This window comes from Massilia glaciei, from assembly GCF_003011895.2.
Lineage (GTDB): Bacteria > Pseudomonadota > Gammaproteobacteria > Burkholderiales > Burkholderiaceae_D > Telluria_A > Telluria_A glaciei.
In genome coordinates, this window is record NZ_PXWF02000222.1 from 1 (window position 1) to 49,263 (window position 49,263).

A 49,263-nucleotide genomic window follows, 5' to 3' on the forward strand; every position below is an offset into this window, starting at 1 on the left:
GTTTGTCAAGTTTTTTCCGCGCTGATCTAAAAATTTCTTATGCGCTTAAGTCCGGTGGATTGGGACCGGCCCCCACACGCCCCCCATGTCAGCACAGCAAAAAAATGCGGTGGTGATCGGCATCCCGAGGGATTGCTCCAAATAAAATTTTTTCGCATTTCCTATGGGTACATGTAAAGTATCCGTTGTTGTCCAAAAGCCTGGAACAAGGCGGGCCACAGGTTTTGATCAATTCACTACCGCAACTGCAGACCGCAGCGGCCGAACAAATTCAGCCCAAGGAGGAGACTTCCCAATGAACGACAAAATGGTTCAAGACAACGCGCCGTGGGTGGCGCGTTACAGCAAGGAAATTGATTGGCAATTGAATGGTCCGACAGATGCGAGCCTGCCGGCCATGCTCGCCACCGCGGCCCGCACGTATGCGAAACACAAGGCATTCACTTGCGTGATGCCCAACGGTATGTACGGCACGCTGAGCTACGAACAAGTAGACAGCATGAGCGATGGCTTCGCCGTCTATCTGCGCGAGACGCTCGGCTTGCAGGCCGGCGCCCGGGTCGCGCTGCAGTCGCCAAACTCGCTCGTTACGCCGGTTGCCGCCTTCGGCATCCTGAAGGCCGGTTGCGTGTTGGTTAACGTCAATCCGCTGTACACCGCAAAAGAAATGAAGCACCAGTTCAACGACGCCGGCGTCGAAGCGCTCGTCATCGTCGATATGTTCGCCGACAAGCTAGCCGAAATCCTGGGCCAGACTGGCGTCAAGCATGTATTGATGTCGTCCGTGCCGAGCTTCTTTCCACCACTTGTGCGGCATATCATCAAGGGCATCATGCGCTGGTGGAACCGCGTGATTCCAAGCACCTCGGTGAAAGCGACCCGTTTCGAAGCCGCTGTTGCAATTGGCCAGCGTGTACGCGACGCCAAGAAGATCGACGTGGGCCAGTATTGGAAAAACCTCGGCCATGCCGACCTTGCGGTGCTGCAGTACACCGGCGGAACCACCGGCGTGGCCAAAGGCGCGATGCTCAGCCACGGGAACCTGCTGTGGAACATGGAACAGATCATGGCCGTCGGGCGCGCCAACATCGACAACGGCAAGGAAGTGGTATTGACGGCGCTGCCGCTGTACCACATCTATGCATTCACCGCCAACCTCCTGATGTTTTACAAGACCGGCGGGCGCAATATCCTGGTTCCGAGCCCGCGTCCGATCCAAAACCTGCAGCGCGCGGTTGAAAACTACAAGATCACCTGGATTTCCGGTGTGAACACCTTGTACAACGCGCTGATGAATGAAGAGTGGTTCAATGCGTTCCCGCCGAAACACCTCAAAGCGTCGATTGGCGGCGGCGCCGCGATGCACCACAGTGTCGTCAAGCGCTGGGAGAAGATGACCGGCAGGCGCCTGCTCGAAGCCTATGGTTTGACCGAAACCGCACCGCTGGTGTGTTCGCAATTGCACGGCGGCCCGTCGAAAACCGATTCGATCGGCGTCCCGGCACCGCACACCGACATCCGCCTGGTGGACGACGATGGCGTCGACGTGGCGCCGGGCCAACCGGGTGAACTCATCGTGCGCGGCCCGCAGGTCATGCAAGGCTACTGGAATCAAGCCGACGAAACGGCCAACGTGCTGCGCAACGGCTGGTTCCATACCGGGGACGTGGCGGTCATGGACGAGGACTGCACGTTCCGCATCGTCGACCGCAAAAAGGACATGATCCTGGTGTCGGGCTTCAATGTCTATCCAAACGAGATCGAGGAAGTGCTGTCCGCGCACGACAAGGTGATGGAGGCGGCGATCGTCGGCGTGCCCGATGTGCGCACCGGCGAGGCGGTGCGCGCCTATGTCGTCAAGCGCGACGACACGCTGACCGAGGAGGAGCTCGCGGCGCACTGCCGGCAGAACCTGGCCGCCTACAAGGTCCCGGTGCGCTTCACGTTCCGCGACGAGCTGCCCAAGACGCCGATCGGCAAGATCCTGCGCAAGGACTTGCGCACGGAAGCGCTGGCCGAACATCACAAGAGCGCGGCCTAAGGCCCGCATCGATAAAACCAAGACAAGGAGACCTCACAATGTTGACTGAAGCCGAAACCAGATTACTGGGCGTGCTGATGATGGTAATCATGCTGGGCATGGGCGCCTCGCTGACCTTCAAGGATTTCGCCATCGCGCTGCGCAAGCCGCAAGGGGTGCTTGTCGGGATGCTGTGCCAGTACGGCATCATGCCGTTCCTCGCTTTTTCGCTGGCCAAGGTGCTGGGCCTGCCGCCGGCGATGGCAATCGGCCTGATCTTGATGGGCTGCATGCCGGGCGGGACCACCTCGAACATCTTCGCCTACTTCAGCAAGGGCACGCTGTCGTTGTCGATCCTGATGACGATGTCATCGACCCTGGTTGCCATCGTCATGGTGCCGCTCACGCTCGGCCTGTATTCCTCAGGCATCGAAGGCCAATGGCTAATCCCGCGCAGCAATCTGGTGCAGGTGCTGGCGGTGCTGCTGGTGCCCACGCTGATCGGCCTTTCGCTGCGCAAGTTAAATGCCAATATCGGCGCGGTGATCGAACTGGTCGGTGCTGTGCTCGGCGTATTCGTCATCTTGTTCCTGCTCGTGTCATGGGTGCCGCGCAATTGGCAATTGCTGCTCGACACCGGCCCGGCGATCTACACCGGCGCGATCGGCCTGGGTCTGATCGGATTCGCGCTTGGCTATGGCCTGTCGCGCTTGTTCCGCCAGGATGCGCGCCGCGCCCGCACCATCGCGCTTGAGACCGGCATCCAGAACGGCCCGCTGGCGGTATTGATCGTGCTGCTGTCATTCCCCGGCCCCGAGCAGCAGCAGGTATTGTTGATTCCGGTCCTGTACTCGCTGTTCATTGTGCTGACCTCGTCCGCAATCACCGTCTGGTTCCGCCGCCTGACCACGCGCGAGGAACTGTCGCGTGACCAGTCCAAGCTAGGCAGCGTGGTGGCGGCGCGCTGAACCCGGGCGCCGAAGAAAACGCGCGGCCAGGCTGACCTGGCCGCGTGAGGTTGGAGTTTGTCCCGCCAAATGCGAAATGGCCCGTGATTTCTCACGGGCCATTGCATATTCCGGCTCCCCGACTTGGGCGCGAACCAGGGCCCCGCGGATTATCCTAAGCCCGGCAGCGTCCCTGGGAGTGCCGAGTGCTCCTTGGAAGTTTTCCTTGGTGGTCAAGGATACTGCTGCCGTGAATGCAGTACGGAGACTATTTCGATCGCGATAGCGCTGACGCGATATACGATAATGTAATTGGGGTGGGCAACGAGTTCACGCGTGCCGGATACCCGCCCAAGGCGGTACAGATACGGATGGTGTGGTAGTTGCGAAACGGCGCGCTCGATGTCGTCGTATAGGTCGAGCGCGGATTGAGGGTTGCGCTCCGCAATGTATTCGAGGGTTGCCGCAAGATCTGCTTGTGCTTCAGCGCGCCACAGGATCGAAAGCATGGGCCTGGCGCTTCGCTTCGATGATATCGCGCAACTTGGCCATTACCTGATCATGCGGCAGGGACGGGCGCTGGTCGTCAAGCGATGCCTGAACTTTCGCTCGAAACCAGCGATCATGAGCTTCGGCTTCTGCGACCGTGGCGAACTCGGACTCAATCGGTGATAGGACGGTACTCATAGTCTGGTGATTATACGGCAGGCTGCCAGATGACGGCCGCATACCTCATGATGGTTGATAGTTGTCAATGCAGAATTGGATAATTTCCCGGAACCATGGGGCTGTCCACGCTTGGCCTTGTGTGTGACTCGTGGTCGATGACTTTTCGCAGCTTGGCCGTGACATGGTCAAATGCAGCGGCGCCCGTCGTCGTGTCGGCGCGCGAGACCTGTCATCCAGGGCTCGTTTGGCCGCGCCCGGTCCATTTCCGGTCGGGGTGGCGGGTCGTCAGACCTGTTGCGTGGCGAACTGATGCCAGGTCAGTAATGTTCCGGCAGCAGGATCGTGCTTGATACGCGTGAGGCTTCCGTGATGATATTGGTCACGCCACTGAAAGCAATCGTAGGTGTCGAAAGGTGAGGGCAAAGTATAGATATTTGATGGGGACGGCACCGACCGGACGTTTTCCGAAGCGACCAGAGGGCGACCAGAAATAAAAAAGCCCACGAACCTAAATTCGTGGGCTTCTTGCTTATTCGTGGTAGGCCGTGCGGGATTCGAACCTGCGACCAACGGATTAAAAGTCCGCTGCTCTACCAGCTGAGCTAACGACCCCGAAAGAAGCAAGATTATAGGGGCTGGCAGCGGTCCTGTCAAATGCCCCCGTCCATTATTTCGGAAATTTCCCTTACTTCAGCGTGACCAGGCGGTCCTTTGCGGTCTGCGCGGCCGAGGTGCCCGGATAGCGCGAGACCAGCGTCTGCAGCGTTTTCTTGGCGTTCTTCTTGTCCTTCAACTGGGTGTAACTGTCGGCGATGTTGAGCATCGCGTCGGCCGCCTGCGGGCTGTCCTTGTAGGCCACGCCGAGCGCCTGCTGCGCCGTGATCGCGTTCTTGTAGTCGCCCTGCGCGTAGTAGGCGTTGCCGCTCCAGTATTGCGCGTTGGCGGCGTAGGGCGAATCCGGATAGCGGCGCACGAACAGGCTCAGCGCGCTGGCGGCGCCGGCGTAGTCGCCCGTCTTGAACAGCCCCATGGCCGCCTCGTAGCTCTGTTGCTCCGATGGCGCGACCGAGCTTTCCTGGCCGTCGATGGTGACTTGGCGCGGCTCGATCTTGCGGATGCGCGCGTCGAGGTCGGCGTACAGGTCTTTCTGGCGGCGCTGGGTGTTGGCCACTTCGTTGGCCAGCACCTCGATCTGGCCGCGCAGCTCGGCGATCGTCTGCAGCGTCTGCTCGTGCCGGTTGAGCGACTCGAGCGCGGCGTGCTTGTCCGATTTTGTGTCGATGCGCGCGTTGACCTCGCGCGCGAGATTGTCGACCTTGGCGCGCAGGTCGAGGATCGCCTTGCGCGCTTCGTTGTCGTCGAGTATGCCGGCGCTCGCGCCCAAAGGCAGGCAGGCGGCCAGGGCGAACAAGGCGGCGGCGAGGCGGGTCTTGGAGAATGTCATCATCATGGGACTCTTTCAGTATCTATTGCAACAGCCTGGCCGGAGTGCCGTGGCTGATATGGAACGGGGCACAGGCCGCTGCCTTGTGCCCCCGTCTCAATCCGCCGGCGCTGGCCGGGAATTAATAGACGATATCAGCGCGGCGATTCTCTGCCCATGCCTCTTCGCCCGAACCCATCATTTTCGGCTTTTCTTCGCCCAGCGACACCGCTTCCATCTGGTTCTCGGCCACGCCCAGCGAGGACATCGCCTTGCGCACGGCCTCGGCGCGCTTCTGGCCCAGCGCCAGGTTGTACTCGGTGCCGCCGCGGTCATCGGTGTTGCCCTGGATGAGGATCTTGCGCGACTGGTTCTTGCCCAGGTACGAGGAGTGGTTGTTCACGACCGCCTGGCCGTCCTCGCGCACCACGTAGCTGTCGTAGTCGAAGTAGACGCTGCGTTTGGCCAGCACGCCTTTTGGATCGTCGATCGGATCGACATTGACGACCGTCGTGGCGACGTCGTTGCTGTCTTGCTTGGTCGCGAGCGGGGCGACCGGGGTGCGTTCTTCGATCTTTGGCGGCTCCGACAGCGGGATCGGCGTCTTGCAGGCTGCGAGAAGGACGGCGCTGCCGATGAGGAAGGCGAGGCTTTTAGTATTGCGCATGGTTTTTCTCCTGGGCTTGGTGGTGAGTGGTACTTGAGTCGTACTCGAAAAAATCACTTGATGAAAGGACCCCAGCTGGGCTCCCGGATGCTTCCCGCCTGGGTCGACAGGCGGTGCTTGGTGCGCCCGTCGACCGACACGACCGACAGCGTGGTGCGCCCGCCGCCTTTGTTGGCGTACATGATGTACTTGCCGTTGGGCGCGAAACTCGGTTCGCTCGCGCCCTCGGCCAGGCGCATCTCCTGGCCGCTGGCCAGGTCCATCGCGTACAGCGAGAAGCCGCCTTCGCGCTGCGAGATCCAGGCCAGCGTCTTGCCGTCGGCCGACACGCGCGGGCTGATGTTGTAGCCGCCCTTGAAGGTCACGCGCGTGGCGTTGCCGCCGCTCGCACTCATCTTGTAGATCTGCGGTCCGCCGCTGCGGTCGCTGGTGAAATAGATGCTCTGGCCGTCGGCCGAGTAGTGCGGCTCGGTGTCGATGCCGTTGCTGTTGGACAGGCGGCGCAGGCCGCTGCCGTCGGCGTTGACCGAGTAGACCTGGGTGTTGCCGTCTTTCGACAGCGCCACCGTGAGCTTGCTGCCGTCGGGCGACCAGGACGGCGCCGAGTTGCTGCCCTTTTGGTTGACCACGATCTTGCGCCCGCCGGTGACCAGGTTCTGCACGTAGATCACCGGTTTGCGCGCCTCGAACGAGACGTAGGCCACCTTGGTGCCGTCGGGCGACCAGGATGGCGAGATGATCGGCTCGTTCGAGCGCACCGCGACCTGCACGCCTTCGCCGTCGGAATCGGCGATTTCGAGGCGGTAGTCGCGCGCGCGGCGGTTCTCGTTGACGTAGGCGAGGCGGGTGGCGAAGGCGCCGCGGTTGCCCGTCATCTTCAGGTAGATGTCGTCGGCGATCTTGTGGCCCGACAGGCGCGTGTGCCTGGCCGCGGCCGCAACGCTGAGCTGGGACAGCTCGCCCGATTTGATTGTGTCGAGCAGGCGGTAGCGCACGTCGAAGCGGCCGTCGGCCAGGCGCTGCACGGAGCCGACGACGAGCGCGTCGGCGCCGCGCGACTTCCACTGGGCGTAGTCGACCTTGTCGGATTCGCCGATGACGACACCGGCGTCGATGACCTTGAAGGCGCCGCTGCGCTCGAGGTCGGCCTTGATGATGGCCGACATCTGGGCCGGCGCGATCGACTCGTCGGCGAACGCGGCCACCGCGATCGGGATCTGGTTGTTGCCGACGCCGGCGATTTCAACGCGCAACTGGGCTTGCGCTGAGGCGCCCGCCAGCATCGCTACGGTGAAAAGGAAGAGGGTTTGTTTTTTCATGTGTGTGGCTCTTTGCAAAGTTCGTCGAGGCCCAAAAAGGCCTAATCGAGATCCTTCATGGAGAAGGCGATCACGAGGTTTCGCTCTACCGTACCATCTTTCTTCTTAGGAAGTGGTGACGATTTGATAATGCCATTTTCAACCGCCTCGTCAAAGGCGGCCACGCCGCTGCTCTTTTTCATGCGCACCGAGCCGGGCAGGATCTCGCCCGTCGGCAGCTGGGCGAGGGTGAACACGGCTTGCGGGTTGCTGGGCACATTGGTGTTGCCGGCGTAGGAGGTCTCGCCCTTGATCTTGCGCCTGATGTCCGCGAGGTAGCTCTTGTCGATCACCGACGCCGTCGATTGCGCGGCCGAGCCCGTGTCGCTGGCCTTGCCAATCATGCGTTTGAGCGCATTCTGGCGCGCGTTTTCGAGCCGGTCCGCTTCGTCATCGGTCGCTTTTTTGGCGGCGGCGGCGAGCTTGTTCAGCATGGCCTTTTTGGCGTCGTCGAGTTTCTTCTTTTCGGCCAGCTCGCGCGCCTTCTCCTTGGCCGCCAGTTCCTTGACCTGTTTTTCCTCGAGTTCCTTGAGCCTGAGTTTTTCCGCCTTCAGCTTGGCCTTCTCGATCGCGATGTCGGGCGGCTTCGGCGCGGCCGGTTGCTCTTTCGGCGGCTCGATCGGGCGCGCGACGGGCTCGGGGACCGGTTCGGGGATGGGCTCCGGGACCGGCTCGGGCGGCGGCAGCGGCTCGGCCACCGGTTCGGACGCCGGCGGCGGTGCCGGCGCGGCCGATTGGGTTTTCATGTCCCAGACCTCGGCCTCGATGACGACCGGTTCGGTGTTCTGCCAGCTCACGCCGATCCACAGGAACAGCAGCAAGCCCGCGTGCACCAGGGCCGCGAGCGCGATCGACGGCCAGCGGCTCGGCTCGGGTGGCACGCGGTACGGTGCGCCGTTGGGGGAAGCGGGAGTCAGCGTGGACACGTCGGCCTCGTCACTTGGTGGCCAGCCCGACCCGGGTGATGCCCATCTTGCGCGCCTCCGACACCAGCTGGATCACATCGTCGTACTTGCTGTCCTTGTCGCCGGCGATCATCACCGGATGGTCCGGGTGCTCCTGGTGCAGCACGCGCAAGCGGCGTAGCAGGGCGGTGCGGTTGGGCAGCTCCTCGGGCGCGAGTTGCACCTTGCCGTTGACGCCGATGCTCAGGGTCGCATCGGGCTTGAGCGTGATCTGGATGTAGTCGTCGGGCGGCTGCGCGGTTTTTTCGGCGCTCGGCAGGTTGATCGCGTTCGGGTTGTTGGCCGACGGCACCGCCATGAAGATGATGAGCAAAACGAGCATCACGTCAATGTAGGGCACCACATTGATTTCGGACTTGAACTTGCGCGCCCGTCCGCCGCGCAGGCTGCTGGAAAATGAGGCCATGCCTTCCTTTCTCTGGTGCGTGGCGCGCTTAGCGCGACTGCCGCTGCAAGATGTTGGAGAACTCCTCGACGAAGCTTTCGAAGCGGATCGCGAGGCGGTCGATATCGTGCGTGAAGCGGTTGTACGCCACCACCGCCGGGATCGCCGCGAACAGGCCGATGGCGGTCGCGATGAGGGCCTCGGCGATGCCGGGCGCGACCACGGCGAGGGTGGCCTGCTGCACGCTGGCCAGGCCGCGGAACGCGTTCATGATGCCCCACACGGTGCCGAGCAGGCCGACATAGGGCGAGACCGAGCCGACCGAGGCGAGGAAGTTGAGGTGGGCGTCGAGGGCGTCGAGTTCGCGCTGGAAGGCGGCGCGCATGGCGCGGCGCGCGCCGTCGAGCACGGCGCCGGTGTCGAGCGGATCGCGCGAGGCCGAGGCGGCCTTGCCCTTGATGAACTCGCCCATGCCGGCCTCGAAGATGCGGGCCAGCGCGCCGTTCTGGTCGCGGTCGGTGCTGGCGCTCTGGTGCAGGGTGTGCAGGTTGCCGCCGGCCCAGAAGCTGCGTTCGAATTTTTCGGTCTGGGCGCGCGCGGCGCGGATCGCGAAGGTCTTGCGGAAGATGTAGGTCCAGCTCGTGAGCGAAACGACCACCAGCAGGACCATGATCAGTTGCACGATCAGGTGGGCATTGCTGATGAGGGCCAGGAAGGAAAGGTCTTGGGCTACGTTCATTGGACTCGAATGGGTTGGATGGATGGCAGGGTCGCTCAGGCGGCCCGCATTTTAGCAGCCGCGTCGTCGGGCAGGGCGCGGGGGCGCAGGGAGGTGCTGTCGACACAGCCGACTTTGACCTTGGCGCTGGCCAACAGGTTTCCGCCGCACCAGGCCTGCTGCGCGAACAGGACCGATGCGCGGCCCAGCTTTTCGATACTAAGCGTTAATTCTAGTACATCATCAAGTTTTGCTGGCGCATGATAGTCGACGCTGGTGCTCTTGACGACGAACATGGCGCCATGCTGGGCGAGCAGGGCGTGCTGATGCACTTGGGCCGCGCGCAGCCATTCTGTGCGCGCGCGTTCGAAGAATTTCAGGTAGTTGGCGTAAAAAACGATACCGCCAGCGTCGGTGTCCTCGTAGTAGACACGGACGGACCAGGTGAAAGCTGAGGCCATGTTGACTTATCGTAAACTGAACAAGAACAAAAGAAACATTTTACGCGATTTGACGAAAATTTACGTACGCTAAGGCACATAACGCTCATCAAGAAGCGCTCCCGGAGTAGACGCCAAGTCCGGCAGCGGGCCAAGACAATTAACATTTGCTAACAATTGATGCCCATAGGCCCCAATCCGCAACCAAAAAGTTGGTGCCAATTCTTAACCGGGGTCTGACCCCACTTACAAAATTAATTGGCATCAGACCACGCCGCAGCCCTTGCTAGACCATGAATTCGGCAATTAATTCCGATATCGGGGTCAGACCCCGGTTACAAAATGCGCGAAATGCGGGGTCTGACCCCGGGTCGGACTCGCCAAAGAATCTCCTGGCTCGATGAGGAAATCCGCCTTGCAGGGCGGATTCGCTCCGCAGTGGTGCGGCTTTGCCACACCAATTCCCTGCTAAGCCCCCCGGTTGTGAATTATTGGCGTTTGATGGTGAATGGCGAGAAGCCCTGGCAGGTCGGCATCATTTCGATGTGGTTGATGTTGATGTGCGGCGGCAGCGTGGCGAGCCAGTACGCGGTCTCGGCGATATCGCCCGCCGTCAGCGGCTGCGTGCCCTCGTACACCTTCGCCGCCGCCGCGTCGTCGCCCTTGAAGCGCACGTTCGAAAACTCGGTGCCGCCGCACAGCCCCGGCGCCAGGTTGGTCGCGCGCACGCCCGTGCCGACCAGGTCGGCGCGCAGGTTCAACGTGAACTGCTCGACGAAGGCCTTGGTCGCGCCGTACACGTTGCCGCCCGGGTAGGGGTAGCTGCCCGCGACCGAGCCGATGTTGATGATCAGCCCGCCGCCGCGCGCCACCATCGCCGGCAGCAGGGCCCGCGTCATCGCCACCAAACCGGTGCAATTGGTCGAAATCATCGTCTCCCAGTCGGCCAGCGGCGCCTCGTGGGCCGCCTGGGTGCCCAGCGCCAGTCCCGCGTTGTTGATCAGAACGTCGATCTGGCGCCACGACTGCGGCAGCAGCGCCAGCGCGTCGTTGATCGCATCCTTGTCCGTCACGTCCATCACCAACGGCAGGGCGGAGTCGCCCAATTCGGCCGCCAGCGCGTCCAGACGCTCCAAACGGCGCGCCGCAAGCACCACCTGGTGGCCGTGTTTGACGAAGGTGCGCGCCATTTCGGCGCCAAAGCCCGACGATGCGCCAGTGATGAAAACGATCATGATTCTTCCTGAAACGAAATTAAACGTGCGAAATTGTAGCCGAAACGGCCGGTCTGGACGTTTCACTGGTCATTGTCGCAACCGGGTTCCTTGCCCTTATCGGGGACTTAACTTACAATTTGGGCTCCATTACATCTCACGTAACTGGCGAAAAGTTGCGCCGATTCCGCCCCGCGGGGTCGATTGGCGGCGAAAGGTGGGCATCCACCGGGGAACGTGAGACTTCATCAGCCGTTCGCCTGGGCAGCCATCAATGGAAACGCTCGATGAGGCTGCCTCTCCGTTTGCCCGGCTCACCTCATTCGATCCATCTCTGCCAGGTGCCACGCACCATTTCAATTGGAGTTTTTTCATGTTTGCAAAAGATCACACGCTCGCCAACGTCGACCCGGAACTGTGGAGCGCGATCCAGAAGGAAAACACCCGCCAGCAGGACCATATCGAACTGATCGCCTCCGAGAACTACACCTCGCCGGCCGTGATGCAGGCGCAGGGCTCGCAACTGACCAACAAGTATGCCGAGGGCTATCCGGGCAAGCGCTACTACGGCGGCTGCGAATTCGTCGACATCGCCGAGCAACTGGCGATCGACCGCGTCAAGCAGCTGTTCGGCGCCGAGGCGGCCAACGTGCAACCCAACTCGGGCTCGCAGGCCAACCAGGGCGTGTTCTTCGCCATGCTCAAGCCGGGCGACACCATCATGGGCATGTCGCTGGCCGAGGGCGGCCACCTGACCCACGGCATGGCGCTCAACATGTCGGGCAAGTGGTTCAACGTGGTCTCGTACGGCCTGACCGAGCAGGAGGACATCGACTACGACGCCATGGAGCGCCTCGCGCACGAGCACAAGCCGAAGATGATCATCGCAGGCGCGTCGGCGTTTTCGCTCAAGATCGACTTCGAGCGTTTCGCCAAGGTCGCCAAGGCGGTCGGCGCCTACTTCATGGTCGACATGGCGCACTACGCGGGCCTGATCGCCGCCGGCGTCTACCCTAACCCGGTGCCGCACGCCGACTTCGTCACCTCGACCACGCACAAGTCGCTGCGCGGCCCGCGCGGCGGCATCATCCTGATGAAGGCCGAGCACGAGAAGGCCATCAATTCGGCGATCTTCCCCGGCATCCAGGGCGGCCCGCTGATGCACGTCATCGCCGGCAAGGCGGTCGCGTTCAAGGAGGCGCTCGAGCCGGGCTTCAAGGCGTACCAGCAGCAGGTCGTCAAGAACGCCGACGCTCTGGCCAAGGCGCTCATCGCGCGCGGCCTGCGCATCGTGTCGGGCCGCACCGAGTCGCACGTGATGCTGGTCGACCTGCGCGCCAAGAACCTGACGGGCAAGGAAGCCGAAGCCCTGCTCGGCGCCGCGCACATGACGTGCAATAAAAACGGCATCCCGAACGATCCGCAAAAACCGTTCGTCACCTCGGGCATCCGCCTCGGCAGCCCGGCGTTCACCACCCGCGGCTTCATGGAGGACGACGCGACCACGGTCGGCAACCTGATCGCCGACATCCTCGACAATCCGGGCGACGCCGCCGTCGTCGAGCGGGTCAAGGCCGAAGTCAAGAAGCTGACCGACAAGTACCCGGTCTACGCGGCCTAAGCCGCGGCACCCCAGGCCCCCGCCGCGCGCGGGCGGCCTGCTCATTTTCAGCAGCAGCTCACCGGCGTCATCAAGATGAAATGTCCGTTCTGTCAGCATGAAGACACCCAGGTCCTCGATACCCGCGTATCCGAGGAGGGGGACGCCGTGCGGCGCCGGCGCCGCTGCGCCAAGTGCGACAAGCGCTTCACCACGTACGAGCGGATCGAATTGTCGATGCCGGTCATCGTCAAAAAGAACGGCAGCCGCACCGAGTACGCCTCGGACAAGCTGCGCGGCAGCCTGATGCTGGCGCTGCGCAAGCGGCCGGTGTCGGCCGAGGCGGTCGACGACGCCGTCGCCGCGATCGAGGAAAGCCTGCTCACCAGCGGCCAGCGCGAGGTCGACACCGGCTTCGTCGGCGAGCTCGTCATGGTGCAGCTCAAACGGCTCGATAAAATCGCCTACATCCGCTTCGCCTCCGTCTACAAGAACTTCGAAGACCTCGCCGAATTCCAGGACGCGATCGCCGAGGTCGGGAACGATCGCAAGCCGCGCAAGTAGCGCCGCCGGCACCGCCGGCGCCACCGGCACCATCGCGCACCGGCCGTGCACCACCTCGCACCGGCCGTGCGCCACCTCGCGACCGTTCCCGGGCGTATGGCGTTCCCCTCGCACAGTTGAGCCAGCTCACGGCCGCTTTTGTTTCGCCTGATAACTTGGTGTCCAAGCGATCCAGGTCAATACGCGGCAGCCAAACTCAACAGTTAAACCTGCCTAGTAGCAATGCATTCCCGGCCGCGCATTCAACGTTGCGGAGGTGGTGGTGCAGATGCGGCCGGCCGGCGGGTTCACGCTCTTGGAGGTGCTCATCGCCGTGCTCGTGCTGGCCATCGGCGTGGTCGGCGCGTCGGGCGCCCACATCACGGCCATGCGCACGCGCCACGAGTCCGCGCTCATGTCCGAGGCGGTGCAACTGGCCGTCGGCCTGGCCGAGCGCATGCGCGCCAACGCCCCGCAAATGCGCCTGGCCGACGGCGCCAATCCCTATGCGCGCCTGCAGTACGACGCCCAGGCCGAAGGCGCGCCCAAGGCGCCCCCGACGCTGTGCTACGGGCGCGCCGTCTGCGGCAGCGCCGAGCTGGCGCAGTTCGACCTCCACGAGCTGAAACAAATCCTCCACGCGCGCTTTCCAGGCGGGCGCGTGCTGGTCTGCCGCGACAGCAAATTGTGGGATGCCGGCGCCGGGGCGCTGGCCTGGCAGTGCGCCGGCGGCGCGGCGGCGCCGCTGGTCATCAAGCTTGGCTGGCGCGCCAAAAACACCGACGGCACCGACGCGCGCGACAACGCGGGGCGGTTCGGGCCGAGCGTGGCCATCATGGTGCCAAGGGAGGCGTCATGACACCGGCGACACCGGCGACACCGGCGACACCGGCGACGACGCCGGCACGCGAAGTCCACCACAGCGCCGGCGCGCGGGCGACGCTCCACCACACTTGGGCGTGCGGGCGCCATGGCTTGGCGCGCGCGCCCAAACGGCGGCTGGCAGCGAGGCGGGAGGGCGGTTTCACGCTCGCCGAACTGATGGTCGCCATCACGCTTGGCATGCTCGTGCTGCTGGCCGCCGGCACCCTGCTGGCCGCCTCCAACAAGGCCTATGTGTCGCAGATCGACGCCGCCGCGGTCGACGACGCCGGCCGCTACGCGCTCGACATCATGGCGCGCGCGGTGCGCCAGGCCGCCTACACCGAGTTCGACCAAGACGGCATGGCAGCCCCGCTGTCGACCTACGCGCCGGCCCGCGTCGCGGGGCTCGACAACCACTTTCTGAGCAACGGCGCGCCCGGCCTGTCTGCGCCGCGGCCGGGCGCCGTCAACGGCAGCGACGTGCTGGCCGTGCGCTTCGACGGCAGCGGCGCGTCGTCGGGCGGCGACGGCAGCATGGGCAGTTGCGCCGGCTTCGGCGTGGGCCGCGCGTCCGAGGGCTGGAGCATTTTCTATGTGGCGGCCGGTCCGGGCGGGGTGGCCGAATTGCGCTGCAAGTACCGCGGCCAGGGCGGCTGGAGCGCCGACGCGATCGTCAGCGGGGTCGACTCGTTCCAGGTGCTGTATGGCCTCGACCTGGACCTGCCGTCCGACGGCCTGGCCAACACCTACCTTAGCGCCGGCGCGGTGCAGGCGCTCGACGACGCGATGGCGCTGGCAGGCAGCAACGCGGGCGAGCGCGCGCGCGAGCGCAACCGGCGCACGCACTGGAAGCGGGTGGCCAGCATCAAGGTGGCGCTGGTGCTGCACGGGCCGATGTTCGCGCGCGCCGACAGCGAGCCGGCCGTGTTCGACCTTTTCGGACCCGGCTACAGCATGGCGCACGGCGCCACCGACATCGGCACCCGACTGAGCGAGCAATCACTGCCGATCGCGCTGGCCAAGCGCGAGCGGCGTCAGTTCTCGCACACCATTACCTTGCGCAATCCGGCGCAGTAAAGGACCACCATGAGGGAGCACCATGAGGGAGCACCATGAGGGAGCACCATGAGGGAGCACCATGCAGGGACCACCATGCGCGCGGGTAGCGGCGTTTGGCGGCAGCGGTCGCGGCCACGGCGCCAGGGCGGGGCGGCGCTGATAATCGCGCTGTGCATGATGGTGGCGGTGCTCGCGATCGGCGTATCGGCCGCGCAAAGCGCGCTCAACGCCGAGAAATCGGCCCGCAACGAACGCGACCGCCAGATCGCCCTGCAGGCGGCCGAGGCGGCGCTGGCCGACGCCGAACGCGACATCGAGGGCGGCAGCGATCCGGCGTCGGCGCGCGCGGCCCTGTTCGCGCCCGGCAGCGCGCTCGGCTTCGTCGAGGGTTGCGGCGGACGCGGCGACCAGGCCGGCCTGTGCGTCAACAGCGGTTCCGGCGCGGCGCCGGCCTGGCAGACGGCCAGGCTTGACTCTGCCGCCGCCAACACCGTGGCGTTTGGCGCGTTCACCGGCGCATCGATGCCGGCCGGGCGCGGCGCGCTGCCGGCGCAGCCCCCGCGCTACATCATCGAGTTGATGCACGTGCCCGGCGCCGGGCTAGACGCGGGTGAACGCGAAGGCAATGTCTACCGGATCACGGCGATCGGGTTCGGCATGCGCGCGCACACGCAGGTGGTGCTGCAAAGCCTCTACCGCAAGCTGCCCGTGGCGCTGGCGCCATGATGAAAACCGTGTTCGCCCTGTTGCTGTTGTTCGCGGCCGCACCCGTATGGGGACAGGCGGTGGCCGCGCCCGCGTGCCCGGCCACCACGGTGCCGGCCTGGCGCGATGCCGGCGCCGTCATCGGCGGCGTCGGCGGCGGGCAGTACATGGTTCGCTCGAAACTGGCGCGCGACGGTGTGAGCGGCACCATCGGACGCAGCGCGCTCGACTTCAGTGCGGCCGGCGTCAGCACGGCCCTCTTGCCGGTGTGGGACGCCGCGACCCTGCTCGACGCGCGCGTGGACGGGCCGCTCACGCGCGCCATCTTCACATTGAACAGCGCCGGCGCCACGGTGCCGTTCTCCTGGCCGTTTTTAAGCGACGGCCAGCGCGCGGACCTCGATACCACGCCGTACACATCGGCGGCGGGCGACGGCCTGGGCGAGCAGCGCCTGGCCTGGCTGCGCGGCGCGCGCAGCGGCGAAATCGGCAACCCCGGCGGCGTGTTCCGGCGCCGCGCCAGCATATTGGGGGACATGCCCAACAGCGTGCCGCTGGTGGTCGGCGCGCCGCAGGCCTCGCAGCCCGGGCCCGACTACGCCACGTTCCACGCGCGCTACAAGGCGCGCCGCCACGCGGTCTACATCGGCGCCAACGACGGCATGCTGCACGCCTTCGACGCCGCCACCGGCGCCGAGCTGTTCGCCTATGTGCCGGCCGTGTTGTTCCCGGCGCTTTCCGCCCTGAGCAGCCCGCAGTACCGGCCGCGCGCCTATGTCGACGGCAGCGCGGGGCACGCCGAGGCTTTGCTTGGCGGGCGCTGGCGCAGCGTGCTGGCGGCCGGCATGGGGCAGGGCGCGCGCGGCGTCTTCGCGCTCGACATCAGCGATCCGTCCGCCTTCGGACAGGGCATGGGATCGCTGTGGGAATTCACCGACCAGGACGATTCCGAGATGGGTTTTGTCGGGGCCGCGCCGTTGCTGGCCAAGTTCCGCACCGGCACCCGTGGCGGCGTGGCCCAGTATCGTCACTTCGCGCTGTTCGCGGGCGGCTCGGCGAGCGTGCCCGGCGCGCCCGGCGCCTTGTTCCTGCTGGCGCTCGACAAACCGGCGTCGGCGCCCTGGCGCCTGGGCCAAAATTATTACCGCTTCAATACGCCGGCCTCCGATCCCGCGCTTGACAACGCGCTGGCGCCGCCCGCGCTGGCGCTCGGGCCCGATGGCAGCGTGCGCTACGCCTACGCCGGCGACACGCAGGGAAATCTGTGGCGCTTCGATTTCACCGGCGCCGCGCCGTGGCCCAGGGCGGTCGGGCCCGGCGCGGGCGCCCGCCCGCTGTTCGTGGCGCGCGACGCGCGCGGCCAGCGCCAGTCGATCACCGGACGCGCCACCGTCCTGCATGCGCCCGGCGGCGGCCACCTGGTGGTGATCGGCACCGCGGGCCGCGCGGCCGGCGACGCGCCGGCGCAGTCGCTGTATGCGATCCACGACAGCCTCGCCGCGCCGCCCGAACTGGTGGGCGGCCGCGCCGAGCTGGCCGCGCGCGGCGGGGCCGGCCCCGGCGCCGGGACCATCAACGGTCCCGCGTTCGACTTCGGCGGCGCGCGCAAGGGCTGGTATCTCGACTTCGGCCATGCGCGCTCCGGCGGAGAGCAGCTCGCCGGGGTGGTGCTGGCGGCGTCGGGCGCGCTGGTTTTCAACACCGCGCTGGCCGGCCCCAACGCCTGCGCCGCGCCGGCCTCGCGCACCTATGTGCTCGACGCGCTAAGCGGGTTTGCGTTCGACGCCGACGGCAGCGCGCGCAGCGGCATCGCCGCCGGCCGCCCGACCCCCGGCGTGGCCGCCGCCACGCCGCTGCTGGTGCGCACGGGCAGCGCGGTCGGCCCGCGCGACGCCACCGGCCGCACCCGCACCAGCCACCGGTTCGCCATCGTCGGGCGCCAGGGAGGCGGGGCCGATCCGCCCATCGTTTTCAGCCTTGGCGCGCTGGCCGGGCGCCTGAGCTGGCGCGAAGTAAGCAACTGGCGCGAACTGCACGCGAAGGCCACCCGTTGACCCACCCCAAGGAGATTGATATGGAACGTAGTGCCGGATTCACCCTGGTCGAGATACTCGTCACGCTGCTCGTGGTGGCGGTGCTGGCGGCGATGGCCTACCCGAGCTACGTCGGCTACATCACCAAGGCGCGCCGGATCGAGGCCCAGATCGCGCTGCTCGATCTGATGCAGCAGCAGGAGCGCCACTATTCGCAGCACAATTCGTACAGCGCGTTCTCGTCGGCCTCGACCAGCGCCGACGAAAAACGCTTCAAGTGGTATTTGGGCGCCACCCCGGCCGCCAGCGCCTACGAGCTGCGCGGGCGCGCCTGCCAGGGCGCGCAGATAGCGCATTGCGTCGAGCTGCAGGCGCTGCCGGGCACCGCCATGGTCAACGCAAGCTTTCGCGATCCCGAGTGCGAAACGCTGAGCCTCGACAGCGCCGGCGCCCGCCGCGCGCAGGGCAAGTCGTCCAAGTGCTGGCCATGACGGCCGGGCGCCGCCAACGCGGGCTGACGATGGTCGAGATGCTCACGGTGATGGCGGTCGCCGGCGTGCTGCTGGCGCTCGCCATGCCCGACATGGGCGAACTGATTCGCAGGCAGCAGCTCAAGGCCGTCTCGAGCGACCTGATGGGCGCGCTGCGGCTGACGCGCGCGCAGGCCATCGCGCGCGGCGAGCGCGTCATGATCGTCCCGCACGAGGCCGGCGGCACCGACTGGAGCGGCGGCTGGGTCGTGTTCGTCGACCGCGACGGTAACCGCCGCCCCGGCGCCGGCGACGAGATCGTCGCCATGCACACGCGGGTGCCGCCCGGGGTGGTCATCCAGGGCCGCTTCTCGAGCGCACAGCAGCCCGACTATGTCGCCTACAATAGCGGTGGGCGCAGCTGTTCGCACACCAGCAGCCTGGCCGCGCGCTGGGGCACGCTGTCGGTGTTCCAGGGCCCGCACACGCGCCGTATTAAAATCAATATGCTCGGGCGCGCCCGCCTGTGCGACCCGGAACGCGGCGCCGCCGCCTGCACCGGGGCGGCCGAGTCGTCCTGAGGCGGGCCTACCCGTCCAGGCCAAAAATTCAGACTAAAGTGAAGCACGCGTGAAAATACTGAACGACACCGACGGCATGCAACTCGCGCTCGACTGGGCCGCAAAGGGCATCAACACCACCACGCCGAATCCGCGCGTGGGCTGCGTGATCGTGCGCGACGGCGAGGTCATCGGCGCCGGCCACACCCAGCCGCCGGGCCAGGCGCACGCCGAGATCGCCGCCATGCGCGACGCCGCCGCGCGCGGCCACGGGGTGCGCGGCGCCACCGCCTATGTCACGCTCGAGCCGTGCAACCACCACGGGCGCACGCCGCCATGCTCGCAGGCGCTGGTCGCGGCCGGCCTGGCGCGCGTGGTGGCCGCGCTCGAGGACCCCAATCCGCTGGTGGCGGGGCGGGGCATGGCCACCCTCGAGGCGGCCGGCATCGCGGTGCGCAGCGGGGTGCTGGCCGACGCCGCGCGCGAGCTCAACATCGGATTTTTCTCGCGCATGCAGCGCGGCCGTCCTTGGGTGCGCCTCAAAAGCGCGGCCAGCCTCGACGGCAAGACGGCGCTGCACGACGGCCAGAGCCAGTGGATCACCGGAGCGCAGGCGCGCGCCGACGGCCACGCGTGGCGCGCGCGCGCCTGCGCCATCCTGACCGGCATCGGCACCGTCAAGGCGGACGATCCGCAACTGACCGTGCGCGCGCTGGAGACGGCGCGCCAGCCGCGCCGCGTGATCGTCGACAGCCGGCTCGAGATCGCGCTTGAGGCGCGCGTGCTGCAAGGCGAGCCGTGCTGGATCGTGGCCGCGCAGGCCAACCCGTCCAAGGAGGCGCTGCTGCGCGCGGCCGGCCACGAGATCATCATGCTCCCCAACGCCGACGGCAAGGCCGACCTGCCCGCGCTCATGCTCGAACTGGGCCGGCGCGAGATCAACGAGCTGCACGTCGAGGCGGGCGGCAAACTGAATGGCTCGCTGATCGCCGCCGGCTGCGTCGACGAGCTGCTGGTGTACCTGGCGCCGTGCCTGATCGGCGACGCGCAGGGCATGTTCGCGCTGGCCGCGCCGGCGCACCTGTCGCACAAGCGGCTGCTCGCTTTTCACGAGGTCGGGCAGGTTGGCGCGGATTTGCGTATACTTGCCAGATTCATCCCACCGCAGGAATAAAGCCGCATGTTTACTGGAATCGTCGCCGCCGTCGGCAAAATCAACGCCGTCCATCCACTCGAAGGCGGGCCGGATGCGGGCGTGCGCCTCGAGATCGACGCCGGCGGCCTGCCGCTGCACGACGTCGCGCTGGGCGACTCGATCGCCATCAATGGCGCCTGCATGACGGTGGTGACCAAGTCGGCGGGCGGCTTTTGCGTCGACGTCTCGCGCGAGAGCCTCAATTGCACCGCCGGCCTCGACGCCACCGGCGAAGTCAATCTCGAAAAAGCCCTGACCCTGGCCGAGCGCCTCGGCGGCCATCTGGTGTCGGGCCATGTCGACGGGCTGGGGCGGGTGCACAGTTTCGCGCCGGTCGGCGAATCGTGGGAGCTGGTCGTCGACGCCCCGCGCGAACTGGCCAAATTCCTCGCCTTCAAGGGCTCGGTGGTGGTCAACGGCGTCTCGCTGACGGTCAACCGGGTCGACGACCTCGGCCCCGAGGCGGCGCGCGCCTGCCGCTTCTCGATCAACCTGATTCCGCACACGATCGCCTCGACCACGCTCAGGCATCTTCAGGCCGGCGCCAAGGTCAACCTCGAGATCGACCTGATCGCGCGCTACGTCGAGCGCATGTTGTCGGTGGCCGGCAGCAGCCCGGCGGCGTAGGCCGCGCGCGGCAATTTGTTCATTCTAGATTCCTAGGCGACGGCGCCGCGCAGCGGCGCCGTTTGCTTTTGGGCGGCCCGATTTTGCAGTTCGTCGCTTTGGACCTCGGCCGGACCGCGCCGGTATGTATATTCATAATTCCTTGTGGAATGCGCGCGCATTCGACCAACCCAACCCCACGCCTCACATGAAACTACTCTATCCGCTCTGCCTTGGCCTGACGCTCGCCGCCAACCCGGCGCTGGCCGCCTTCGAGGCGTACAAGATCACCGATCCGGCGCACAGCGTCAAACTCGACGGCGTGGTCGACGACGCGGTCTGGGGCAAGGCGGCCGCCCGCGGCGGCTTTTTCGAGAGCCAGCCGGCCGACAAGATCGCCGCCAAGGTCAACACCGAGGTGCGCATCGCCTACGACGCCAAGTACATGTACGTGGCCGTCAAGGCGTTCGACCCCAAGCCGCACGAGATCCGGGCCCCGTTCGGCCGGCGCGACAAGATCTCCGGCGACCAGGATTTCATCGGCTTGTTCATCGACCCGGGCGCGTCGAGGCAGGCGGCCCAGATCATCTATTTCAATCCGCGCGGCGCGTTCACGGACGGTAATTTCACCAACACCAATGGCGAGGATGTCTCGCCGGACTTCGATTTTTCGATCGCGACGGCGCGCTTCGACGGTGGCTGGAGCGCCGAGCTGCGCATCCCGTTCACCTCGATCTCGTACGTCGCCGGCCAGAGCGCGCCATGGAACCTGCTCGTCATGCGCAACATGACGCGCGACACCCGCTACAAGATGTGGAGCGGCCAGGTGACGCGCTCGAGCGCCTGCCTGCTGTGCTTTTCGGAACCGATCAACGGCCTCGCCGGCCTGCCGACGGGCCTCAACTGGAGCGCGACGCCGCAGCTGGTGATGCGCCGCGGGACCGACACGGTGGCCGGCGCGCCGCGCCAAAACAACAGCGACATCGCGCTAAGCCTCGACGTCAAGATCAAGCCCGATTCGGCCACCGTGATCGACGCGACCATCAATCCGGATTTCTCGCAGATCGAACTGGACGCGCCCCAGTTGTCGGGCAACACCCGTTTCGGCCTGTTCGTGCAGGAGAAACGCCCCTTCTTCCTCGAGGGCAGCGACATGTTCCAAACCCCGTTCCGCGCCATCAGCACCCGCACCATGAGCGACCCGGCCTGGGGCGCGCGCTACACCCGGCGCGACGCCGGGCGCGACCTGACGGTGCTGACCACGCGCGACGCCGGCGGTGGGCTGGTCCAATTGCCGAACGCGTACCACACCGATTTCGCGGCGCAGGACTTCGCCTCGCAGGCGACCGTGGCGCGCGCCAATTTCAAGCGCGGCAAGCTCTCGCTCGGCGTCACAGGCACCGACCGCACCCTCTTCGACGAGCGCGGCTACAACCGCGTGCTCGGGCCGGACTTCACCTGGCAGCGCAGCGACGAGGAGCGCGTGCGCGGCCAGTTGCTGCTCAGCGCCACCACGGCCCAGCCCGATGCGGCGGGCAAGCTGGTCAAGGGCGCCCGGACCACCGGCCACGCGGGCGTGCTCGAATGGTCGCGCGAGGAGGAGAAGTGGGGCGCCTGGGCCAGTGTCGAAGAGGTCAGCGACGGCTTCCGCGCCGACAACGGCTTCTTCTCGCAGGTCGGCTACCGCCTGTACGTGACCGAGTTTTCCGCCAAGCTGGGCAAGAGGGGGCCTTTGAACGACTTGAACCTGTACTTCCATTCCGAGCGCAAGGCCGACACCCTGGGCGCGGCGATCGTCGAGGACACCACCATCGGCGCCTGGATGAAGGGCCCGCGCGACATCGAATTCAACATCCGCCTCAAACCGAAAAACAAGATGCGCGTCAAGCAGCACGGCGAGCTGTTCGAGACGGCCCAGGTTTGGGCGCGGATCGACGCCAGCCCGGGCCGCACCCTGGCGCGCGTGTCGGCCGAGCTCGAACTTGGCGACCAGATCGACATCGAAGGCGCGCGCCTGGGCAGGGGCGGCCTGGCGATGCTGTACGCGCGCCTGCGTCCGTTCGAATGGCTTGAGTTCGAGCCGACCTACAGCGCGACCTGGGTCGACGGCAGGGGCGCGCTGGTCGACGGGCGCCGCCTCTACACCGAGCAGGCCTTGCAACTGAAGGGCATCTACCATATCGGCGCCCGCGACACGGTGCGCATGATCTTGCAGCGCGCGCGCACCAAGCGCGACCCGTCGCTGTACGCCAATCCGGTCGAGGGCGAGAGCAGCCGCGGCACGACCTCGTTCGTGTACGGCCACACCGCCACGCTCGGGCGCGCCGCCTACGTCGGCGTCACGCTGTCCAAGGGCGAAACCCCGGGCCACGCGCCGCGGCGCCAGCAAAACGAGTTGTTCGTGAAGCTGTCGTGGCAGATTTGATCTAGGGTTTGAATGCCTTCATGGCATTCCACCCGGCCGGCCGCGGCGCGATCGGCGGCCGGTGTCGTTTCCGGGACAGGCGCGGGCCGTGACGCGCGCGGAAAAAGGTGTTCTAATGCAGCAAGCAAACTACTCATTTGGGAAAAATTGCTTGAAATATATTTCTGCCTTCAACCGATATGAATAACGCGCTTGCGCTGGCGATGCCAATGACTTTCGATGTTCCCAGCAATTGCTCCGGCGCGGCGCCCGGCCCGGGCTTGCTCGAATCACAGCATCGGATCCTGTCGGCGTTCGCCCGCGGCGCGCCGCTCGCGCAGACGCTGGCCGAGATCGCCGAAGCCCTGCGCGCGCGCCACCCGGCCTTCGCGCCCGCCATCTTGCTGCTCGACGCCGAAAGCGGGTGCTGGACCCTGGGCGCCGGCGCCGGCCTGCCGCCCGGCTACCAGCCCGGGGCCGGGGCCGGCGACGGAAAATGGCAAACCTGGTCCGAGGGCGGCGACGCGCCCGACTTCACCGGCACCGGGTTCTGGATCGAGCTGGGCGCCGCGGCCGACCGGCTCGGACTGCGCGCCCACACGCCGCTGGTGATCCGTTCGAGCACCGGCGGCACGCTCGGATTGTTCGTGCCGCACACCGAAAGCGGCGATCCGCCCGCGCCGGGGGCCGATGCGCTGTTCATGCAGTCGGTGCGCGTCTACGCGCCGCTGGCCACGGTGGCGCTTGAACGCGCCAGGGCCCACACCGCCTCGCTCAAGGCCGCGCTCTTGCGCGACGACGAGCACGCGCGGATGGCGCTGGCGGTCGAAGGCAGCGGCACCGGGATCTGGGACCGCGACGTGGGCACCGGCCAAATCCTGTATTCGCGCGGCTGGAAGGCGCTGTTCGGCTACGCCGACGACCAGGTCAGCGACCGCATCGAGGACGCCTACCTGCGCGTGCACCCCGACGACCTGGGGCAGGTGCGCGCCTCCATCGAATCGCATTTCGAACAAAAGAGCGAAGTCTATGTGGTCGAGCACAGGCTGCTGTGCGCCGACGGCAGCTACAAGTGGGCCTCGAGCCGCGGCAAGGTGGTCAGCCGCGACGCCGACGGCAAGCCGCTGCGCATGATCGGCATCACCACCGACGTGACCGTGATGCGCCGCATGGCCACCCAACTGCACGAGTGCGCGCGGACGGTAACGCGGCTCACCAACGAGGTGCCCGCGCTGGTGTTCGAGATGTCCCTCGACAGCGGCGGCGTGGCCGGCTTCACCTATGTCAGCGAGGGCGTGCGCGAGATGTTCGAGCTGACCCCGGCCGAACTGGCGGCCGACCCGCAGATTCTGCGCACCCTGATCCACCCGGACGACTACGATGCCTACCGCGCCACGCTGGCCGCGTCGGCCGCCAGCCTGCGCCCGTGGCAGCTCGAATACCGGGTGCTGCTGCCGCGGCAGGGCCTGCGCTGGCGCGAGGGCAGCGCGCGGACGCGGCAAATGCTCGATGGCAGCACGCAGTGGCACGGCTTCATCACCGACATCACCGAGCGCAAGAACATCGAGGCGCAGCTGCGCGAATTCGCCGACGTCGACACGCTCACGCGCCTGCCCAACCGGCGCTGCTTCATGTCGCGCATGGAGACCGAACTGGCGCGCACGCGCCGGGTCGCGGGCACCCGCACCGCGGTGCTCATGTTCGACATCGATTTTTTCAAGCGCGTCAACGACAGCTACGGCCACGCGGCCGGCGACGGCGTGCTCAAGCATTTCGCCACCATCCTGACCAAGGCGATGCGCGAGGTCGACCACGTGGGCCGCATCGGCGGCGAGGAATTCGCCGTCATGCTGACCAACGCCGACCTGGCCGCGGCCGCCAGTTTCGCGTCGCGCGTGCAGCAGCGGCTCGCGGCCGCGCCGCTGGTCGACGACGGGCGCACCTTCGCCGTCACCGTCAGCATCGGCGTCTCGGCGATGCGCCCCGAAGACCAGGGCGTCGACGCCGCGCTGTACCGCGCCGACATGGCGCTGTACCGGGCCAAGGAGCGCGGCCGCAACTGCGTCGTCACGGACGAGGAATAATTACTCGTCCTGTAACACATTCCATTGAGCAATCTCATAAGCGGATACTTTGTTTCGTGTCAAATCACGGGATGGATGATTCTTATTTTTCCGCAAAGATGCGCGGAGCGCGCTTCACAACCGCGGGCAGCGCCTCGCGCACGCTGGGCCACCGCGTCGGCGGCGCCGACGGCGTTTTCGCCCATTGGACGTGGGTCGGCCAGCGCCTCACGGCGGGCAACGACAGGCACGGCTTCTATCCGCTGTTTTACGCGAGCTGGGATGGCAGCTTTGCGATCTCGCCGTCGATCGATCGGCTGCTGGCGCTCGGCGCGCCGGCCATGCTCGACACGCGCGCGCTGTCGGTGTTTCTGCGGCTGGGGTTTTTCATCGGCGAGGACACGCCGTTCGAGCATATCCGCGCCATGCCGCCCGGCGCGGTCCTCGAGTGGGACGGCGCGCTGCGCATCGCCAAGGTGGCGCCGTCGCCGACCGCGCGCCACGACCAGCTGGCGCGCGACGAGGCGATCGACACCTACATCGCGCTGTTCCGGGCGGCGCTCGAACGGCGCGCCCCGGGCGGCCAGTTCGTGGTGCCGCTTAGCGGCGGGCGCGATTCGCGCCACATCCTGTTCGAGCTGCTGCGCCAGGGCCACCGCCCGTACCACTGCCTGACGACCGCGCACTATCCGCCGCGCGGCGGCGAGGACGTGCGCGTGGCCGCCAATCTCGCGCGCGGGCTGGGCCTGCCGCACGTCGTGCTGGCGCAGAGGCAATCGTGGTTCGCCGCCGAGCGGCGCAAAAACCCGTTGACCAGCTTTTGTTCGGACGAACACGCCTGGTACATGGTCGCGGCGGACCACCTCAACGCGCGCCCGGATCTGGGCGTGTACGACGGCATTGGCGGCGACGTGCTCTCGGCCGGCCTGTTCGTGACGGCGCGGCGGCGCGCCTTGTTCGAGGCGGGCGACCCGCGCGCGATCGCCGCGCACCTGCTCAACGCCGACGAGACGGTGCTCGCGCGCCTGCTCGCGCCGGCGTTCCAGCGCGACGTCGGACGCGAGCGTGCGCTCGAGCACCTCGGGAACGAACTGGCGAAACACCTGGGGCGGCCCAATCCGGTGGGCGCGTTCTACTTCGCCAACCGCACGCGGCGCGAGATCGCGCTGGTGCCGTATGGCCTGCTCGGCGCCATGCCGCAGGTGTTCTCTCCCTACCTCGACCACGCGCTGGTCGACTTTCTGGGCGCCTTGCCGCTCGCGATGCTGGCCGACGGCGCCTTCCACAACGATACGATCGCGCGCGCCTACCCGCAGTTCGCGCACATCGGCTACGAGGAAAAGGACGGTCCCGCCGCCGACGCGCGCGCGTGCCGCGCCGGCTTCGGGCGCGAACTGGCGCGCGAACTGCTGGGGTGCGCGCCGTCGACGCTGCTGAACCAGCGTTTTTTGCGCCCGCGCCTGTGCGCCGGCGCGCTCACCGACAAATGGGCCGCGGCCAGCCACTGGTACGCGGCAATGGCGCTCTACCTGCACCAGCTCGACGCCGCGGCGACCCGGCCAATCCCGTGATTTAGCGGCCCAAGGCCGCAATGTGGCGGTTCGTCACAAAGCGCCGCCACCCCTGCGCGCCGCCCGCTACCATGGGGTCAGTTCTCCACCACTTTGAGGAAATATCATGCGCAGCCAAGTTGTTCTTCCATTGTTCTTGTCCCTGTCCCTGCTTGGCGGCCCCGCCAACGCGGCCGAGCAATCGCGCACTGTCGCGCCGTTCGACGCAATCAGCATCAAAGGTCCCGTCAACATGGTGGTGCAGGTCGGCGCCGCGCAGGCGGTGCAGATCGCCGGCGACGAGAAATTCATCAAAAAGGTCGGGACCCGCGTCGTCGACGGAGAATTGGTTATCACGTTCCAGGGCGAAGACAAGGGCATGAAGCTCGACGACGATGAAAAAATCACAATCTCGGTGCCGACCCTGCGCGCCTTCAAGGTCGAGGGCGCGGGCCAGGCCGTGGTCAACAACATCAACGCCGAGCGCTTCGACCTCGGCTTCGAGGGCGCGGGCAGGCTGGTCGCCAACGGCAAGGTGCGCCAGCTCCTGGTCAAGGCCAACGGCGTCGGAGCGATCGACACCAAGGCGCTGCTGGCGCAGGACGCCAAGGTCAGGTTCGAGGGCGTCGGCTCGGTCAAGGTGTATGCGAGCGAGCGGCTCGACCTCAACGTCAGCGGCATGGGGTCGCTGAACTACTACGGCAATCCGAAGAAGGTCAACAAATCGGTGCAGGGCATCGGCAGCGTGCGCGCGGGCGACTAAGCGACCGTTCAAAACGGCTGCGTCAAAAAAGCGCGACCTCGAGCTGTTTCATGTCGGGGTCGCGCGCGCGGATGAAGCGCACGATCGATTCGACCGTCACGGTGTCGATCTGGCCGGCCATGCGGCGACCGAACGGGTGGTCGTCGAAGGCGATATTGGCGCGGAACATGCGCCCGCCGAGGCGCGTCGCGGCCGGGATGCTCGGCGTGGTCGGCGTGGTCGGCGCGGGGCGGCCTTGTACTCGAACACGTCGTCGGGGAAAAAATTGCCGAGGCCATCGTTGTACAGCTGCGAGGCGTCGGTGCCGCAGCCGTTCAATTCGTGCACCACCAGCGAGCGGTCGTCGATGGCCTTGGACGGTCAGCCCCGGGCGCATGCGCCCGCGCGCACCAGCAGCAGTTCGCGCTCGCGCGTGTTGTTGGTCAGCGCGGCGGCGCGCTCGAACTCGGCGCGCGCCTCGGCGTTGCGGCCGAGCTTGGCCAGCAGGTCGCCGCGCACGCTCGGCAGCAGGTGGTAGCGTTCGAGCGCGGGCTCGCGCACGAGGCGGTCGGCCAGTTCCAGCCCGGCCGCCGGCCCGTAGGCAATCGACAGCACCACCGCCCGGTTCAGTTCGATCACGGGTGAGGGCGTCAGTTGCGCCAGCGCGTCGTAAAGGGCGCTGATGCGCAGCCAGTCGGTCTGCTCCGGCGCCAGCGCGCGCGCGTGGCAGGCCGCGATCGCCGCCTGCAGCGCGTACGGGCCGAAGCCCTTGCCAAGCTGCGCGGCGCGCTCGAGCGCGGCATGCCCGCGCCGGATCAGCAACTGGTCCCAGCGGCTGCGGTCCTGGTCGAGCAGCAGCACCGGCGCGCCCCCGGGTCCGACGCGCGCGCGGTTGCGCGAGCACTGGATCTCCATCAGCGCCACCAGGCCGTGGACCTCGGGCTCGCCCGGCACCAGCTCGGCGAGCACGCGGCCCAGCCGCAGCGCCTCCTCGCACAGCTTGGGGCGCAGCCAGGCGTCGCCGGCGCTGGCCGAATAGCCCTCGTTGAAAATGAGGTAGACGACCTGCAGCACCGAGCCGAGCCGGGCCGCGAGCTGGTCGGCGGGCGGCACCTCGAACGGCACGCGCGCCTCGGCCAGCGTGCGCTTGGCGCGCACGATGCGCTGGGCGACGGTGGCCTCGGAGACTAGGAAGGCGCGCGCGATCTCGGCGGTGGCCAGGCCTCCGAGCAGGCGCAGCGTCAGCGCCACGCGCGCCTCGGTCGCCAGCACCGGGTGGCAGGCGACGAACATCAGGCGCAGCATGTCGTCGCCGATGTCGCCGGCCAGCGCCGCCTCGGGGTTTGGGCCCGCGTCCTCGAGCTGGGTTTCGATCGCGTGGGTGAGTTCGGCCTCCCTGGCGTTGTGCAGCTTTGCATGGCGCAGGTGGTCGAGCGCGCGGTTTTTGGCCACCGCCATCAGCCAGGCCGCCGGATTGTCGGGGATGCCGGCCCCGGGCCAGCGCTCGAGCGCGTTGACGAGCGCGTCCTGCGCCAGCTCCTCGGCCAGGCCGACGTCGCGCAGCATGCGCGCCAGCGCGCCGATGATCTTGGCCGATTCGATGCGCCACACACCCTCGATGACGCGGTGTGTGGCGGCGCGCGCGGCCGCGCCTGTCGACGCGCCGTCCATCACCAGGTCGGCGCGCCCGAGGCGAGCCGGGCGAGCATGCCGGCCTCGAGCTGCTCGCTGCGCATGCGTCGCTCGGCTTCGCGCAGTGGCGGCGTGAACGCGGGGTCGAGGTCGCCCGGCTCGACCATCGGGCGGATTTCGACCTCGACCCGCGCGCCGCACGGGTAGGGCACGGCGGCGGCCCAGGCGATTGCCTCGGCCATCGATCGGGCCTTGATCATCCAGTAGCCGGCGACCAGTTCCTTGATTTCGGTGAACGGGCCGTCGACGGTGGTCGCCCTGCCGGCGCTGAAATTGACGCGCGTGCCCAGCGCGCTCGAACGCAAGCCGTCGGCGGCGAGCAGCACGCCTTTTTTCGCCTCGGCCGCGTTGTGGGCGTCGAGCCGGTCGAGCACTTCTTGCGGGACCGGCGTTTCGGCCTCGAGTTCGGCGCTCGAGCGCAGCAAGATGGCGAAGCGCGTACCCTCGACCGCCGCCGCCGGGTCCGGGTGGACCTCGGCGCAGCCGCCGGGGCAGCCGGCTTCGCGGATCTCGATGCCGACCTTGCCGTCGGGTCCGGCGTCGGAGGCCGGCCAGCGCTTGATCCATTCGACGACCTCGTCGCGCGAGGCCGCCTCGAACACCGAGATGCCGGCGACGAGCTCCCTGGTTTCGGTGAACGGGCCGCCGACCACGCTCACCTTGCCTTCGCTTAGCAGCACGCGCACGGCCTGGTCGCTCGGCTTGAGGCCTTCGCCGGCGCGCATCACGCCGGCGGATACCAGTTGCGCCTTGTAGGCGCCCATATCCTTAAGCAACTGCTCGTCCGGCATCGCGCCCTGCTCGGTGCCGGCGTCTGCCCTGCGGAAGATGATGAATTTCATGCCGTGCTCCGCTCAGGTTTGCGCCGCGATGGTCGCGCGCAGCCGGTCTTCTTGCTCGCGCAATTCGGGCGTGAACTCCGCGCCGAAGTCGCCGGCCTCGAACACCTGCCGGATCTCGATTTCTGAGTCGCCCTCCATCGGGTTGGGGCAGCGCCTGACCCATTCGATCGCCTCCTCGCGCGAGCTGCATTCGAACAGCCAGAAACCGGCGACGAGCTCCTTGGTCTCGGCGAACGGGCCGTCGACGACGGTCCGGCTGGCGCCCGAGAAGCGCACCCGCGCGCCCTTGGAGCTCGGGTGCAGGCCCTCGCCGGCGACCATCACGCCGGCCTTGACGAGTTCCTCGTTGTACTTGCCCATCGCCGTGAGCAGCGCCTCGCTCGGCATCTTGCCCGCCTCGGATTCGGGGGTGGCCTTGACTATGATCATGAATCGCATGGTGCTCTCCTTTCGGTGTTGGTGGTTACGTCGCTTCGGGGCCGCAGCCTTGCATCATGGCCGCCTCCAACTCGTCGGGCGCGACGTCGCGGATATGGGTGGCGATCGACCACATGTGGCCGTACGGGTCGGTGACCATGCCGTAGCGGTCGCCCCAGAACATGTCGGCCACCGGCATGGTGGGCGCGCAGCCGGCGGCGACGGCGCGCTCGAACGCGGCGTCGACGTTCTCGACGTACATGTGCAGGGTGATGGGGGTGCCCCCGAGCGCGAGCGGGCCGCGCATATTCCATTCGGGATTCTCGTCGACGAGCATGATGCTCGAATCGCCGATGCGGATCTCGCCGTGCATCAACTTGCCGTCGGTGCCCTTGAGGCGGCCGCCGTCGATGGCGCCGAAGGCCTTGATGTAGAAGTCCATCGCCGACTCGGCGCCGGCGCAGACGATGTGCGGGGTGATCGAATGCATGCCTTCGGGAATTGGTTTGACGTTCGTGCTCATGATCGTTCTCCTTGGAAAAGTTAGTTGAGTGGTTGGTTCAGTTCGGTGCGCCAGGCGGCCGGGTCGGGGTCGGAATGGGGGCCGGCGACGTAGACCTCCCACAAATCGTCCGTCTTGCCCAGGCCCTGCCGGTCGATCCATTCCATGAATTGCCCCCAGCCCCCGGGCAGGCCTTCGTAGCCGCCGTGTAAAACCGTGCGCGCCACGCGCGCCGCCGGCAGGGCGCCGGCCTTGACGCGGCCGGCCGGCGCGACCGGGCCCGAGACCGGCACCCCGACCTCAAAATCGAAGAGCCCGGGTTCCATGCGGAAGTGGTGCGAGAACACGGGGCCGGCCGGGCCGACGCCCTGCGCCACGACCGCGGCGATCAACTCGTCGATGGCGGGGCCCATCTGCGCCTGCATCTCGGCGCGCGGGATGGTCAGGTGGATCACGGCCGCCTGCCGGGCCGGGCTTTCGGTGATCTGTGGCGTGTCGAGCATGGTTGTTTCTCCTCTAAAACGCGGTCGGTGCGCCGCGTATATGACTACGACGTCCGGGCTTCGGGAAAATCGACAGGGATGCGAAAAATATTTTTTCATGTATTCTTTGATAAGGCAAGCTTAGCATGTTCACTATTTAAATCCGGCCCGCACGCGCGCGCAGCGCCGTCGCGGTGACAGAAAGCAAAATCGAAAGTTGCAATGAATATTGTCGTAATCGGTGCATATGGAAATTTCGGCGCGCGCCTGTGCCGCGCCCTCGCCCGGCGCGCGGACATGCGCCTGATCGTGGCGGGGCGCGATCTGGGGCAGGCCAGGCAGTTTGCCGGGCAACTCGGCGGCGACGCGCAGGCATTGCGCCTCGATGTGGCGCAAGCCGACCTCGCGCAGGCGCTGCGCGATGCGGGCGCGCAACTGGTGATCCACACGGCCGGCCCGTTCGCGCCCGGCGACTACGCGGTGGCGCTGGCGGCGGCCGCCGCCGGGGCGCACTATGTCGACCTGGCCGACAACCGGCGCTTCGTCTGTGATTTTTCCGCCGCGACCGACGCCGCCTTCAGGCGCGCCGGACGGCTCGCGATCACCGGCGCGAGCACCGTGCCGGCGCTGTCGAGCGCGGTGGTCGACCACCTGACCGAAGGCTGGCGCGGCGTCGCCTCGATCGACTGTTGCATCGCGCCGGCCCAGAGCGCGCCGCGCGGCCTGGCCACGCTGGCCTCGGTGCTAAGTTATTGCGGCGCGCCCATCAAGGTGTGGCAGGACGGCGCCTGGGTCGTCCGTTACGGCTGGGCCGACCGGGCGCCGGTGGCGTTCCGGCGCCTGCGCCCGCGCGCCGGCGCCTTGTGCGACATCCCGGATCTCGAATTGTTTCCCGCGCGTTATCCCGGCGTGCGCACGGTGATGTTCCGCGCCGCGCTCGAGGTGGGCCTCGGGCAGGCCGCGTTCGCCCTGCTGGCCACCTTGCGGCGCAAGGGCCTGATCGCGCGGCCCGAGCGGTTCGCCAAGCTGATGCACGTGGCCGGGCGCGGCGCCGACTTCCTCGGCACCCGGCTCGGCGGCATGGTGGTGCGCGTGCGCGGCGTCGACGCCGCCGGCGCGCCCGCCGCGCGCGCCTGGCATATCGCGGCCGACAACGACCACGGCCCCGAGATCCCGGCGATGGCGGCCATTTTGCTCGCGCGCAGGCTGGCCGGCGGCTGGGGCGCGACCGGCAGCCACAGTTGCATGGGGCAGTTGGCGCTGGCCGAGTTCGAACCCGAGTTCGCCAAATGGGGCATGCTCACCGATATTGTTGAGGGAAATGAAGCTGTCGGAGGAAATGCACCTTGAACGGGAAAGCTGAACAATCGGTCCGGGCCGACCTGAGGGTGTTGCGCTGGGCGCTGGCGGGCGTCTGGATCGCCACCGGCGTGGTCGTGCTCGGCGTCTATCCGCGCGCCGACAGCCTCGCCATGCTCGCGCGCGCCGGCCTCGACGGCGGGCCCGCCTTGCTGGCGCTGTATGGCGGCGCCTTGCTCGATCTGGCGCTCGGCGGCCTCACCCTGTGGCGGCCGCATCGCTGGCTGTGGCGCTTTCAGGCCGCCGTGATCCTCGTCTACAGCGCGATCATCACGGTGGCGCTGCCCGAATTCTGGATCCACCCGTTCGGGCCGTTGCTCAAAAACCTGCCGATCCTGGCGATCATCTGGCTGTTGCACAAACACGAAAGTGGTGGCCGATGAATACCTATCTGCTGCTCAAGTGGCTGCACATCATGTCGAGCGTGCTGCTCGTCGGCACCGGCTTCGGCAGCGCGTTCTATCTGTATTTTGCGAACCGCACGCGCAACGTCGAGGCCATCGCGCACGTCGTGCGCCTCGTGGTGCGGGCCGACTGGTGGTTCACCACGCCGGCGATCGTGCTCCAGCCGGCCACCGGGTTCGCGATGGTCATGATGGCGGGCTATTCCTTGTCGCAAAGCTGGCTGCTCTGGTCGCTCGCGCTGTACGGCTTGGCGGGGGCGTGCTGGCTGCCGGTCGTGTGGCTGCAACTGCGCATGGCCACGTTCGCCGCCCGGGCCGCCGCGGAAAGGACGCCGTTGCCGGAGCAATACTGGCGCTGTGCGAAGCGCTGGGAGCTGCTCGGCTATCCAGCCTTCCTGGCGATGCTCGGCATTTACTATCTGATGGTGTTCAAACCCGTTTTTTGAGGCTGGTCACTGCACCTTGAGCTGGGTGAACGAAAAACCGATCTCCTCGAGCGCCCGCACCGCGCCGTCGAGGCTGGTGAAGACGCGCGTGTCCAGCGTCTGCACCTCGAGCAGCATGCCGGAATCGCCCTTGATGCCCGACAGGCGCACGGTCCACGCGTTCGCGCTCATGGGGACCCTGACCAGCATCGCCGACGTCAGGCGTCCGGCCGAGAAATCGCGTTTGGCCTGCTCCATCGTCCTATTACTTTCAATCATTTTTTGTCTATGCGCGCGGAAGGGAATGGTTAAATTATAGCTGTTGCCGGCGGGGTTTTTTTGCGCCTGGCGTGGAACGAATGCGGGCCCCCGGCATCGAACCTGCATCGCCAAGCACCGACCGGGGACGACATGGACACCGTATGGATCGTGAGCGCAAACGCGGGCCGGGCGCGCTTTTTTTCGCAGGCGCGCCACGCGGCGCCGTTCGAGGAAATCAACGACATGGTCAATTCGGCCGAGCGCTTGCGTCCGTCCGAGACCGAGCGCGACCAGATCGGCCAGCTGGCCGCGTCCAAAAGCGGGCACAACACGGGGGCGCCGGTGCAGCCGAGCGGCTACGATCCGGCCAAAATGCCCGATCAAATCGCCGCCGAACTGTTCGCGAAAGATGTCGCCGCCTTCCTGCTGCGTGCGTGGCAGGAGGGCCGCTTCGACCAATTGCGCCTGACGGCGTCGCCCCAGTTTCTTGGCCTGCTGCGCAAGATGCTCGATCCGCGCGTGGCCGCGCTGATGCGCGAGGAGCTCAGCAAGGACTACACCCAGTTGAACGCGAAGCAATTGCGCGAGCAACTTGGCGACGCCCCGCCGCTCAGTTGATCGCTCAGTTGATCGCTCAGTTGATTTTTGTGGCCGCGGCGACCCACTCGGCCGACGCCGCGCGCGCCCAAGCGATGTCGTCATCCGACCGGAAGCTGCTGATCGTGTGCATCAGCATGTTTTTTCCCTTCAAGAAAATAAAGGTCTGGACCAGCACTTCGTGGCCGTTCCCGGGGGCGCCCGCCTTTTTGGTCAAAAACGCCACGCTGACGGAATTGGCGGTTTCGTTGAACACCCCGAGCGGCGCCAACTCGCCGACCCTGAGGTCGATCTGGTCGGCCGCCAGCTTGCGTCCGGCCCCGCCGCCGATCTCGAAACTGCCGCGCCGTTCCTCGTGCTTGCGCTTTATGGTCTCTTTGATGTCCTTGATCTCGCCCGGGCCGAACTTCCTTTCTTCCATAGCGCGCATCGTGCGCAGTGAAAAAACACGCGCCATGCCGGGCATTTTTCCCAGCTTCAATTCATCGACGTCGCCTTGCAGGAAGAACGTCGCCACGAAGCGTTGTTTGTCGTTGTCGACCAGGGCGCGCAGCCGCTGCGCGCCTTCGGCCGAGAACGGGGTCGGATCGATGAAGCCGGCCGGCTCGGGCAATTTGATGTTCGCCTCGCCGATGGTCACCAGCGTGGGCGCGGCCGCGGCCGGGAGCGCGAGCGCGAGGACCAACAGGCAGGAAAGGAAGCGTGTGTGCATGCTGGTGGGCCTGGTCGGAAAGGGGTGTATTCTAAATTATCGCGCAACGGCGATGTCGTTTTTCGCGGCCCAGGCCGTCATATCCTGCTTGCGGATCGCCGCCGCCATCAGGTCGGGGAATTTGTCGGGCGTGCAGGCGAAGCACGGAATGCCGAGGCTGGCGAAATGGGCCGCGTGCGAATGGTCGTAGCTTGGCGCGCCGTGGTCGTCGAGGGCGAGCAGGGCGATCATCTGCATGCCGCTGTCGACCATGCTGCGCGCGCGCGCCAGCATCTGCGCCGCGTTGCCGCCCTCGTACAAATCGCTGATCAGCACAAAAATCGTCTCCTGCGGGCGCTTGACGAGGCCCTGGCAATACGCCAGCGCCTGGTCGATGTCGGTGCCGCCGCCCAGTTGCGTGCCGAACAGCACGTCGACCGGATCGGCCAGCAGCGGGGTCAGGTCGACCACGACCGTGTCGAACACGACCACCTGGGTCGACACCGCCTTGATGCTCGCGAGCACCGCCGCGAACACGCTCGCGTAGACCACCGATGGCGCCATCGAGCCGCTCTGGTCGACGCACAGGATGATGTCGCGCAGGCTTTGGGTCTTGCGCGCGAAGCCGATGCGGGTGTCGGGAATGATGGTCTGGTAGTCGGCCTGGTAGTGGCGCAGGTTGGCGCGGATCGTGCGCAGCCAGTCGATCTCGTTGTGGCGCGGGCGCATGTTGCGCGCCGCCCGGTTCAGGCTGCCGGCGACGGCCTGGCGCAAGGGGTTGGCCAGCTTGCGTTCGAGCTCGGCGACCACCGTGCGCACCACCTGGCGCGCCGTGTCCTTGGTCTTGCTCGGCATCAGGCGGTTGAGCGAGAGCAGGGTCGCCACGAGATGCACGTCGGGCTGCACGCTGCGCAGCATCTCGGGTTCGAGCAGCATCTGTTGCAGCCCGAGCCGCTCCATCGCGTCTTTCTGCATGACCTGCACCACGCTCGACGGGAAGTATTCGCGGATGTCGCCCAGCCAGCGCGCCACCGACGGCGCCGAGCCCTGCAGTCCGCCCTTGCGCTCCTGCTTGTCGTACAGCGCGCCGAGGGTGCGCTCGAGCGGCGCGTCGCCGGTCGGCAGCGCGAGATTGTCGGCGTCGCTGCCGAGCATCAGGCGCCAGCGCCGCTCGAGCGCGGCCTGGTCGATTTTTTGCGGCGCGGTGCTCATGCCGGTTCCTCGCGCGTGGTGGTGGTGGGGCCGAGCAGGCGCGCCAGGATCGGCAGCACCAGTGCCGCGCGGCGCGCATCGATCTCGCTCTCGGTGCCGGACGCGGCCAGCAGCACGCCGCCGCTCGAGACGCGCTGCGCCAGTTGGCGCCGCTCGGCCGCCTCGAACGTGGCAAAGGTGCGCCGCAGCAGCGGCAGCAGTTCGGTGAAGGCGGCCTCGGGCAGGCCGGCGACCCAGCTGTTGAGGATGTGCCACAGGGCGTTGTTCATCACGAGCAGCAAGCCGCTGCCCTGCAGAAAGCCCTCGAGCCATTCGGCCGTGGCGAGCGGGTTGATCGGGTTGCTGCAGGCCAGCGACAGCGCCTGCGCGGTCTGCACGACGCTCCAGTGTTCCTGATCGAGCAAAATGCGCACGGCGCGCCCGGCGATCAGGGCGTGCACCTGCACCCGCACGCATTGCGCCAGCGCGGCGAGCCAGTCGGCCTTGTGCCGCTCCCGTTGCAGCAGGGCGATGGCGCGGTCGGCCTGGATCATTTGCGCCAGCAACACGTGCGCGGCGTCCTCGTTGATGCCGCGCGCGGCCACCGGCAGCGCCAGGCAGGCGCGCTGCACCAGGCCGCCGAGCACGAGCGCGACGCTGGTGGTGTCGGTGCCGCGCACATTGCCGTAGCGCAGAACATTGGCCAGCGGCGCGAGCGCGGCCAGCAGCACGCCGGCGTCCTGGGTGCCCGCGGCCAGCGCCTGCATGCGCGCCATCAGCACCGGCACGGCGGGGCGGGCGTCGGCCAGCAGCATCTGCTCGACCAGGGCGGTCAGCGCGGGCAGTTGCTGCAATTGCCGGGCCTGGTGGCACAGGTGGGCGTTGCAGGCCACCTCCACCGTGGGGCCCCAGACGTTGGCCTCGATCAGCGCGAGCTCGAATTCGGGTTTCCACTCGAGCACCCAGAGCTCGTGGAAGCTGCCGGTCTTGCCGCTTGTGGCGCGGGTGCGGCCCCACGCGATGCCGAGCAGCGCGAGGCGGTGCAGGAAGACGCTTTTTTCGAGGTGTGCCGGCTGGCGCAGGTCGAGGTCGAGCTCGGTGTGGTCGGCGCGCGGGGCCAGCCGGTAGCGCTTTTGCAGTTGCCTCACGTCTTGCGGCAGCGGCAGGGTGGGGGTGTCGGCCGGCACGCCGCCGAGCCGGTCGTTGACCAGCAGCTCGCGTTCGATCAGCCGCAGCGGCGCGTCGTTGTCGCCGAACAGCACGCTTTGCAGCGCCTCGAGCAGTTCCTCGAGGCCGGGGCGGGAACGCTCGCGCATGCTCGCCAGCGTGTCCGACAGGCGCAGCGCTTCGATCACATGGGCCGAGGACGCGTCGAGCCCGTGCTTGCGCAACAGGCGCACGGCGTCGGTGAGCCAGTACAGGGACGCCTTGTGCGGCGTGTTCCACAGGTGGTGGTACCAGCCGGGCGCCTGCACCCCGGCCCCGTAGCCGCTGCTGAAACTTAGGCGCCCGTAGCTCCACGGGGTCCAGGTCGCGGCGACCTTGGCCTTGGGCAGGTCGCTGAGCAAATCCTTGTCGTGCTTGGCCGTGGGCATGGTCCGCAGCGCCGGCACGTGCCAGGCGCCGCACACCACGGCGATGTTCTGGTGGCCCTGCTTGAGGGCCAGGCGGATCATCTGGCGCATGTGCGCCTCGCGCCGGGCTTCGCGCGGCGACAGCGTCCGCGCCAGTTGGTCGCGCGCCATCGTCATCATCTCTTCGATCGCGGCGAACAGTTCGAGGCTGTCGTGGCGCTGCTCGACCAGGTGGTCCCACCAGGTTTCGGTGTCGGCGAAGCCGGCCGCCCGCGCCAGTCCGGCGAGCACGTCTTCGCGCTCGCGCTCGGGTTCGCGGGCCACTTGGTCGGAGGCTTGGTCCGCGTCGTCGGCGCCCGCCGCCTCGTCGTCGGACCTGGCCACGGGCGCGGCGTCCGTGTCGTCCGCTGCCTCGGCCGGCAGGGTCATGCCCTGCGCCAGCGTGTGCGCGAGCGGCAAGTCGATGAAGCGGGTCGGCACGCCGCGCGCCTGGCCGAACCGGATCGCCTGCCATTCGGGCGAGAATTCGGCGAACGGGTAGTACACCGCGTGCTGCGGCATGGCCGGCGCGTAGACCAGCAGCGCCACCGGCGGGCGCATGTCGTCGCGCCCGGCCAGCGGCAACAGCTCGTCGGCCTCGGGCGGGCCTTCGATCAGGACCAGGTCGGGCTGCAATTGATCGAGGGCCTGCGCCAGGCTGCGCGCGCAACCCGGGCCGTGGTGCCGGATGCCGAATAAATGAACGGCCATGTCAGGAACGGCGGCGCGCCATCAGAGCACCTCGCGGCAGGCGCGGTACAGGTCTTTCCAGCCTTCGCGCTCCTTGACCACGGTCTCGAGGTATTCGAGCATGATCAGGCGGTCCTGCACCGGGTCCTTGACGATCGCGCCGACCATGCTCGAGGCCATGTCGCCGCCGCGCAGGGTGCCGTCGCCGAAATGGGCCGCTAGCGACATGCCGTTGGTGACGACCGAGATCGCCTCGGCCGTGCTCATGCTCGCCGAGGGCGACTTGAGCTTGATCTTGCCGTCGTCGGTCTGGCCCGCGCGCAGCTCGCGGAAGATGGTGACGATGCGGCGGATCTCCTGCAACGCCGGCTTTTCGATCGGCAGTTCGAGCGCGCGCCCCAGGCTGGCCACGCGCGACTCGACGATGCTGACCTCCTCGTCGGCGTTGTCGGGCAGCGGCAGCACCACCGTGTTGAAGCGGCGCTTGAGCGCGCTCGACAACTCGTTGACGCCGCGGTCGCGGTCGTTGGCGGTGGCGATCACATTGAAGCCCTTGGCCGCCTGCACGTATTCGTCGAGCTCGGGGATCGGCAGCAATTTCTCCGACAGCAGGCTGATGAAGCTGTCCTGCACCTCGGCCGGGATGCGCGTCAGTTCCTCGATGCGCGCCAGTTTGCCGGTGCGCATGGCGCGCATCACGGGACTGGGCACCACGGCCGCCATGCTCGGGCCCTTGGCCAGCAGTTGCGCGTAGTTCCAGCCGTAGCGGATGGTTTCTTCGGCGGTGCCGGCGGTGCCTTGCACCACCAGCGTCGAGTTGCCGCTGATGGCCGCGGCCAGGTGCTCCGACACCCACGACTTGGCGGTGCCCGGCACGCCGAGCAGCAGCAGGGCGCGGTCGGTCGCCAGGGTCGCCACGGCGATCTCGATGATGCGGCGCTTGCCGATGTATTTGGGGCTGATGAGCACGCCATTGTCGAGCGTGCCGCCGAGCAGGTAGGTCGCCACGGCCCACGGCGACAGTTCCCAGTTCGGGGGGCGCTGGCGCTGGTCCATTTCCTTGAGCGCGCTGAGCTCGTGGGCGTACTCTTGCTCGGCGTGCTGCCGCATCACGTTGTTGATGGGTGTTGTGGTCATGCGTCGTTCTCCAAAAAACTGCCTTGCATCGTGTGGCGGAAGTGCATCGTTTCCTTGAATTCGTCGAGCGCGGGGCGCCAGTGCGGCCAGTGTTCCCAACCGTCGGCGGGCCAGTTGTCGTCGAGATAGGCGCAATCGCCGGCGTCCAGCGCCAGCCGCAACACGCTGAAGAATCCGCGCGCGCTGTACTGGGAGGCGCCGTCGTGGAGCATCTGGCGTTGCGCCTGGGTCAGGGCGAGGCGCGACAGCGCGGGCGACAGCGCACGCGCCTGGCGCACCGCGCTATGCTCGATGAGGTGGGTGATTTGCCGGTATCCCTCGCGGCCCTGGCGCGCGTCACTCAACCAGCGTTGCAGAACGCTTTCCTGAAGGGCGGGGGGCAGCAGTTCGATGTCTGGCAGCAGCGAGGCCACCAGATCGACCCCGCCCGCGCCGCCGGCGCCGATCAGGGCGAGGAACCAGTCGAACGCGGCCTCGCCGGGGGTGTTGCGCAAGGCCCGTCCCGCCGCACGGGCGAGCCCGGTCAGCAGCGCGAAGTTGAATTCGTGGGCCGAGAACAGGGCGATGACCCGCGCCGGCGGAAGGTCCCAGGCGCCGCTCCAATGCGCCGGCGGCACGCAGCTGACCATGTCGAGCAGCAGGCCGGCCTTTTCACCGAGTCCATGGTGGGTCTGCAGGCCGATGCCGTCGCGCTTCATCTGCTTGGTGCACACGTCGGGCAATCGCACCTCCAGTTTGCCGGCGGCGCGCCCGAACGTGAACAGCGCCTCGAGGCGCGCCGCGCAGCGCGCGCCCAGTTGGGCGCCGGGCAGGCCCGCGAGCAGGTTCTGCGCGATGGCGCGCACCTCTTTGCGCTTGTCGTCGAGCGCGCGTTCAAGGAAGGCTTCGTCGGCCAGGGTCAGCGCGGTGGCGAGGCAGGGCAGCAGGGTGACGCGGTGTTCGGGCGGCTCGTTGGCCCATTCGCCCTCGAGCGCGGCCAGCGCGGCGGCCGGGTCGGCGCGCCGCATGGCCTCGAGCGCGAAGCCGCGTTCCTCGATGCTGCCCAGTTGCCATTTGGTGTCGACCGATTCGCCGGCCACTGCGCTCACGCCGTAACGTTCGGCCCAGGCCGGGTTTTGCGCGGCCAGCCAGTTTCCGCGTTCGCCGAGCAGCGGCGCGAGCGCGTGCCGCAGCGCCGGTTTCTGCATGCCCATCTCGAGCAGGGGCACGATGCAGGCGTGCGGCAGCGGCACCCGCGCGGCCCGCGCCAGTGCCAGCCATTGGTCGAGCAATTCCGGGTGGATCCCACGCAGGATAAGTTGCAGCACGCGTTCGGCGGCGCGCGGGCATCGCGCGGGGTCGGCCGGGGCCGCCCCGGCCGCCCGCGCCAGCGCGGGCGGGGTGAAGCCGGCGCGCTGCCACAGGTCGTTCGCGGCCAGCGCCTGCCACAACAGGTGCTCGCCCTTGGCGGCGGCGAGCAAGACGTCGAGTTCTTCGCTCGCGCCCATGCCGGCGCCGAGCGGGGCGCGCTCGACACCGGCGAGCAAGGCCTTGTGCAATTGGGGGTGGAGGTTCATGGGTGCAGGCTCATGGGTTCGGGCTCATGGGTGCGCGCTCATGGGTGCGCGCTCATTGCGGGTTCTCGCCATCGAAGCCGTGCAGCCGCGCGCCGACCGTGATCGCAAGCGGGAGCAGGGCGTAGCCGTTCCACAGGCCGAACACGGTCGCCGCGGCGCCGCCGGCCAGCGCGTGCAACTGCCAGCCGTGGCGGAAGCGGCCCTCGAGCGGCAGCGCGGTTCCGTCGGCGGCGCGCAGCAGCCAATGCGGCGACGGCCCGCCCGCGTAGTGCGGCGCGACCTGGTCGAGCAGCATCGGCTGCAGTTCAAGGAAGGGGTTGCGGGCCAGCGCCTGCGCATAGTCGCCCAGCAGGGCCGCCGGGGCGGCGGCGCCCGCGTCGCCCGCCTCGCCCGGCGCCGCTTCGCACAGGGCCATGTCGGCGCCGAAGGCGGCCCGCAACGGATTGGCGCCGGGATAAAAGTGCAGCCTCCCCTGGTGGCAGGTGCCCGGGATCAGGGGCGGCGGCAGCGCCTGCGCGCCGGCCGAAAACTGCAGCAGCATGGCCCAGCGCCCGCTTTGTCGACCACGCAGGTAGCAGGCGCGCCGGCCGATGCGTTCGTCCTCCTGGGTGTGGTTGCCGCACACGCGCCACAGGTCGGCCACGCCCGGCTCGGCCAGCGCCTCGTCGACACCCGAGACCCAGCCCAGCGCGCCCCGGACGTCGTCCTGCAAACCGCGGGGCAGGCTGGCGATGCGGCGGTAGCCGCGCACCAGCAGCGCCAGTTGCGCCAGTTCGCGCGCGAGCGGGATTTCCCAGCCGGGCTGGCTCGAGCCGTAGACGAGCATGCCGGCGCGCCGGATGCGCGCCGCCAGTCCGCCCGCCTGCGCGTCGACCATGCGCGCGGCCATCGCCTCCCAATCGCCGGCCGGACGCGCGCGCAGGCCGGCCAGGCCCTCGCGCGCGAGGTCGGCCAGCCAGGTCTCGAGCAGGTCGCAGCCGGCGCCGACATTGGCCTCGCGCTTGTCCTGGCGTTTTTGCTGGCTGTGCGCCTTGGCCTCGATCTCTTCGGGCGTTTGGGCCAGCTCGGCTTCGGCGAGCCTGGCCGCCTTTTTCTCGATTTTTTGTTCGCGGCTTTGGAGCCAGTCGGTCACCCACGCGGGCGCCGCCGTGTCGCTGAACGCGGCGCGCTGCTTCTCGTAGAGCAGGTAGAGCCCGAGGCCGTGCTTACAGGGGAATTTGCGGCTCGGGCAGCTGCACTTGAAGGCGGGGCCGGCCAGATCGATCTGGGCCTTGTACGGCTCCTTGCCGCTGCCCTGGCACAAGCCCCACAGGGCCTGTTCGTGGCCGCCGAGTCCGGACCAGTGCGAGGGGCTCGATTGGGCGTTGCCGGCCTTTGCGGAGGCCGGATCGGGCGCGAGTGCGAGAATTTGTTCTGCCGTCAGTGTCATCGCGTCTCGGGCGAAATGGGATGACGGATTCTAGCACTACTGCCGGAGAATATTTACCATTTAGCAATCGCCGTCCAGGCCGGCGATTTCGCGCGTCATGTTCTCGAGCGCCTTGTGCTGGTACAGCCCGGCGAAGTAGGGCGCGCGGTAGAGCGTGCCGGCGCGCGCCATGTCGCAAAAGTGCCGCAGCACGCGCGCGCGGCCGCCGCGGTAGGCGGCCTCGTCGAGGTGCGCGTATTCGGCCCGCACCGCCCGCGCGTAGGCGTCGTAGACGCCGTCGGCCTGGCCCAGGATCGCCAGGTCGGCGCCCAGCATCAGGCCCTTCAGGCGGTGCGCGGCGGCGCCGCCGCCGAGGTGCGCGGTGGCCCTTATCAGCGCGGCCGGCCCGTCGGCGTCGGCGGCGTCGAGTTCGGCGCCAAGCCACAGGGCGGCGCTGCGCTCCTCGTCGGACTGCGCGTCCGGCTGCGCGCCGTCCGGCCCCCGCATGACCGCGTCGTGGAACCAGAACGCCTTTTTAAGCTCTTGCATGTCGCCCTGCGAGGCGTCGGTGTTGGCGGCCCACACGCCGATCTCGCTCAGGCCGTGCAGCAGGTGGTCGAGGTTGTGGTAGTGCCGGCCGGGGCCGCCATAGCCCTCGGGGCCGGTCAGGCGCGCGAACCAGTGATCGCTGTTGGCGCCGGCCGGCCACAGGCTCTCCCACTCCTTGCGCAGGAATTCGCCGATCCACGCCTGGTAGGCGGGCGCGGGCATGAATTTGCGCACCGTCCAGTGCCAGCCCACCGGCCCCTGCAGGGCCCGCACGAAGCTCGAGCTGACCGAGCCGAGGTCGCGCGGCGGCATCACGAACAGCGTCTTGGCGCCGTGCAGGACGTCGACGTTGGCTTGCTGGATCAGGTTTTCGTAGTCGAAGTCGGACGTGTTGCGGATGCCGCGGATCAGGTAGTCGATGCCCAGGCGCTTGGCCGCGCGCGCCGTGTAGTCGCCCTTGATGAGCATCACGCTCACATTGGTCCAGCCCTGCCCGGCCACGCTTTGCTCGACGATCCGCTTGCGCTCGGCGGCCGGGAACTGCGGCTTTTTGGCGGGGTTTTCGGAGATCAGGATGACGACCTCGTCGGCGAGGGCGCGCGCCTCCTGCACCACCCACATGTGGCCGTTCGTGATCGGATCGAGGGTTCCCGAAAAGGCGATTTTTTTCATGCGCTGGCTCCGTGGCGTTCCGGTTGAATATTTGGTTGTATAACCAATATTTGCGAGCTTAGTGTACAACGCGATGGGCCGCAAGTATAATTTGGTCGTTCAACCAAATTATGAGGGCGAAAGCCATGTCCAGGCGACCCAATTCCGAACAGCGGCGCGCGCAGATCGTCGCCGCCCTGCTGAGCACGATGGCCGAACACGGCTACGAGAAGGCGACCATCCAGCTGATCGCGCGCCAGGCCGGGCTCGCGCCGGGCTTGCTGCACTACCACTTCAAGACCAAGGTCGAGATCCTCGTCGAGCTGGTCACGACGCTGGCCGAACTGTCGCGCGCGCGCTACGAGGGCCTGGCCGCGGGCGCGCTGACGGCCGAGCAGCGCCTGCTCGCCTACATCACGGCGCGGCTGGGCACGGGCGAGGGCGCCGACGGCCACGCGGTCGCGGCCTGGGTCGTGATCGGCGCCGAGGCGGTGCGCCAGCCCGAGGTGCGCCGGGTCTACCAGGAGGCGGTGGGCGCCGAACTGGTGTTGATCGAAAGCCTGCTGGCCGGTTGCATGGGCGAGCAGGGCAGGCGCTTGGGCCAGGTGCCCTTCCTGGCGGCGGCCCTGCTCGCCTTCATGGAGGGCGCGTTCCAGCTCGCCAGCGCGGCGCCCGGCGTGATGCCGTCCGGATTCGCGGCCGGCACGGCGGCGCAATTGGTGCAGCGCTACATCGCCGCCGAGGCGCCGGCATAGTTTCTTTGAAAGTCCATTAACCTTCCTTTCGTATTTGCAACGTCTGCAATACAATCAGCAGATCATTCTGTCGACCCATCGGACCGCCTTGACCGCCAAATTGCCAAAAATCGCCGCCACCGTAGCCGCCTCGCTGGCCGTCGGCGGCGCCCTGCTGTTCGGCGTTCGTTCCGGCGCGCCGCCGGCGCCCGCGACGCCGCCCGCCGCGCCGGCCATCGGCGCGGTGGCCACCAGCATGGACGTGCGCGCCGCCGACGCCCAGCTGCACGCGCTGCTCGCCAATTTCCGCAAGATCATCGTGCTTGTGGCCGACGAGCAGTCCATGACGCCGGCCGAGCTGGCCCACGTGAACCGGGTCGGGCAGGGGCTGTTCCACGAGAACCAGGCGCGCACCGGCGCCCTCAACGCGGCCCTCGCGGCGCTGGCCGGGTCGGGCAACCCGGCGCGCCACGACGCCATAGGCGCCCTGCTCGGGTATATCGAATCGGATCCGGGCATGTACGACGCCGACCGGCTCGCCTTCCGCGAACTGCTGCAGGCGCTGCTGGGCGAGGTGGCCAGGGACTCGTCGCTGCCGGCGATCAAGCTGCACCGCCGCATTTCCGAGGACCTCGAGGCGCTCGCCGAGATCGAGCGCAACTACGAGAAGGAGATCGCCCAGGTGTTCGGGCGCTTCGCGCCGCGCGCGATCGCGCTGGGGCGCGAGAAGTGGGAGGCCTACGTCGGCCATCTCAAAAAACTGTACGCGCGCGAGGCCATCCTCAGGGACCATGGCGTGGTGCTGCCGTACCCGGCCCCGCCGGCGCCCGAGGAGGGCGAGATGTTCGGCCGCGCGCTGCCGCCCAAGACGCTGGTGCTGACCTTCGACGACGGCCCGCACAAGCGCTACAGCGACGAGATCGCCGCGATCCTCAAGCAGTACCAGGTGCCCGGCGTGTTCTTCAGCGTCGGCCACAACATGGGCAAGCTCGGGGCCGCCGGCGAGGTCGCGCTGAACCCCGGCGCGCAGGTGAGCCGGCGCCTCAAGGCGGCCGGCTTCGTGCTGGCCAACCACAGCATGACGCACGCCCAGCTGGCCAAACAGTCGGGCGATGCGCTGCGCGCCGAGATCCTCGACAGCGACCGCGTGCTGCGCGAGGTCGACGCGGCGCGCGCGCCGCTGTTCCGCTTTCCCTACGGCGCGCGCAACAGCGAGGGCATGGCCACGCTGGCCGGCGCCAAGCTGACCTCGGTGATGTGGAACATCGACTCGCTCGACTGGGCCGACCCGGTGCCGAGCTCGATCGCCGAGCGCGTGCTGCGCACGGTGCAAAAGGAGGGACGCGGCATCATCTTGTTCCACGACATCCACGAGCGCACCGTCAAGGCGCTGCCCGCGATCCTCGACCGGCTGGTGGCCGACGGCTACCAGTTCGCCGGCTGGGACGGCGCCGGCTTCAAGGCGGCCAGGGCGGCCGCGGCGCCGGCCGAGAAGCCGGTCTCGGCCGGCTACGCCAACTCGTGGGCGGTGGTGATCGGGATCGACGACTACCCGAAGTGGCCCAAGCTCGAGTACGCGGTGCGCGACGCCGAGGGCGTGCGCGAAACGCTGATCGACAAATTCGGCTTCGCCCCCGCGCGCGTGATCACGCTCAAGAACGCCGAGGCCACCCGCAACGGCATCCTGGCCGCGTTCCACGACCGACTCGGGCATGGCGGCGTGCAAAAGAACGACCGCGTGTTCGTGTTCTTCGCCGGCCATGGCGCCACCCGCAAGCTCAGTTCGGGACGCGACCTCGGCTACATCGTGCCGTACGACTCCGACCCGGACCAGTTCGCCACCGACGCGATCCCGATGACCGAGATCCAGAACATCGCCGAGGGCCTCGCCGCCCGGCACACCCTGTTCGTGATGGACGCCTGCTACAGCGGGCTGGGGCTCACGCGCGGGGCCGGCTCGCGCAACTTTTTGCGCGACAACGCCAGGCGCATCGGGCGCCAGATGCTCACCGCCGGCGGCACCGACCAACTGGTGGCCGACGGCGGCCCCAACGGCCACTCGGTGTTCACCTGGACGCTGCTGCAGGCGCTGAGCGGCAAGGGCGACCTGAACGGCGACGGCCTGATCACGGCCACCGAGCTGGCCGCCTTCGTGGCGCCGGCGGTGGCCGGCGTGTCGGACCAGACCCCGGCCTTCGGCAGCCTGCCCGGTTCGGAGGGGGGCGACTTCGTGTTCGAGCTGCCCGGCGAGACCGAATTTTTGGGGCCCGAGACGGCGCAGTTGTCGAGCGAGGCGATCGCGCTCAACGTCAAGCTCGACGCGGCGCGCCCGGACGGCGGCGCCAAGGCCGGCGCCGCGGCCGCGCCGGTGGTGGTCAGGGACCTGCAGGGCGGCGAGCAGAAGATCGTGCCGGCCGGCGCGGTGCCGTCGTCGGCGCGCCAGCAGGCGCAGCGGGCCAACGACCGGGGGCTGCAGCTGTACAAGGAAAAGCGGTACGCGGGGGCCGAGGCGCAATTTGCCGAGGCGCTCAAGCTGCGCCCCGGCTTCGCGCTGGCGGCCAACAACCTCGGCTTCGTGTTTTACAAGCAGGGCAAGTTCAGGGAGGCGGCGCGCTGGTTCGAAAACACCGTCAAGCTCGATCCCTCGCGCGCGATCGCCTACCTGAATTTGGGCGACGCGCACGCGCGCGCGGGCGAGGGCGCCAAGGCCAGGGCGGCCTACACCACCTACCTCGAGCTGGTGCCCAACGGCGTCTCGGCCGCCTACGTCCGGCAGCAGCTCGAGCGGCGCTAGGAGCCTGGCGGACTTAGGATCGTCGGCTGCAAAAAGCGCTGGACGGTCCATATTTCGCCGCTTTCTCGGCCAATAGCTCGCTATTGGCACTGCGAAATCGTCAAAATCTGTCCTCGTCCAGCGTTTTTTTGCCTCGACCGTTTCGCTTCGACTCCCTAAGCCCGACAGTCTCCTAGCGCGCCGCGCCAACAGTGTGGTTTGGACGATGGTTGGGTGGGTAGATGTAAAAAAACCGGCACGGGCGCCGGTTTCCGATCGCGGTGCCGGTGCTTAGAAGTTGAAGCGCACGCCGGCCGACAGCATGCTCGACCTGAGGGTCACGTCGTCGTCCTTGGCGACCTTGCCGAAGTTTTCGTATTCGGCCACCAGCGAGACGTTGGCGTTGATCTTGAAAACAGCGCCGAAACCGAGCATGACGGAGTTGGCGCTGTCGTTGTCGCTGCCGCCGGTGTAGGTGAACTCGGTGCGGTTGTGGGTGACGCCGGCCTTGGCGGTGAGCGAGAACTGCGACGAAAGCGGCCAGTTGCCGGTCGCCGCGACGTACAGCGCGCGCGGCTTGGCCGACAGTGTGCCGACCTTGCCTTCGCCGAGGAAGGCGAGGCCGCCCTCGATGCCGAACATCGGGTCGAACTGGTGGCCGGCGAACAGCTTGACGCCCTGGCCTTTGTCGTCGACCGACAAATTGCCAACCGACAGTTCGTGGTCGGTGCGGCCGGCGCTGATGCCGGCGTAGTTGTCGGCGGCTTGGGCCGCGAGCGGGGAGGCGGCGGCCAGCAGAGCGATCAGCAGATTCTTTTTCATGGTGTGTCCAATTGTATGTATGTGGGGGCAACTGTAACGAAAGCGTACAGTTGCCGACATCATACAGATCGGATTATTCTTGGTTGTTTTCAGGGAAATACGGGCGGTGGCGCGCGGCGCGCCGTTGCCGCCCCGCCGCCCGGGGCGTCAGCGTTTGCCGGACTGGGCCAGCGAGTTTTCGAGCGCGGCGATGCGGTTGCGCAGTTCGGCCGCCTCGAGCGCCGATTTCTCGGCCGCCGCGCGCGCGCTCGCGGTTTCCTGCTTGGCCGCCACGAGCGCGGCGTCGCCCGCCGGCGCGCCGGCCTGCGGCGCGCCGGCGACCGCGTTGGAGGCGGCCGCGTCCGGCTGCGGCGCCGGGCCCGGCGCGGGCGTGAGGATCATGCGTCGCGGTATGTTGTCGGCGTCGAGCATGCGTCCGATGCGGGCGAACACCTCGATCCGGCCGAACGGCTTTTTCATGAAGTCGTCGGCCCCGATCTTGCTGCCGAAAAATTGCTCCGTCGCCTGTTCATTGCTGCTGATCATGATCACCGGGATGTCGCGCAGGGCCGGGTCGCGCCGGATCTGGCGCAGCGCGGCGAAGCCGTTCATGCCGGGCAGCACGATGTCGAGGAAGATCAGTTCGGGCCGCTCGCTGCGCGCCAGTTCAAGGCCGAGCTCGGCGTCGCCGGCCTCGATCGTGACGCAGCCGACCGACTTGAGGATCTTCTTGAAGGCGAACACGACCGTCGGCGAATCGTCGATGATGAGCACGCGCGTGCCTTCGCGCGCGTTGTGGCGCACGCCCGCGCGGCGCTCGCTGGGCGCGGCCGGCGGCGCGGCGGCGGGGGCGGCCGGTGCGGGCGTCTCGACAGTTTCCCTGCGAAACGCGAATTTGACCTTATCAAGAATTCCCACAGCACTTCCGATCAGTTATGGATACCGTCAAATGATGGGCCCTGCCGGGCCGATAGTAAAGATTTAGCGAAACATTTTGGCATTTATCGTGGTAATTATGAAAACTATTTATTATTAACAACCGCGACCCGTCCGCAGACCCGGGGCCGCTTTTTCCCCTTTTCAATAAATCATGCTCCCAAGAACTGACTTCGTTTAGACTTTCAGCATGAAACAGTCAAACGCGATCGTCCACACCTCCTTGCTGCTGGCCTTGCTGGCCCTGCCGGCGGCGGCCGGCGGCGCCCCCTCCGAGGCGCTGCGCGACTACCGCGCGCTGGCCCTCGACGGCGCCGGGGCGCGCGTGGCGGCGCTCGAATCGGGCGCCGCG

48 protein-coding genes, 1 tRNA gene, 1 pseudogene and 1 riboswitch are annotated in these 49,263 nt (G+C 67.5%); of the genes and pseudogenes, 22 read left to right on the forward strand and 28 right to left on the reverse strand.

Going from position 1 to position 49,263, the window contains the following annotated elements; translation table 11 throughout:
* Positions 1 to 295 precede the first annotated feature (295 nt).
* Together C7C56_RS13105 and C7C56_RS13110 are read left to right on the forward strand one after the other, a co-directional pair.
* Positions 296 to 2,041 (forward strand): AMP-binding protein, encoded by a 1,746-nt coding sequence (locus C7C56_RS13105; protein WP_106757828.1) that lies wholly within the window; start codon positions 296 to 298, stop codon positions 2,039 to 2,041.
* A 38-nt stretch (positions 2,042 to 2,079) separates the two neighbouring features.
* A complete protein-coding gene (locus C7C56_RS13110; RefSeq protein ID WP_106757829.1) occupies positions 2,080 to 2,988 on the forward strand; it encodes a bile acid:sodium symporter family protein in 909 nt (302 codons plus the stop codon).
* 212 nt (positions 2,989 to 3,200) lie between these two features.
* Here the strand turns inward: C7C56_RS13110 and C7C56_RS13115 are convergent, their stop codons facing one another.
* From C7C56_RS13115 to C7C56_RS13165, 11 genes are all read right to left on the reverse strand, one after another.
* Positions 3,201 to 3,476, reverse strand: coding sequence for a type II toxin-antitoxin system RelE/ParE family toxin (locus tag C7C56_RS13115; protein ID WP_106757830.1), 276 nt, complete (start codon positions 3,474 to 3,476; stop codon positions 3,201 to 3,203).
* The gene (gene relB / locus C7C56_RS30725) at positions 3,451 to 3,696 is read right to left on the reverse strand and encodes a type II toxin-antitoxin system RelB family antitoxin (RefSeq protein WP_370660206.1); all 246 of its coding nucleotides are present in this window, start codon (positions 3,694 to 3,696) and stop codon (positions 3,451 to 3,453) included. The genes C7C56_RS13115 and relB overlap by 26 nt, the downstream gene beginning before the upstream one ends.
* A 476-nt stretch (positions 3,697 to 4,172) precedes the next feature.
* A tRNA-Lys gene (locus C7C56_RS13125) sits at positions 4,173 to 4,248 on the reverse strand.
* A gap of 73 nt (positions 4,249 to 4,321) precedes the next feature.
* On the reverse strand, positions 4,322 to 5,083 hold the full coding sequence (gene ybgF, locus C7C56_RS13130) for a tol-pal system protein YbgF (protein WP_106757868.1): 762 nt from the start codon (positions 5,081 to 5,083) through the stop codon (positions 4,322 to 4,324).
* Between the two features lie 118 nt (positions 5,084 to 5,201).
* Positions 5,202 to 5,726 (reverse strand): peptidoglycan-associated lipoprotein Pal, encoded by a 525-nt coding sequence (gene pal, locus C7C56_RS13135; RefSeq protein WP_106757831.1) that lies wholly within the window; start codon positions 5,724 to 5,726, stop codon positions 5,202 to 5,204.
* Between the two features lie 53 nt (positions 5,727 to 5,779).
* On the reverse strand, positions 5,780 to 7,045 hold the full coding sequence (gene tolB / locus C7C56_RS13140) for a Tol-Pal system beta propeller repeat protein TolB (RefSeq protein ID WP_106757832.1): 1,266 nt from the start codon (positions 7,043 to 7,045) through the stop codon (positions 5,780 to 5,782).
* Between the two features lie 41 nt (positions 7,046 to 7,086).
* Entirely contained in the window at positions 7,087 to 8,010 is a 924-nt protein-coding gene (gene tolA, locus C7C56_RS13145) for a cell envelope integrity protein TolA (RefSeq protein WP_307719047.1), read from the reverse strand.
* Positions 8,011 to 8,020: 10 nt separating this feature from the next.
* Complete coding sequence (locus tag C7C56_RS13150; protein ID WP_106757833.1) at positions 8,021 to 8,455, reverse strand: biopolymer transporter ExbD; 435 nt, start codon at positions 8,453 to 8,455, stop codon at positions 8,021 to 8,023.
* Between the two features lie 28 nt (positions 8,456 to 8,483).
* On the reverse strand, positions 8,484 to 9,173 hold the full coding sequence (tolQ, locus tag C7C56_RS13155) for a protein TolQ (protein WP_106757834.1): 690 nt from the start codon (positions 9,171 to 9,173) through the stop codon (positions 8,484 to 8,486).
* A gap of 35 nt (positions 9,174 to 9,208) precedes the next feature.
* Positions 9,209 to 9,613, reverse strand: a complete 405-nt coding sequence (ybgC, locus tag C7C56_RS13160) for a tol-pal system-associated acyl-CoA thioesterase (protein ID WP_106757835.1) — start codon at positions 9,611 to 9,613, stop codon at positions 9,209 to 9,211.
* Between the two features lie 467 nt (positions 9,614 to 10,080).
* Positions 10,081 to 10,827, reverse strand: coding sequence for an SDR family NAD(P)-dependent oxidoreductase (locus C7C56_RS13165; RefSeq protein ID WP_106757836.1), 747 nt, complete (start codon positions 10,825 to 10,827; stop codon positions 10,081 to 10,083).
* 130 nt (positions 10,828 to 10,957) lie between these two features.
* Positions 10,958 to 11,079: riboswitch (ZMP/ZTP riboswitch) on the forward strand.
* A 100-nt stretch (positions 11,080 to 11,179) separates the two neighbouring features.
* Here C7C56_RS13165 and glyA point away from each other — a divergent pair.
* The 14 genes from glyA (at position 11,180) to C7C56_RS13235 (ending at position 27,221) form a co-directional block, all read left to right on the forward strand.
* Positions 11,180 to 12,427: a serine hydroxymethyltransferase gene (gene glyA / locus C7C56_RS13170; protein ID WP_106757837.1), complete on the forward strand. Its 1,248-nt coding sequence runs from the start codon at positions 11,180 to 11,182 to the stop codon at positions 12,425 to 12,427.
* A 75-nt stretch (positions 12,428 to 12,502) separates the two neighbouring features.
* Positions 12,503 to 12,970, forward strand: coding sequence for a transcriptional regulator NrdR (gene nrdR / locus C7C56_RS13175; RefSeq protein WP_106757838.1), 468 nt, complete (start codon positions 12,503 to 12,505; stop codon positions 12,968 to 12,970).
* Between the two features lie 268 nt (positions 12,971 to 13,238).
* Positions 13,239 to 13,808, forward strand: coding sequence for a type IV pilus modification protein PilV (gene pilV / locus C7C56_RS13180; protein ID WP_106757870.1), 570 nt, complete (start codon positions 13,239 to 13,241; stop codon positions 13,806 to 13,808).
* Positions 13,805 to 14,890 (forward strand): PilW family protein, encoded by a 1,086-nt coding sequence (locus C7C56_RS13185; RefSeq protein WP_106757839.1) that lies wholly within the window; start codon positions 13,805 to 13,807, stop codon positions 14,888 to 14,890. The genes pilV and C7C56_RS13185 overlap by 4 nt, the downstream gene beginning before the upstream one ends.
* Positions 14,891 to 14,938: 48 nt before the next feature.
* Positions 14,939 to 15,598, forward strand: a complete 660-nt coding sequence (locus C7C56_RS13190) for a pilus assembly PilX family protein (RefSeq protein WP_229458755.1) — start codon at positions 14,939 to 14,941, stop codon at positions 15,596 to 15,598.
* Positions 15,595 to 17,631, forward strand: coding sequence for a pilus assembly protein (locus C7C56_RS13195; protein ID WP_106757841.1), 2,037 nt, complete (start codon positions 15,595 to 15,597; stop codon positions 17,629 to 17,631). The genes C7C56_RS13190 and C7C56_RS13195 overlap by 4 nt, the downstream gene beginning before the upstream one ends.
* A gap of 20 nt (positions 17,632 to 17,651) precedes the next feature.
* Positions 17,652 to 18,101, forward strand: a complete 450-nt coding sequence (locus C7C56_RS13200) for a type IV pilin protein (protein WP_106757842.1) — start codon at positions 17,652 to 17,654, stop codon at positions 18,099 to 18,101.
* Positions 18,098 to 18,661 carry a GspH/FimT family pseudopilin gene (locus tag C7C56_RS13205; protein WP_106757871.1) on the forward strand — a complete coding sequence of 188 codons (564 nt, stop codon included), beginning with the start codon at positions 18,098 to 18,100 and terminating at the stop codon, positions 18,659 to 18,661. The genes C7C56_RS13200 and C7C56_RS13205 overlap by 4 nt, the downstream gene beginning before the upstream one ends.
* 76 nt (positions 18,662 to 18,737) lie before the next feature.
* Positions 18,738 to 19,814 carry a bifunctional diaminohydroxyphosphoribosylaminopyrimidine deaminase/5-amino-6-(5-phosphoribosylamino)uracil reductase RibD gene (ribD, locus tag C7C56_RS13210; protein ID WP_181373173.1) on the forward strand — a complete coding sequence of 359 codons (1,077 nt, stop codon included), beginning with the start codon at positions 18,738 to 18,740 and terminating at the stop codon, positions 19,812 to 19,814.
* A gap of 6 nt (positions 19,815 to 19,820) precedes the next feature.
* Positions 19,821 to 20,462 (forward strand): riboflavin synthase, encoded by a 642-nt coding sequence (locus tag C7C56_RS13215; protein WP_106757844.1) that lies wholly within the window; start codon positions 19,821 to 19,823, stop codon positions 20,460 to 20,462.
* Positions 20,463 to 20,649: 187 nt separating this feature from the next.
* The gene (locus tag C7C56_RS13220; protein ID WP_181373169.1) at positions 20,650 to 22,866 is read left to right on the forward strand and encodes a carbohydrate binding family 9 domain-containing protein; all 2,217 of its coding nucleotides are present in this window, start codon (positions 20,650 to 20,652) and stop codon (positions 22,864 to 22,866) included.
* A gap of 209 nt (positions 22,867 to 23,075) precedes the next feature.
* Positions 23,076 to 24,929, forward strand: a complete 1,854-nt coding sequence (locus C7C56_RS13225; protein ID WP_229458756.1) for a sensor domain-containing diguanylate cyclase — start codon at positions 23,076 to 23,078, stop codon at positions 24,927 to 24,929.
* A 71-nt stretch (positions 24,930 to 25,000) separates the two neighbouring features.
* Positions 25,001 to 26,479: an asparagine synthetase B family protein gene (locus C7C56_RS13230; protein WP_146204469.1), complete on the forward strand. Its 1,479-nt coding sequence runs from the start codon at positions 25,001 to 25,003 to the stop codon at positions 26,477 to 26,479.
* 106 nt (positions 26,480 to 26,585) lie between these two features.
* A complete protein-coding gene (locus tag C7C56_RS13235; RefSeq protein WP_106757847.1) occupies positions 26,586 to 27,221 on the forward strand; it encodes a head GIN domain-containing protein in 636 nt (211 codons plus the stop codon).
* A 22-nt stretch (positions 27,222 to 27,243) separates the two neighbouring features.
* Here C7C56_RS13235 and C7C56_RS29890 read toward each other — a convergent pair whose 3' ends face one another.
* From C7C56_RS29890 to C7C56_RS13265, 7 genes and pseudogenes are all read right to left on the reverse strand, one after another.
* On the reverse strand, positions 27,244 to 27,390 hold the full coding sequence (locus C7C56_RS29890) for a DUF2145 domain-containing protein (protein WP_229458757.1): 147 nt from the start codon (positions 27,388 to 27,390) through the stop codon (positions 27,244 to 27,246).
* Positions 27,391 to 27,491: 101 nt separating this feature from the next.
* A pseudogene (locus C7C56_RS29895) lies at positions 27,492 to 27,551 on the reverse strand (hypothetical protein); the annotation flags it as partial.
* Between the two features lie 30 nt (positions 27,552 to 27,581).
* The gene (locus C7C56_RS13245) at positions 27,582 to 28,871 is read right to left on the reverse strand and encodes an RNA polymerase sigma factor (protein WP_106757848.1); all 1,290 of its coding nucleotides are present in this window, start codon (positions 28,869 to 28,871) and stop codon (positions 27,582 to 27,584) included.
* Positions 28,871 to 29,734 carry a YciI family protein gene (locus C7C56_RS13250; RefSeq protein WP_106757849.1) on the reverse strand — a complete coding sequence of 288 codons (864 nt, stop codon included), beginning with the start codon at positions 29,732 to 29,734 and terminating at the stop codon, positions 28,871 to 28,873. Before C7C56_RS13250 ends, C7C56_RS13245 begins: the two co-directional genes overlap by 1 nt.
* 12 nt (positions 29,735 to 29,746) lie before the next feature.
* A complete protein-coding gene (locus tag C7C56_RS13255; protein ID WP_106757850.1) occupies positions 29,747 to 30,172 on the reverse strand; it encodes a YciI family protein in 426 nt (141 codons plus the stop codon).
* Positions 30,173 to 30,197: 25 nt separating this feature from the next.
* A complete protein-coding gene (locus C7C56_RS13260; RefSeq protein WP_106757851.1) occupies positions 30,198 to 30,674 on the reverse strand; it encodes a VOC family protein in 477 nt (158 codons plus the stop codon).
* A 20-nt stretch (positions 30,675 to 30,694) separates the two neighbouring features.
* On the reverse strand, positions 30,695 to 31,156 hold the full coding sequence (locus tag C7C56_RS13265; RefSeq protein ID WP_106757852.1) for a GyrI-like domain-containing protein: 462 nt from the start codon (positions 31,154 to 31,156) through the stop codon (positions 30,695 to 30,697).
* 201 nt (positions 31,157 to 31,357) lie between these two features.
* On the opposite strand from C7C56_RS13265, the gene C7C56_RS13270 reads away from it, so the two are divergent.
* From C7C56_RS13270 to C7C56_RS13280, 3 genes are read left to right on the forward strand one after another with little or no spacing between them, the layout of a single operon-like run.
* Complete coding sequence (locus C7C56_RS13270; protein WP_106757853.1) at positions 31,358 to 32,485, forward strand: saccharopine dehydrogenase family protein; 1,128 nt, start codon at positions 31,358 to 31,360, stop codon at positions 32,483 to 32,485.
* Complete coding sequence (locus C7C56_RS13275) at positions 32,482 to 32,877, forward strand: DoxX-like family protein (RefSeq protein ID WP_106757854.1); 396 nt, start codon at positions 32,482 to 32,484, stop codon at positions 32,875 to 32,877. Before C7C56_RS13270 ends, C7C56_RS13275 begins: the two co-directional genes overlap by 4 nt.
* Positions 32,874 to 33,344, forward strand: a complete 471-nt coding sequence (locus C7C56_RS13280; RefSeq protein ID WP_106757855.1) for a DUF2269 family protein — start codon at positions 32,874 to 32,876, stop codon at positions 33,342 to 33,344. Before C7C56_RS13275 ends, C7C56_RS13280 begins: the two co-directional genes overlap by 4 nt.
* Positions 33,345 to 33,350: 6 nt before the next feature.
* Here the strand turns inward: C7C56_RS13280 and C7C56_RS13285 are convergent, their stop codons facing one another.
* Positions 33,351 to 33,602, reverse strand: coding sequence for a hypothetical protein (locus C7C56_RS13285; RefSeq protein ID WP_146204470.1), 252 nt, complete (start codon positions 33,600 to 33,602; stop codon positions 33,351 to 33,353).
* A 132-nt stretch (positions 33,603 to 33,734) separates the two neighbouring features.
* On the opposite strand from C7C56_RS13285, the gene C7C56_RS13290 reads away from it, so the two are divergent.
* Positions 33,735 to 34,202: a host attachment protein gene (locus tag C7C56_RS13290; protein ID WP_106757857.1), complete on the forward strand. Its 468-nt coding sequence runs from the start codon at positions 33,735 to 33,737 to the stop codon at positions 34,200 to 34,202.
* A 16-nt stretch (positions 34,203 to 34,218) separates the two neighbouring features.
* Here the strand turns inward: C7C56_RS13290 and C7C56_RS13295 are convergent, their stop codons facing one another.
* From C7C56_RS13295 to coaD, 7 genes are read right to left on the reverse strand one after another with little or no spacing between them, the layout of a single operon-like run.
* Positions 34,219 to 34,893 (reverse strand): hypothetical protein, encoded by a 675-nt coding sequence (locus tag C7C56_RS13295; protein ID WP_106757858.1) that lies wholly within the window; start codon positions 34,891 to 34,893, stop codon positions 34,219 to 34,221.
* Between the two features lie 36 nt (positions 34,894 to 34,929).
* Entirely contained in the window at positions 34,930 to 36,084 is a 1,155-nt protein-coding gene (locus C7C56_RS13300) for a VWA domain-containing protein (protein WP_106757859.1), read from the reverse strand.
* On the reverse strand, positions 36,081 to 38,387 hold the full coding sequence (locus tag C7C56_RS13305) for a DUF5682 family protein (RefSeq protein WP_106757860.1): 2,307 nt from the start codon (positions 38,385 to 38,387) through the stop codon (positions 36,081 to 36,083). The genes C7C56_RS13300 and C7C56_RS13305 overlap by 4 nt, the downstream gene beginning before the upstream one ends.
* 21 nt (positions 38,388 to 38,408) lie before the next feature.
* Complete coding sequence (locus tag C7C56_RS13310; RefSeq protein ID WP_219933154.1) at positions 38,409 to 39,488, reverse strand: ATP-binding protein; 1,080 nt, start codon at positions 39,486 to 39,488, stop codon at positions 38,409 to 38,411.
* An 11-nt stretch (positions 39,489 to 39,499) separates the two neighbouring features.
* A complete protein-coding gene (locus C7C56_RS13315; protein WP_109246573.1) occupies positions 39,500 to 41,059 on the reverse strand; it encodes a DUF5691 domain-containing protein in 1,560 nt (519 codons plus the stop codon).
* Positions 41,060 to 41,111: 52 nt separating this feature from the next.
* A complete protein-coding gene (locus C7C56_RS13320) occupies positions 41,112 to 42,488 on the reverse strand; it encodes an SWIM zinc finger family protein (RefSeq protein ID WP_106757863.1) in 1,377 nt (458 codons plus the stop codon).
* A gap of 60 nt (positions 42,489 to 42,548) precedes the next feature.
* Positions 42,549 to 43,688: a pantetheine-phosphate adenylyltransferase gene (gene coaD / locus C7C56_RS13325; protein WP_106757864.1), complete on the reverse strand. Its 1,140-nt coding sequence runs from the start codon at positions 43,686 to 43,688 to the stop codon at positions 42,549 to 42,551.
* Between the two features lie 125 nt (positions 43,689 to 43,813).
* On the opposite strand from coaD, the gene C7C56_RS13330 reads away from it, so the two are divergent.
* Positions 43,814 to 44,422: a TetR/AcrR family transcriptional regulator gene (locus C7C56_RS13330; protein WP_106757865.1), complete on the forward strand. Its 609-nt coding sequence runs from the start codon at positions 43,814 to 43,816 to the stop codon at positions 44,420 to 44,422.
* 88 nt (positions 44,423 to 44,510) lie between these two features.
* The gene (locus C7C56_RS13335; protein WP_181373170.1) at positions 44,511 to 47,195 is read left to right on the forward strand and encodes a polysaccharide deacetylase family protein; all 2,685 of its coding nucleotides are present in this window, start codon (positions 44,511 to 44,513) and stop codon (positions 47,193 to 47,195) included.
* 270 nt (positions 47,196 to 47,465) lie between these two features.
* Here C7C56_RS13335 and C7C56_RS13340 read toward each other — a convergent pair whose 3' ends face one another.
* Together C7C56_RS13340 and C7C56_RS29365 are read right to left on the reverse strand one after the other, a co-directional pair.
* A complete protein-coding gene (locus C7C56_RS13340) occupies positions 47,466 to 47,996 on the reverse strand; it encodes a porin family protein (protein ID WP_181373171.1) in 531 nt (176 codons plus the stop codon).
* A gap of 147 nt (positions 47,997 to 48,143) precedes the next feature.
* Positions 48,144 to 48,893, reverse strand: coding sequence for a response regulator (locus tag C7C56_RS29365; protein ID WP_229458758.1), 750 nt, complete (start codon positions 48,891 to 48,893; stop codon positions 48,144 to 48,146).
* Between the last annotated feature and the right edge of the window lie 370 nt (positions 48,894 to 49,263).

What these genes read in the sequence shown, in the direction of transcription:
- C7C56_RS13105 (WP_106757828.1), top strand. Translation starts at nt 296, where the DNA reads ATGAACGACAAAATGGTTCAAGACAACGCGCCGTGGGTGGCGCGTTAC.
- C7C56_RS13110 (WP_106757829.1), top strand. Translation starts at nt 2,080, where the DNA reads ATGTTGACTGAAGCCGAAACCAGATTACTGGGCGTGCTGATGATGGTA.
- C7C56_RS13115 (WP_106757830.1), bottom strand. Translation starts at nt 3,476, where the DNA reads ATGCTTTCGATCCTGTGGCGCGCTGAAGCACAAGCAGATCTTGCGGCA.
- relB (WP_370660206.1), bottom strand. Translation starts at nt 3,696, where the DNA reads ATGCGGCCGTCATCTGGCAGCCTGCCGTATAATCACCAGACTATGAGT.
- ybgF (WP_106757868.1), bottom strand. Translation starts at nt 5,083, where the DNA reads ATGATGACATTCTCCAAGACCCGCCTCGCCGCCGCCTTGTTCGCCCTG.
- pal (WP_106757831.1), bottom strand. Translation starts at nt 5,726, where the DNA reads ATGCGCAATACTAAAAGCCTCGCCTTCCTCATCGGCAGCGCCGTCCTT.
- tolB (WP_106757832.1), bottom strand. Translation starts at nt 7,045, where the DNA reads ATGAAAAAACAAACCCTCTTCCTTTTCACCGTAGCGATGCTGGCGGGC.
- C7C56_RS13150 (WP_106757833.1), bottom strand. Translation starts at nt 8,455, where the DNA reads ATGGCCTCATTTTCCAGCAGCCTGCGCGGCGGACGGGCGCGCAAGTTC.
- tolQ (WP_106757834.1), bottom strand. Translation starts at nt 9,173, where the DNA reads ATGAACGTAGCCCAAGACCTTTCCTTCCTGGCCCTCATCAGCAATGCC.
- ybgC (WP_106757835.1), bottom strand. Translation starts at nt 9,613, where the DNA reads ATGGCCTCAGCTTTCACCTGGTCCGTCCGTGTCTACTACGAGGACACC.
- C7C56_RS13165 (WP_106757836.1), bottom strand. Translation starts at nt 10,827, where the DNA reads ATGATCGTTTTCATCACTGGCGCATCGTCGGGCTTTGGCGCCGAAATG.
- glyA (WP_106757837.1), top strand. Translation starts at nt 11,180, where the DNA reads ATGTTTGCAAAAGATCACACGCTCGCCAACGTCGACCCGGAACTGTGG.
- nrdR (WP_106757838.1), top strand. Translation starts at nt 12,503, where the DNA reads ATGAAATGTCCGTTCTGTCAGCATGAAGACACCCAGGTCCTCGATACC.
- pilV (WP_106757870.1), top strand. Translation starts at nt 13,239, where the DNA reads ATGCGGCCGGCCGGCGGGTTCACGCTCTTGGAGGTGCTCATCGCCGTG.
- C7C56_RS13185 (WP_106757839.1), top strand. Translation starts at nt 13,805, where the DNA reads ATGACACCGGCGACACCGGCGACACCGGCGACACCGGCGACGACGCCG.
- C7C56_RS13190 (WP_229458755.1), top strand. Translation starts at nt 14,939, where the DNA reads ATGAGGGAGCACCATGCAGGGACCACCATGCGCGCGGGTAGCGGCGTT.
- C7C56_RS13195 (WP_106757841.1), top strand. Translation starts at nt 15,595, where the DNA reads ATGATGAAAACCGTGTTCGCCCTGTTGCTGTTGTTCGCGGCCGCACCC.
- C7C56_RS13200 (WP_106757842.1), top strand. Translation starts at nt 17,652, where the DNA reads ATGGAACGTAGTGCCGGATTCACCCTGGTCGAGATACTCGTCACGCTG.
- C7C56_RS13205 (WP_106757871.1), top strand. Translation starts at nt 18,098, where the DNA reads ATGACGGCCGGGCGCCGCCAACGCGGGCTGACGATGGTCGAGATGCTC.
- ribD (WP_181373173.1), top strand. Translation starts at nt 18,738, where the DNA reads ATGCAACTCGCGCTCGACTGGGCCGCAAAGGGCATCAACACCACCACG.
- C7C56_RS13215 (WP_106757844.1), top strand. Translation starts at nt 19,821, where the DNA reads ATGTTTACTGGAATCGTCGCCGCCGTCGGCAAAATCAACGCCGTCCAT.
- C7C56_RS13220 (WP_181373169.1), top strand. Translation starts at nt 20,650, where the DNA reads ATGAAACTACTCTATCCGCTCTGCCTTGGCCTGACGCTCGCCGCCAAC.
- C7C56_RS13225 (WP_229458756.1), top strand. Translation starts at nt 23,076, where the DNA reads ATGACTTTCGATGTTCCCAGCAATTGCTCCGGCGCGGCGCCCGGCCCG.
- C7C56_RS13230 (WP_146204469.1), top strand. Translation starts at nt 25,001, where the DNA reads ATGGATGATTCTTATTTTTCCGCAAAGATGCGCGGAGCGCGCTTCACA.
- C7C56_RS13235 (WP_106757847.1), top strand. Translation starts at nt 26,586, where the DNA reads ATGCGCAGCCAAGTTGTTCTTCCATTGTTCTTGTCCCTGTCCCTGCTT.
- C7C56_RS29890 (WP_229458757.1), bottom strand. Translation starts at nt 27,390, where the DNA reads ATGTTCCGCGCCAATATCGCCTTCGACGACCACCCGTTCGGTCGCCGC.
- C7C56_RS13245 (WP_106757848.1), bottom strand. Translation starts at nt 28,871, where the DNA reads ATGGACGGCGCGTCGACAGGCGCGGCCGCGCGCGCCGCCACACACCGC.
- C7C56_RS13250 (WP_106757849.1), bottom strand. Translation starts at nt 29,734, where the DNA reads ATGAAATTCATCATCTTCCGCAGGGCAGACGCCGGCACCGAGCAGGGC.
- C7C56_RS13255 (WP_106757850.1), bottom strand. Translation starts at nt 30,172, where the DNA reads ATGCGATTCATGATCATAGTCAAGGCCACCCCCGAATCCGAGGCGGGC.
- C7C56_RS13260 (WP_106757851.1), bottom strand. Translation starts at nt 30,674, where the DNA reads ATGAGCACGAACGTCAAACCAATTCCCGAAGGCATGCATTCGATCACC.
- C7C56_RS13265 (WP_106757852.1), bottom strand. Translation starts at nt 31,156, where the DNA reads ATGCTCGACACGCCACAGATCACCGAAAGCCCGGCCCGGCAGGCGGCC.
- C7C56_RS13270 (WP_106757853.1), top strand. Translation starts at nt 31,358, where the DNA reads ATGAATATTGTCGTAATCGGTGCATATGGAAATTTCGGCGCGCGCCTG.
- C7C56_RS13280 (WP_106757855.1), top strand. Translation starts at nt 32,874, where the DNA reads ATGAATACCTATCTGCTGCTCAAGTGGCTGCACATCATGTCGAGCGTG.
- C7C56_RS13285 (WP_146204470.1), bottom strand. Translation starts at nt 33,602, where the DNA reads ATGATTGAAAGTAATAGGACGATGGAGCAGGCCAAACGCGATTTCTCG.
- C7C56_RS13290 (WP_106757857.1), top strand. Translation starts at nt 33,735, where the DNA reads ATGGACACCGTATGGATCGTGAGCGCAAACGCGGGCCGGGCGCGCTTT.
- C7C56_RS13295 (WP_106757858.1), bottom strand. Translation starts at nt 34,893, where the DNA reads ATGCACACACGCTTCCTTTCCTGCCTGTTGGTCCTCGCGCTCGCGCTC.
- C7C56_RS13300 (WP_106757859.1), bottom strand. Translation starts at nt 36,084, where the DNA reads ATGAGCACCGCGCCGCAAAAAATCGACCAGGCCGCGCTCGAGCGGCGC.
- C7C56_RS13305 (WP_106757860.1), bottom strand. Translation starts at nt 38,387, where the DNA reads ATGGCCGTTCATTTATTCGGCATCCGGCACCACGGCCCGGGTTGCGCG.
- C7C56_RS13315 (WP_109246573.1), bottom strand. Translation starts at nt 41,059, where the DNA reads ATGAACCTCCACCCCCAATTGCACAAGGCCTTGCTCGCCGGTGTCGAG.
- C7C56_RS13320 (WP_106757863.1), bottom strand. Translation starts at nt 42,488, where the DNA reads ATGACACTGACGGCAGAACAAATTCTCGCACTCGCGCCCGATCCGGCC.
- coaD (WP_106757864.1), bottom strand. Translation starts at nt 43,688, where the DNA reads ATGAAAAAAATCGCCTTTTCGGGAACCCTCGATCCGATCACGAACGGC.
- C7C56_RS13330 (WP_106757865.1), top strand. Translation starts at nt 43,814, where the DNA reads ATGTCCAGGCGACCCAATTCCGAACAGCGGCGCGCGCAGATCGTCGCC.
- C7C56_RS13340 (WP_181373171.1), bottom strand. Translation starts at nt 47,996, where the DNA reads ATGAAAAAGAATCTGCTGATCGCTCTGCTGGCCGCCGCCTCCCCGCTC.